The sequence below is a fragment of the Corynebacterium sp. HS2168-gen11 genome (genome assembly GCF_024834075.1).
Classification (GTDB): Bacteria; Actinomycetota; Actinomycetes; order Mycobacteriales; family Mycobacteriaceae; genus Corynebacterium.
This window is the reverse complement of the sequence record NZ_JANUXR010000005.1, coordinates 115,343-173,013: the sequence shown is the minus strand read 5'-3', so window position 1 is coordinate 173,013 and position 57,671 is coordinate 115,343. Positions and strand designations below refer to the sequence as shown.

Annotated in this window: 48 protein-coding genes, 4 tRNA genes and 1 pseudogene (1 of these 53 cut by a window edge); 40 read left to right on the top strand and 13 right to left on the bottom strand. The window is 52.1% G+C overall.

The genetic code is table 11. The features are described from left to right. Nucleotides 1–120, bottom strand: the 5' portion of a protein-coding gene (locus tag NXS99_RS05370) for a hypothetical protein (RefSeq protein ID WP_259287625.1). The gene continues 801 nt to the left of window position 1, outside the view; the window shows 120 of its 921 coding nt (coding positions 1–120); the start codon lies at nucleotides 118–120; its stop codon lies beyond the left edge, outside the window. A gap of 308 nt (nucleotides 121–428) precedes the next feature. Here NXS99_RS05370 and NXS99_RS05365 point away from each other — a divergent pair, with 308 nt between their 5' ends. The 4 genes from NXS99_RS05365 (at nucleotide 429) to NXS99_RS05350 (ending at nucleotide 2,989) form a co-directional block, all read left to right on the top strand. Continuing rightward, entirely contained in the window at nucleotides 429–1,205 is a 777-nt protein-coding gene (locus tag NXS99_RS05365) for a hypothetical protein (protein WP_259287624.1), read from the top strand. Between the two features lie 84 nt (nucleotides 1,206–1,289). Then, nucleotides 1,290–2,093 (top strand): pyrroline-5-carboxylate reductase, encoded by an 804-nt coding sequence (gene proC, locus NXS99_RS05360; protein ID WP_259287623.1) that lies wholly within the window; start codon nucleotides 1,290–1,292, stop codon nucleotides 2,091–2,093. A 263-nt stretch (nucleotides 2,094–2,356) separates the two neighbouring features. Then, on the top strand, nucleotides 2,357–2,548 hold the full coding sequence (locus NXS99_RS05355; protein WP_259287622.1) for a helix-turn-helix domain-containing protein: 192 nt from the start codon (nucleotides 2,357–2,359) through the stop codon (nucleotides 2,546–2,548). A 339-nt stretch (nucleotides 2,549–2,887) separates the two neighbouring features. Continuing rightward, nucleotides 2,888–2,989 (top strand): 30S ribosomal protein bS22, encoded by a 102-nt coding sequence (locus NXS99_RS05350; protein ID WP_003402602.1) that lies wholly within the window; start codon nucleotides 2,888–2,890, stop codon nucleotides 2,987–2,989. Between the two features lie 69 nt (nucleotides 2,990–3,058). Here the strand turns inward: NXS99_RS05350 and NXS99_RS05345 are convergent, their stop codons facing one another. Beyond that, nucleotides 3,059–4,090 carry an HAD family phosphatase gene (locus NXS99_RS05345; protein ID WP_259287639.1) on the bottom strand — a complete coding sequence of 344 codons (1,032 nt, stop codon included), beginning with the start codon at nucleotides 4,088–4,090 and terminating at the stop codon, nucleotides 3,059–3,061. A 120-nt stretch (nucleotides 4,091–4,210) separates the two neighbouring features. On the opposite strand from NXS99_RS05345, the gene NXS99_RS05340 reads away from it, so the two are divergent. The 7 genes from NXS99_RS05340 (at nucleotide 4,211) to NXS99_RS05310 (ending at nucleotide 11,806) form a co-directional block, all read left to right on the top strand. After that, nucleotides 4,211–4,447, top strand: a complete 237-nt coding sequence (locus NXS99_RS05340) for a glutaredoxin family protein (RefSeq protein WP_259287621.1) — start codon at nucleotides 4,211–4,213, stop codon at nucleotides 4,445–4,447. 126 nt (nucleotides 4,448–4,573) lie between these two features. Further along, nucleotides 4,574–5,887, top strand: a complete 1,314-nt coding sequence (locus NXS99_RS05335) for a glutamyl-tRNA reductase (RefSeq protein ID WP_259287638.1) — start codon at nucleotides 4,574–4,576, stop codon at nucleotides 5,885–5,887. Beyond that, entirely contained in the window at nucleotides 5,880–6,791 is a 912-nt protein-coding gene (gene hemC, locus NXS99_RS05330) for a hydroxymethylbilane synthase (protein ID WP_259287620.1), read from the top strand. The genes NXS99_RS05335 and hemC overlap by 8 nt, the downstream gene beginning before the upstream one ends. Before the next feature lie 116 nt (nucleotides 6,792–6,907). Then, nucleotides 6,908–7,636, top strand: coding sequence for a uroporphyrinogen-III synthase (locus NXS99_RS05325; RefSeq protein ID WP_259287619.1), 729 nt, complete (start codon nucleotides 6,908–6,910; stop codon nucleotides 7,634–7,636). After that, entirely contained in the window at nucleotides 7,633–8,616 is a 984-nt protein-coding gene (gene hemB / locus NXS99_RS05320; RefSeq protein ID WP_396124821.1) for a porphobilinogen synthase, read from the top strand. The genes NXS99_RS05325 and hemB overlap by 4 nt, the downstream gene beginning before the upstream one ends. Nucleotides 8,617–8,653: 37 nt before the next feature. Next, nucleotides 8,654–9,187 (top strand): hypothetical protein, encoded by a 534-nt coding sequence (locus NXS99_RS05315; RefSeq protein ID WP_259287618.1) that lies wholly within the window; start codon nucleotides 8,654–8,656, stop codon nucleotides 9,185–9,187. Between the two features lie 3 nt (nucleotides 9,188–9,190). After that, complete coding sequence (locus NXS99_RS05310) at nucleotides 9,191–11,806, top strand: cation-translocating P-type ATPase (RefSeq protein WP_259287617.1); 2,616 nt, start codon at nucleotides 9,191–9,193, stop codon at nucleotides 11,804–11,806. 65 nt (nucleotides 11,807–11,871) lie between these two features. Here the strand turns inward: NXS99_RS05310 and NXS99_RS05305 are convergent, their stop codons facing one another. Further along, the gene (locus tag NXS99_RS05305; protein ID WP_259287616.1) at nucleotides 11,872–13,020 is read right to left on the bottom strand and encodes an HNH endonuclease signature motif containing protein; all 1,149 of its coding nucleotides are present in this window, start codon (nucleotides 13,018–13,020) and stop codon (nucleotides 11,872–11,874) included. Between the two features lie 148 nt (nucleotides 13,021–13,168). Here NXS99_RS05305 and hemE point away from each other — a divergent pair, with 148 nt between their 5' ends. From hemE to ccsB, 8 genes are all read left to right on the top strand, one after another. After that, nucleotides 13,169–14,263, top strand: coding sequence for a uroporphyrinogen decarboxylase (gene hemE / locus NXS99_RS05300; protein WP_259287615.1), 1,095 nt, complete (start codon nucleotides 13,169–13,171; stop codon nucleotides 14,261–14,263). 4 nt (nucleotides 14,264–14,267) lie between these two features. Then, nucleotides 14,268–15,674, top strand: coding sequence for a protoporphyrinogen oxidase (locus tag NXS99_RS05295; protein ID WP_259287614.1), 1,407 nt, complete (start codon nucleotides 14,268–14,270; stop codon nucleotides 15,672–15,674). Beyond that, nucleotides 15,671–16,972 carry a glutamate-1-semialdehyde 2,1-aminomutase gene (gene hemL / locus NXS99_RS05290; RefSeq protein ID WP_259287613.1) on the top strand — a complete coding sequence of 434 codons (1,302 nt, stop codon included), beginning with the start codon at nucleotides 15,671–15,673 and terminating at the stop codon, nucleotides 16,970–16,972. The genes NXS99_RS05295 and hemL overlap by 4 nt, the downstream gene beginning before the upstream one ends. 219 nt (nucleotides 16,973–17,191) lie before the next feature. Beyond that, nucleotides 17,192–17,800: a histidine phosphatase family protein gene (locus NXS99_RS05285; protein ID WP_259287612.1), complete on the top strand. Its 609-nt coding sequence runs from the start codon at nucleotides 17,192–17,194 to the stop codon at nucleotides 17,798–17,800. Between the two features lie 12 nt (nucleotides 17,801–17,812). After that, entirely contained in the window at nucleotides 17,813–18,400 is a 588-nt protein-coding gene (locus tag NXS99_RS05280) for a TlpA disulfide reductase family protein (protein WP_259287611.1), read from the top strand. A 122-nt stretch (nucleotides 18,401–18,522) separates the two neighbouring features. Continuing rightward, nucleotides 18,523–19,326, top strand: coding sequence for a cytochrome c biogenesis CcdA family protein (locus tag NXS99_RS05275; RefSeq protein WP_259287636.1), 804 nt, complete (start codon nucleotides 18,523–18,525; stop codon nucleotides 19,324–19,326). 63 nt (nucleotides 19,327–19,389) lie between these two features. After that, nucleotides 19,390–20,940, top strand: coding sequence for a cytochrome c biogenesis protein ResB (locus NXS99_RS05270; RefSeq protein WP_259287610.1), 1,551 nt, complete (start codon nucleotides 19,390–19,392; stop codon nucleotides 20,938–20,940). A 164-nt stretch (nucleotides 20,941–21,104) separates the two neighbouring features. Continuing rightward, nucleotides 21,105–22,058, top strand: coding sequence for a c-type cytochrome biogenesis protein CcsB (gene ccsB / locus NXS99_RS05265; RefSeq protein ID WP_259287609.1), 954 nt, complete (start codon nucleotides 21,105–21,107; stop codon nucleotides 22,056–22,058). Nucleotides 22,059–22,129: 71 nt separating this feature from the next. On the opposite strand, the gene NXS99_RS05260 is transcribed toward ccsB, so the two are convergent. Both NXS99_RS05260 and NXS99_RS05255 read right to left on the bottom strand, forming a co-directional pair. Continuing rightward, nucleotides 22,130–22,480 carry a helix-turn-helix transcriptional regulator gene (locus tag NXS99_RS05260; RefSeq protein WP_259287608.1) on the bottom strand — a complete coding sequence of 117 codons (351 nt, stop codon included), beginning with the start codon at nucleotides 22,478–22,480 and terminating at the stop codon, nucleotides 22,130–22,132. Nucleotides 22,481–22,539: 59 nt separating this feature from the next. Next, nucleotides 22,540–22,830, bottom strand: coding sequence for a hypothetical protein (locus NXS99_RS05255; RefSeq protein WP_259287607.1), 291 nt, complete (start codon nucleotides 22,828–22,830; stop codon nucleotides 22,540–22,542). 152 nt (nucleotides 22,831–22,982) lie between these two features. Here NXS99_RS05255 and NXS99_RS05250 point away from each other — a divergent pair, with 152 nt between their 5' ends. Next, nucleotides 22,983–23,318, top strand: a complete 336-nt coding sequence (locus NXS99_RS05250) for a DUF4229 domain-containing protein (RefSeq protein ID WP_396124819.1) — start codon at nucleotides 22,983–22,985, stop codon at nucleotides 23,316–23,318. A gap of 4 nt (nucleotides 23,319–23,322) precedes the next feature. On the opposite strand, the gene NXS99_RS05245 is transcribed toward NXS99_RS05250, so the two are convergent. Both NXS99_RS05245 and menE read right to left on the bottom strand, forming a co-directional pair. Further along, nucleotides 23,323–24,195, bottom strand: coding sequence for a 1,4-dihydroxy-2-naphthoate polyprenyltransferase (locus NXS99_RS05245; RefSeq protein ID WP_396124823.1), 873 nt, complete (start codon nucleotides 24,193–24,195; stop codon nucleotides 23,323–23,325). Between the two features lie 66 nt (nucleotides 24,196–24,261). Continuing rightward, complete coding sequence (gene menE, locus NXS99_RS05240; RefSeq protein WP_259287604.1) at nucleotides 24,262–25,404, bottom strand: o-succinylbenzoate--CoA ligase; 1,143 nt, start codon at nucleotides 25,402–25,404, stop codon at nucleotides 24,262–24,264. 890 nt (nucleotides 25,405–26,294) lie between these two features. On the opposite strand from menE, the gene NXS99_RS05235 reads away from it, so the two are divergent. Then, nucleotides 26,295–28,139 carry an InlB B-repeat-containing protein gene (locus tag NXS99_RS05235; protein WP_259287603.1) on the top strand — a complete coding sequence of 615 codons (1,845 nt, stop codon included), beginning with the start codon at nucleotides 26,295–26,297 and terminating at the stop codon, nucleotides 28,137–28,139. A 110-nt stretch (nucleotides 28,140–28,249) separates the two neighbouring features. Here NXS99_RS05235 and NXS99_RS05230 read toward each other — a convergent pair whose 3' ends face one another. Beyond that, nucleotides 28,250–29,200, bottom strand: a complete 951-nt coding sequence (locus NXS99_RS05230) for a 1,4-dihydroxy-2-naphthoyl-CoA synthase (RefSeq protein WP_259287602.1) — start codon at nucleotides 29,198–29,200, stop codon at nucleotides 28,250–28,252. A 107-nt stretch (nucleotides 29,201–29,307) separates the two neighbouring features. Here NXS99_RS05230 and NXS99_RS05225 point away from each other — a divergent pair, with 107 nt between their 5' ends. The 5 genes and pseudogenes from NXS99_RS05225 to NXS99_RS05205 all read left to right on the top strand — a co-directional run bounded on the left by NXS99_RS05225 (nucleotide 29,308) and on the right by NXS99_RS05205 (nucleotide 35,035). Then, the gene (locus NXS99_RS05225; protein WP_259287601.1) at nucleotides 29,308–30,318 is read left to right on the top strand and encodes an o-succinylbenzoate synthase; all 1,011 of its coding nucleotides are present in this window, start codon (nucleotides 29,308–29,310) and stop codon (nucleotides 30,316–30,318) included. Between the two features lie 518 nt (nucleotides 30,319–30,836). Further along, nucleotides 30,837–32,456, top strand: coding sequence for a 2-succinyl-5-enolpyruvyl-6-hydroxy-3-cyclohexene-1-carboxylic-acid synthase (gene menD, locus NXS99_RS05220; RefSeq protein ID WP_259287600.1), 1,620 nt, complete (start codon nucleotides 30,837–30,839; stop codon nucleotides 32,454–32,456). A gap of 48 nt (nucleotides 32,457–32,504) precedes the next feature. Further along, nucleotides 32,505–32,873: pseudogene (locus NXS99_RS05215) on the top strand (DUF3592 domain-containing protein); the annotation flags it as partial. A 365-nt stretch (nucleotides 32,874–33,238) separates the two neighbouring features. After that, a complete protein-coding gene (locus tag NXS99_RS05210; RefSeq protein ID WP_259287599.1) occupies nucleotides 33,239–34,327 on the top strand; it encodes a glycosyltransferase family 1 protein in 1,089 nt (362 codons plus the stop codon). 9 nt (nucleotides 34,328–34,336) lie between these two features. Continuing rightward, nucleotides 34,337–35,035: a demethylmenaquinone methyltransferase gene (locus tag NXS99_RS05205; protein ID WP_259287598.1), complete on the top strand. Its 699-nt coding sequence runs from the start codon at nucleotides 34,337–34,339 to the stop codon at nucleotides 35,033–35,035. Here the strand turns inward: NXS99_RS05205 and NXS99_RS05200 are convergent. Further along, on the bottom strand, nucleotides 35,032–36,291 hold the full coding sequence (locus NXS99_RS05200; RefSeq protein ID WP_259287597.1) for a geranylgeranyl reductase family protein: 1,260 nt from the start codon (nucleotides 36,289–36,291) through the stop codon (nucleotides 35,032–35,034). The two genes, NXS99_RS05205 and NXS99_RS05200, sit on opposite strands and share 4 nt — an antisense overlap. A gap of 168 nt (nucleotides 36,292–36,459) precedes the next feature. Here NXS99_RS05200 and NXS99_RS05195 point away from each other — a divergent pair, with 168 nt between their 5' ends. The 9 genes from NXS99_RS05195 (at nucleotide 36,460) to rplA (ending at nucleotide 41,644) form a co-directional block, all read left to right on the top strand. Next, nucleotides 36,460–37,491 (top strand): polyprenyl synthetase family protein, encoded by a 1,032-nt coding sequence (locus NXS99_RS05195; protein ID WP_259287596.1) that lies wholly within the window; start codon nucleotides 36,460–36,462, stop codon nucleotides 37,489–37,491. A 133-nt stretch (nucleotides 37,492–37,624) separates the two neighbouring features. After that, nucleotides 37,625–37,706, top strand: a tRNA-Tyr gene (locus NXS99_RS05190). 484 nt (nucleotides 37,707–38,190) lie between these two features. Further along, a tRNA-Thr gene (locus tag NXS99_RS05185) sits at nucleotides 38,191–38,263 on the top strand. A gap of 39 nt (nucleotides 38,264–38,302) precedes the next feature. After that, nucleotides 38,303–38,374: transfer RNA gene (locus tag NXS99_RS05180), tRNA-Met, on the top strand. 76 nt (nucleotides 38,375–38,450) lie between these two features. Further along, nucleotides 38,451–38,523: transfer RNA gene (locus NXS99_RS05175), tRNA-Trp, on the top strand. A gap of 261 nt (nucleotides 38,524–38,784) precedes the next feature. Further along, nucleotides 38,785–39,111, top strand: a complete 327-nt coding sequence (secE, locus tag NXS99_RS05170) for a preprotein translocase subunit SecE (RefSeq protein ID WP_259287595.1) — start codon at nucleotides 38,785–38,787, stop codon at nucleotides 39,109–39,111. A gap of 185 nt (nucleotides 39,112–39,296) precedes the next feature. Beyond that, nucleotides 39,297–40,070 (top strand): transcription termination/antitermination protein NusG, encoded by a 774-nt coding sequence (gene nusG / locus NXS99_RS05165; RefSeq protein ID WP_259287594.1) that lies wholly within the window; start codon nucleotides 39,297–39,299, stop codon nucleotides 40,068–40,070. Nucleotides 40,071–40,425: 355 nt separating this feature from the next. After that, nucleotides 40,426–40,863, top strand: coding sequence for a 50S ribosomal protein L11 (gene rplK, locus NXS99_RS05160; RefSeq protein ID WP_259287593.1), 438 nt, complete (start codon nucleotides 40,426–40,428; stop codon nucleotides 40,861–40,863). Between the two features lie 73 nt (nucleotides 40,864–40,936). Continuing rightward, a complete protein-coding gene (rplA, locus tag NXS99_RS05155) occupies nucleotides 40,937–41,644 on the top strand; it encodes a 50S ribosomal protein L1 (RefSeq protein WP_259287592.1) in 708 nt (235 codons plus the stop codon). A gap of 1,017 nt (nucleotides 41,645–42,661) precedes the next feature. Here rplA and NXS99_RS05150 read toward each other — a convergent pair. Both NXS99_RS05150 and NXS99_RS05145 read right to left on the bottom strand, forming a co-directional pair. After that, a complete protein-coding gene (locus NXS99_RS05150) occupies nucleotides 42,662–43,108 on the bottom strand; it encodes a hypothetical protein (protein ID WP_259287591.1) in 447 nt (148 codons plus the stop codon). 482 nt (nucleotides 43,109–43,590) lie between these two features. Next, nucleotides 43,591–44,190: a hypothetical protein gene (locus tag NXS99_RS05145; protein ID WP_259287590.1), complete on the bottom strand. Its 600-nt coding sequence runs from the start codon at nucleotides 44,188–44,190 to the stop codon at nucleotides 43,591–43,593. Nucleotides 44,191–44,557: 367 nt separating this feature from the next. Between NXS99_RS05145 and rplJ the strand changes: the two genes are divergently transcribed. From rplJ to NXS99_RS05120, 5 genes are all read left to right on the top strand, one after another. Further along, nucleotides 44,558–45,073, top strand: coding sequence for a 50S ribosomal protein L10 (gene rplJ, locus NXS99_RS05140; protein ID WP_259287589.1), 516 nt, complete (start codon nucleotides 44,558–44,560; stop codon nucleotides 45,071–45,073). Between the two features lie 97 nt (nucleotides 45,074–45,170). Continuing rightward, on the top strand, nucleotides 45,171–45,551 hold the full coding sequence (rplL, locus tag NXS99_RS05135; protein WP_259287588.1) for a 50S ribosomal protein L7/L12: 381 nt from the start codon (nucleotides 45,171–45,173) through the stop codon (nucleotides 45,549–45,551). A gap of 271 nt (nucleotides 45,552–45,822) precedes the next feature. Then, nucleotides 45,823–46,752, top strand: coding sequence for a DUF3068 domain-containing protein (locus NXS99_RS05130; protein ID WP_259287587.1), 930 nt, complete (start codon nucleotides 45,823–45,825; stop codon nucleotides 46,750–46,752). 535 nt (nucleotides 46,753–47,287) lie between these two features. Further along, nucleotides 47,288–50,782 carry a DNA-directed RNA polymerase subunit beta gene (locus NXS99_RS05125; protein WP_259287586.1) on the top strand — a complete coding sequence of 1,165 codons (3,495 nt, stop codon included), beginning with the start codon at nucleotides 47,288–47,290 and terminating at the stop codon, nucleotides 50,780–50,782. 105 nt (nucleotides 50,783–50,887) lie between these two features. Beyond that, the gene (locus tag NXS99_RS05120) at nucleotides 50,888–54,895 is read left to right on the top strand and encodes a DNA-directed RNA polymerase subunit beta' (RefSeq protein WP_259287585.1); all 4,008 of its coding nucleotides are present in this window, start codon (nucleotides 50,888–50,890) and stop codon (nucleotides 54,893–54,895) included. 235 nt (nucleotides 54,896–55,130) lie between these two features. On the opposite strand, the gene NXS99_RS05115 is transcribed toward NXS99_RS05120, so the two are convergent. Further along, on the bottom strand, nucleotides 55,131–55,781 hold the full coding sequence (locus NXS99_RS05115) for an anaerobic ribonucleoside-triphosphate reductase activating protein (RefSeq protein WP_259287584.1): 651 nt from the start codon (nucleotides 55,779–55,781) through the stop codon (nucleotides 55,131–55,133). Continuing rightward, nucleotides 55,762–57,531, bottom strand: a complete 1,770-nt coding sequence (locus NXS99_RS05110) for a ribonucleoside triphosphate reductase (RefSeq protein WP_259287583.1) — start codon at nucleotides 57,529–57,531, stop codon at nucleotides 55,762–55,764. The genes NXS99_RS05115 and NXS99_RS05110 overlap by 20 nt, the downstream gene beginning before the upstream one ends. Nucleotides 57,532–57,671: the final 140 nt, after the last annotated feature.

Here is a 57,671-nt window from a genome sequence, read left to right as displayed (position 1 = left end):
TTCCGGGTTTAAGCATTCGAACCATTGGCGCGGGAAATCTGGTGCAAGTTCTGCCCCGGTACGAATCGACTTTGCTGCAGGTGAGCGTTTGGGGAATCCTAAGTGCACTGGTTGTGGCATACTGTATAACCCTAGACGGCTGGTGCGGCAAAGCAAAAAGTTTTTGCGCGGTGCTGGGCTGTGCCGACGTGCGGTGCCAGGTTGTGATGTCACGCAGTGCAGTGACAGAGCCAATGGCATAGCGCTATCATTAGTACAACGATAGGTCGGTATCGACGAAGATGACGATCTAGGGAATATTTTCCTCACAAAGTATGCTTGGTAAGGATAGTATTTACAGTAAGCCCCCATGAATGAAAGGGGGGTAATTTGAATACATGTGTGACAAGACTTGAGTATTCAGTGTTGTTCGTGGGTAAGGTAGAGACATGAGTGAAAAGCAGCTAACGGTCGCTGAGTTGCTGGCGAAGTCTGGCAAAGCAGGCAGTCGTCCTCCGCAACGGCGCCGCCGCCGCAGCATTGAAGAAGGTGGCGTTTCTGTTGCCGAATTAACAGGAACAATCCCAAAGGTTGATGCGAAGCCTGTTGAATCCAAACATTCAAGCGAACCATTGGATTCTCCTGCAGCACCTGTGGCAGCTCCACTTGTCGCTGATGCGCCCGATACTGATGCTGCATCGTCTGTGGAGACGCCAGGGGACGTCGTCAAGCGCCCTGCTGCCGCGGAGAAAACGCCAAGTACTGATGAAACTATCGTGTTGTCGGTCGTCAGCGAAAGCGATCCGATTCGTTTGACTACTGGTCCGATTACCGCTGAGCACGCAGTTGTGACGCCTGAGGCTTTGACGACGACGGCTGCGGTGCCATCGCATTTGGAGTCTGCACAGACTTCCACAGAGCTGGAATGGCCTGAAGATGACGATTTTGTGGAAACAGACGTCCAGCCTGAAGAAGAAAAGATGTCGATTTTGACCATCGCCGGCATGGTGTTCGTGGGCGTGATGATCGGCGTTGCAATTTTCAGCGGATTCCAAGTGCTGTGGGCCACCATGGATAAGCTACCGGTGTCTGCTTTTGCCGTGATCGTGACCCTTGGTGTGATCGTCGCCGTGAAATTAATGCGCACGTCGCGTGATGGTGTGTCAATGACTTTAGCTGGCTTAGTTGCCCTCGTGATGACATTCGGACCACTGCTGGTAGTCTAGCTTCACCTTTTCGGCCTTCCCGTGTGGAGGGCCGATTTTGTATGTCAAGGTGCAAATGAGCAAACTTTTTGGCAAGGTAATGGTATGACTTCAATAGCAGTAATTGGCGGCGGCAAAATCGGTGAAGCACTTATCGCAGGGCTTATCGACGGTGGCGTGGACCCCAAAGACATCCATGTGACCACTCGAACCGAGCAGCGTAGCGGCTATTTGCGCGATACCTACAGTGTGCTGCCATTTGCGGAAAACGCCTTGGCCGTTGATGGTGTAGATATTGTGTTCTTATGCGTGAAACCCTATGACATTCTCAAGGTAGTGGAAGAAATTTCTCGCGCAATTGACCATAACGACGCGACAACAGTTGTCTCGATGGCAGCAGGTATCACTACCAATGCTATTGAAGACGCACTTGCCGCTGGTGCGCCAGTGATTCGAGCCATGCCGAATACTCCTATGTTGGTAGGTAAAGGCATGATCGCATTAGCTCCTGGACGATTTGTCGATGCTGAGCAGCTCGAACGTGTGGTTACGCTGCTGCAAAATACTGGTGGCGTTCGAGTAGTTGCAGAAGCTGATATGAATGCTGTGACCGCACTGTCGGGTTCGTCACCGGCGTATTTCTTCCTTATGGTTGAAGCAATGATCGATGCCGGTATTAGCTTGGGATTAAACCGCGAGGCCGCCAAAGATCTGTGCGTGAATGCCATCTATGGTGCCGCTGCGATGCTGACCGAAACTGGTGAAGAACCAGCAGTGCTGCGGGCGAATATTACCTCTCCTGGCGGATCCACGATTGCAGCGATTCGAGAGTTTGAAGAATCCGGTTTGCGTGCAGCTGTCTACCGCGCAACTGAAGCCTGCACGAAGCGTGCTGAAGAACTCGGATAACTGTTGGGCCTGAAGTGTGCCGAACGAGGGCACCCGGCGCCTTTTGTCCCTTATTTCACATATACCCCTTTGAATCGCAAATAAAACGTAATTAACTGCAGTTTTGTTTCGTCTCAAGGGGTATTTTTTGTTTCTAAGGCATATTTTTTTCACTTTCGTTCGCATTTGTCACAGGTTTCACGCTAGGATAAGAACAGCACGTGCGTGTTTGACCTGCGGGAGGGGAAGCCTGCAGCGCGCTCGACGCTGAAGGGTGAATAACTATGGCCAACGAAGATAATGGCACGTTTTTAACAGTTGCCGAAGTTGCAGAAATCATGCGCGTTTCTAAGATGACGGTCTACCGTCTGGTACATTCTGGCGAGTTGCCAGCAGTACGCGTTGGTCGCAGCTTCCGTGTGCATGAAAAAGCAGTAAATGAATATCTTGATGCTTCATTCTATGAGGTCGGGTAGTAGCATTTAGTGCGGCATACGATTTTGAAAAACGAGCGGCCGTTTGCAGTATTTCCACTGCGAACGGCCGCTGTTTTTATGTCTCGATTTTTCCTATCTTCATTCACTCGGTATGATTAAAGCCATTCGTGTCAGCATCTGCCCAAACACGGGAATATTTGTTGTGTCACGAGTTCTTTTTATGAAAGGTCTCTCGTGGTTTCTTCTAGGTATTCACATGGCAGGGCGAAAGTGCACTTCGAGCTGCTGGAAGCACATCGGTGCTTTACAGTTCGTGCTATGGGCTTTTCGTTGACATCGGAAGTACGTACATCCAACTAGTAAGCGAGGGAAACCGTTATGGGTTCTGTCATCAAGAAGCGCCGCAAGCGCATGTCCAAGAAGAAGCACCGCAAGTTGCTGCGTCGTACCCGCGTTCAGCGTCGTAAGCTCGGCAAGTAAGCCTTATTCTGCAGCAATCCCCTTGAGTTCCTTTTGTCTTGTACACAGGAAGTCAAGGGGATTGTTGTGTTAGCGGTGAAACACCTTCCAGGAAAACGCTGCCGTCAGTAGTGCAGGTAGCCCGAAGGTGCGAACTGCTTTGCGTACACTGCGGTAATCATGGATTTGCCAACCGTATTGAGTGGCGAATTTGCGCAGTTTTCCATCGGGATTAATCGCAACTGGTTGGCCAACCATCGTAAGCATCGGCAGATCATTAATGGAATCGGAATAGGCGGTGCAGGTGGCCAGATCAAGGTGTTCTAAGGTGGCTAGGGCTGCAACGGCGTGTTGTTTACCAGGACCGTGCAAAATATCGCCTACGAGACGACCTGTGAATTTTCCGTCTTTGACTTCTGCAACAGTACCTAACGCGCCGGTGAATCCTAGTCGTTTTGCTAAGATTTGCCCCAACTGTACTGGAGTGGCTGAAACGAGCCATACTTGCTGGCCAGCGGCGATATGAGCTTCTGCGAGCTGTGTAGTGCCTGGCCAAAGTTTTTTGCTGATGTGAGAATCAACAATTTCTTCGCATAGCTCGACGATCTCTGCAACGTTGCGACCAGCGAAGAACTCCAATGCTCGTTGTCGTCCTTCAGCTACGTCCTTGGCATTTTCAGCGCCGCTGACGCGAAACTTGAGTTGTTTCCATGCTGCGAAGGCAATTTGGCGCGGGCGAATATAGCGTTTGCGAGCAAGGCCGATCATAAACACAATCAACGAGGACCCTTGGATGAGGGTGTTGTCGATGTCGAAAAATGCGGCGGCTCCTGTTTCTTGAGTGATTGCTGGGTCGGGGGCCGTTAATTGGGTGGTGCCTGCGGCTTCATAGGATCCAGAGACAGAGTCGAGTCCGGATGTGAAGTCTTTGAGTTCGAGGTTAAATAGCTCATTGACTGCCAGGGCTGCGGCCGCTTCACCAGCTTCTTTTTGTGTGGTGGCGTCGATAGGCGGGAGCGCGAGTTCTTCGACGAAGCGACGCATATTGCCTCGTGAAATACTCCAACTGGCAAGAAAATCCTTGGGGTTTTGATACCACTGAGGTTCGTGGCTGGTCACGATCTATGCGCACCCTTTCATGCGAGTAATAAGGTTATAAGTTAAATCATGCCATTAAATGCCGGCGTTAGCACCTTCTGTATTAAGCTCAGGAACAAACTTGAGGAACAGAAAGGATCGATAATGGCAACGACAGTTGAGCTGATGGTTCGAAAGACTTGTGGATCCTGTACGCGCGTGGCAGCACAGATTCGACCAGTGGTGGCGGCTGCTGGATTAGAGCTGGTCATTCGGGATGTTGATGAAGATGCAGAGCTGAAGACCGAGTACTCCGATCGTGTGCCAGTAGTGGTTATTGATGGGGAAGAATTCGCCTGTTGGGAGGTAGATAATGACGAGTTAGCCCACGCTTTGTTGTGAGCTGCGCTATAACTCGATAGTCTTTATTCAACTAAAGGTGTGGCGATTATCATTCTTTAGTTTGAAAATTGCGGTATGTTACAACAACGCAATGTTGCTATCGAGATAAAAGAGGAAATAAAATTCGTGAGTGTACTCGTCGTGGGAATGTCGCATCGCTCAGCTCCAGTAGCATTGCTGGAGCAACTCAGCATGAACGATACCGCCAGAGACCAAGCCGCACTCGACCTTCTCGATCGCGCCTCCGTGCGTGAAGCGATGATTATTTCCACCTGCAACCGCATCGAAGTTTATGTTGAAACCACAACATTTCACGGCGGAGTTGCCGATGTCGTCGATATTCTCCACGCCATTTCCGGTATTGATATGGAAACGCTGCGCAGTGCCCTCTACGTGCGCTACGCCGATGCCGCTGCCGAGCACATGATGGTAGTGGCCGCAGGCCTTGATTCTATGGTTATCGGCGAACAACAAATTATTGGACAAGTTCGCGCTGCCTACCAAGCAGCAATCGACGCCGGAACCATCGGGCCGGCACTGCACGCGCTTGTCCAAGCGGCCCTGCACACCGGCAAACGCGTGCATACCGAAACCAATATTGATGAAGCAGGTGCCTCGATGGTTTCGGTGGCCTTTGAAGAAGCTTTGAGCCACATGCAGTGCACCTCTCTTCAGAACCAAACCGCGCTGGTGCTCGGTGCTGGTGCGATGGCATCCCTGGCGGCCACGCATCTGGGCCGACTCGGTATTCAGAAAATCATTGTGGCTAATCGTACGCGCGAGCGAGCCGAGAACCTGGCCGCGCATGCACGCGTTGCCGGGGTGGATGCTGAAGTTGTGGATTTTGACCAGCGTCGACAAGCATTAGCGCAGGTAGACTTGGCGGTTTCGGCCACGGGGTCGCAAACTTACACCATTGTCGCAGCCGACCTGCCGAAGCAGTGCCAACTGATGCTCATCGATTTATCCATGCCGCGCGACATCGACGACGACGTGACCGCCCACGGCGCAAAACTTGTGAACATCGAACGCCTCCATCGCGTCCGTAGCGACAACGAGGCGCTGGTCAGCGACGTGCAGGCGCAAAAAATCGTGGCGGACGAACTGCAGGCATACAGCACCGCGCAGCGTATTAAGGACGTCGCCCCAGCCGTGACGGCCCTGCGCACCCACGCCTCTGAGCTTGTCGACGCGGAAATCAACCGCGTGGCCAAGCGCAACCCGAAACTGGAGGACGACGAACTTCACGAGATTCGGGCGAGCATGCAAAGGATCGTCGATAAGCTGCTGCATACACCAACAGTTAAGGCCAAGGCGCTGGCAGCCGAATCTGGGACAATCAGCTACCAGACGGCCTTGCAGGAATTTTTCGGGCTCGCGGGAGCCACCACTTCTGTCAAACTTGACTACAACGAACTTAGAGGACCCCAAGATGTTTAGAATCGGCACCCGAGGCAGCCTGCTCGCGACCACCCAAACCGGCCATGTGCGCGACGCGCTCGCCGCACACGGGTACGACAGTGAACTGCGCATTATCACCACCGTCGGGGATGTGAATATGGCTCCGGTCGAGCGCATTGGGGTTGGCGTGTTCACGCAAGCACTGCGTGACGCCCTGGCCAACGGCGAATGCGACATTGCGGTGCACTCCCTGAAAGACCTTCCGACCACCCCTGACGAGCGTTTTTATATGGTCATGCCAGAGCGTGTCGACGCCCGTGACTGCCTCATCGCGCGTGACGGACTCACCCTTGCGCAACTTCCACCACATGCCAAGGTTGGCACCGGTGCACCGCGACGCATTTCGCAAATTAAAAAACTGCGCCCGGATATTGAAACTGTGCCACTGCGCGGCAATATTGATACTCGCATGAAGAAAGTCAGTGCTGGTGAACTCGACGCCGTTATCTTGGCATACGCCGGGCTCTTAAGGGTTGAGAAGGCTGATTGTGCTACCGAGGTGCTTGAACCTGCACAAGTGCTGCCAGCTCCTGCGCAAGGAATTTTGGCGGTCGAATGTCGGGCTGACGACGAAGCTGCGAAACGCGCGATTATGAGCATCGCGGATGCGTGGAGCACGGCTTGTGCGATTGCTGAACGCGTGGTGTTGCGAACCCTTGAGGCGGGGTGCACTGCGCCGGTGGCGGCGTATGCGACTGTTGGTGCTGGTGCGGGTGTGGGTTCTGTTGGCGCAGCGGGCGCGCTGACCCTGGTCGGCAGCATCACAAGCTTAGACGGAACGCTGCAACTGACCGCTTCCGCAACCGGCGTCGATCCTGTTGCGGTTGGCGAAGAAGTCGCCGCCAAATTATTCGCCCAAGGCGCTGGCTTGATGCTGGACTAACGCACAACCTTGATGCAGCGCGTCAGCTCTGCCCAACGATGTGCAGGTACAGCCAGCTTTGGCGTGAAATTTTTAGCATGCGACGCATTGATTGGATAAGGAGTCAGAAGAAGAACATGTATCGCATAGCCATCACACGATCGCTGGCACAAGCATCGAGTATAAGCACGCTGATTCGCAAACACCATGCAGAGCCAGTGCTCATCCCGCTGATTCAAACCGCACCACCAAACGATCTGGACGCGTTTCAACTCGCGATCAAAGGTGAATACGACTGGGCGGTATACACCTCCGTAAACTCAGTCGATGCCGTAGCAACATATGCACAACAATTTCCAAGCTGCGCGAAGATTGCGGCAGTAGGCCCTAAAACTGCTCAGGCACTACACTCACACGGCCAACGTGTGGATCTGCTCGCCCCTGAACACGATTTCAGCGCGCGCGGACTCTTAGAAGTCATGCCGGCTGGTACAGAGCGTATTTTTTATCCTCATGCCGATATTGCCGCCCCAACACTTTCAGAAGGGCTACGGGTAAAAGGGTGGGATGTGGTGGAGGTGGTGGCGTACCGCACGGTGGCTTACCTCCCTTCAGAGAAAATTGTGACAGAAGTGCAGAAGGGGAAGCTCGATGCAGTGACGTTTACCTCTAGTTCGACTGTCACAAACTTTGTGAATACTTTTGGGATACCGCCAGTCAGCACACTGATTGCTTGCATTGGACCAGCAACGGCGCAGGCGGCGCTGAAGTTGGGGTTGCGGGTTGACGTCGTCGCGCATAAAGCAACTGTAGAAGCGTTGGTTGATGATGTGATTAAAGCATTAGAAGAAAGGAAAAGATTGTGAATATTGTGCGTCGTCCAAGGAGGCTGCGGGATAGCGTCGTCAAGCGGGCGCTGGTAGCGGAAACAACACTGAGCGCAAATGATTTGATTTATCCGCTCTTTGTTGCGGATGGGATTACGGAGCCGCGCGAGATTGGTTCGATGCCGGGGCAGTACCAGCACACCATGGATTCGTTGCGCGAAATTGTGGGGGAGGCGCTGGAGAAGGGGATTCGGTGTGTGGATCTTTTTGGAGTTCCTGTCCCTTCAGAGAAAGATGTGACAGGATCGCAGGCGTGTCAACCAGAGGGGATTTTGAATCGCGCAATTGCGATGCTGCGAGAAGAATACGGCAACGACATTTTGATTATGGCCGACACCTGCCTGGATGAATTTACAAGTCATGGGCATTGCGGCGTCATAACCTCTGAAGGGACAGTGGACAATGATGCGACGCTGCTGCACTACCAGAAGATGGCAGTGGCGCAAGCACGCGCCGGGGCGCATATTGTCAGTCCTTCCGGCATGATGGACGGGCAGGTGCTGGCGATTCGTGAAGCGCTCGACGCGCAAGGGTTTGAAGATGTGGCGATTATGGCGTATTCAGCGAAGTATGCTTCGGCGTTTTACGGTCCCTTCAGAGACGCGGTGGGATCGTCGTTGGTGGGGGATCGGAAAACGTATCAGCAAGATCCGGCGAATGTGCGCGAATCGCTTTTAGAAGTGGAGTTGGATATTGAGCAGGGCGCGGATTTTGTAATGGTGAAGCCTGCCATGCCGTATCTTGATGTGCTCAAAGAAGTTGCGCAGCGATCCTTGGTGCCAGTTGCGGCGTATCAAGTATCTGGAGAGTATGCGATGATGCATGCCGCGGCTCAGAAGGGATGGCTGGATTTGGATGCTGTGATGATGGAGTCATTAATCGCAATTAAGCGAGCCGGTGCGCAGCAAATCTTAACCTACTTCGCCTTGGATGCAGCGGAAAAACTAAAAACCCAATAGAATCAAGAAACAATTGATCAATGTTGGGAAGGAAGCAATGGTTGCAAAGGAGATACGACCAGAAACCATCACGTTAGCGACGCGCTTGTGGGTCGCAGCACTGATGTTTGAAGGGCTGCATCAAATCATTAATACCGTTCTTGCGATACATACTCGAGACCATACCGTCTATCTTCTTCAAGAGCGGTATCGCGAAAATGATAGCCAGCCGCTTCCGAGCAGCCAACTGGTGGAAGCCAGTGTGGTCGGTGCTTCAGTGATTACTGCGATTGTGGCGTTTGTGCTCATTGGAGTGATGGCAAAGTTTATCAACAAACTATATTCGCAATCGCAAAACAGTTCATTCGCGCATAGGGCGTTGATTTATTTTGGGATCTACCTTGGCATACGCATGTTGATGGTGTTCGCGGCGGAACCGGGGGCGATGGTGCCGATTGGGGTGTACGCTTTCGACGGCTCTCTTCAGATACTTGTGGGAATATTGGCGGCTCTTGCGACGTATTTTGCAACAAGGCCCGATGCTTGTAAGTGGACTGGTACACAGCTTCTTCCGAAACAAACGAAAAAATAAGACATGGAATCTAAACAACACTCCGTCTCTGAGCGCACTGTTCAAGATGCGATTGCGATCGCGAAAAAGGCGGCGAAAAAAGCTGGTATTAATGCTCTCGCCCCTTCAGAGATTCGTGATCCTGAATTGGCTGAAGCAGAAGCGGTGCACATCGGCCGCACATCCTTTGCCTTTGAGCTCAAAGGTCTGAAGAACGCTGCAGCGGTGGGAGAGCTGGAGCAAGCGCTCACGAAAATTCCAGGTGTGAGTGTGCGGATCATCTACACCTCATCGATGGCATGGATTACTGCAGAACGAACCATTGACATCGCGGTAATCGAGAAGGTCTTTGAAGAGCAAGGTATCACGGCGGAACTGACGGACTCTTCACTGCGGCGTCGATTAGCATGGTCGGACGTCGAAGAAGGGCGTTATAACCGCTCTCATCAGCGCGAGCGACGACGCCGGCGGCGGCTCAACACCATGCCGCTGGCGCTGCGACGCCTTGCTTTAGAAGAGGACAAGGCGCTAGAAGTAGCTCGGAAAGAAGGCTTTCTCGACGACCAGCCGACCAGGATCGAGCACGACGATCCAACCGATGTGCTGTTTACCGCGCGGAACTTGATTACGATTTCGCGGTTGCTGGTCACCATTCTTCTGACAATCCCTCTTCTGATGATTAGCTATGTGCAGGAGTTGCAATTCCAGCATTGGCAGTGGGTCGTTGCGGGGCTGGGACTGCCAGTGATTACATATGGCGCGTATCCTTTCCACCGCGCGACGGTCGGTGGTTTCCGTAGGAAAATGGCTGCACTCGACGCGCCAAGCTCGATTGCTATTTTGCTGTCGTACTTCTACTCGGTGATTATTGTTGCGATTTCAGGCGATCGCGCCGGGGAAAATTCTTCTATTGCAACGCTGGGACAAGCCGCGTTTGATACGAATGTATTGTATTTTGACGTGGCCTGTGTCATGACGGCCTTTCTTCTGGGAGGCCGACTGATTTCGCGCAAAACCCGCAAGCATTTGGTCGACGAACTTGATGAATATCGTCCGCAGCCGCACCAGACCACCACTCAATCGCTGAAGTCACGCAAAACTGGCGAGATCATCGAAAAAACAGTGCCGATCCAACATCTCAATGTTGGTGAAGATATTCTCGTGCCGCCGCATACGGTTATTCCCGTCGACGGTGTCATTATCGGTGGTGCTTCTGAGATCGATGGCACCACACTGGGTATTCAACGACGCAGTGCCAAAGTTAATCAGAAGGTATATGCGGGCACGATTAACGGTGCGAAGCAACTGAAAATCCGTGTTAGCGCCACTGGACACCGCACATGGCTGGCCGGAATTACCCGCTGGGTGGCGCGATCTGCGATGAATCAAAATCATTCAGATGCGTTGGCGACGAAAACAGCTTCAGTACTTGTCCCAATCTCTCTTCTGATAACGTTGCTGGACTTTACCCTGTGGGCGTTGATTACGAATAACATTAACTGGGCATTTTCTACAGCTTTGGCAGTGCTTGGTTGCGTTGCACCAGTGGCGCTGGCAGTGTCGGCGTCGGTAGCAATGCGCCAGGGTATTGAAAAAGCTGCTCGTGGCGGCGTGCTGATTCGCGACGCGGAAACGCTGCGTACGCTCGATCATATTGACACAATTATCTTCAACCGGGTGGGCGCGCTGTCTGAAGGGGAGATGACAGTTGAAGCGGTAACCGCCGATCGCGGAGAGAATGCTGATCTGGTGCTGCGCGTTGCCGGTGCTTTGACACTTGAGAGTGATCATCCAGTTTCGCAGGCGCTGGTGAAAGCTGCTCGTGAATCGCGTGATGCTTCAATCGACGAGACTATCCCTGGCTGGATTGAAGTGAGCCATGTTGCCATCGACGAGCTGGGTAGTTTTACTGGTTTGGTTGAAATCCCTTGTATGAATTCAGAAGGGAAGGCGGAATTACGGCCAGTTGAAGCAAAATTGTGGCGTCCACGGAACCTTTCTGATCTTCAAGGGCGCCTGGCTGCTGCTGCAGTGTCTGGTGGCACGCCACTGGTGGTGCGCTGGAAAGGCAAAGATCGCGGCGTGATTACGCTTCACGACGAAGCAAAAAGCGATGCTTTTGACACTGTCGCTGATCTTGAAGAACTTGGCATTGAGACGATGATGCTCAGCCGCGATACGTATCCTGTTGCGCGTCGATACGGCGATACGGTGGGAATCTCACACGTGCTAGCTGGTGTGCAGCCGGGGCATAAAGCTCAAACTGTCAGAAGTGTGCATCATCATGGGTCGATTGTGGCGATGGTTGGCGACGCTTCGGTTTCAGAATGCTTCAAGGTTGCTGACGTTGGCGTGCTCGTTGGCGCGATGGTGAATCTTCCGAAGGCTTCTGCGCTGGAAAGCACTCCTGCAGAAGTTGTTCTTCTGGGAGATGAAACCACGTCAATCCCATGGCTGTTCAGAGGCGCCAGAAGAATGAATCGGCTTGTGACCACAAACTTCTACTTCGCCTGGGCCTACAACGGCATTGCGATTGTGGCGGCCTGCGCAGGCATTTTGCCGCCGATGGTGGCGACGGTTGCGATGTTGGCCTCGTCGCTGATTATTGAAGCACGTTCGACGCTGTCACGGACTTTCTAAAGCAGCACTTATAGCCGCTTCTCTTCAAAGATTTTTCAGAAGAGAAGCGGCTGTTGCGTATGCGCCTATGGATGCGTCCGGTAGTACTGATGAGCCCAGAATTGCCCACCTTTTTCAATCAGCGGGTGCTGGTTGTAGGTGAACGGCGACTGCGGAGTGGCTCGATGCCCGATTCTGCCGGTGATTGGGTCATAGTCGACACGGCCGTGACGCGGCGGGGCGTTCGGGTTGTCGTCGTTGTAGGCGTTGTGTGGGCCGCATAGTGGAACGCAATTGTCTTGCGTGGTGGGTCCGCCTTGCGACCAGGCGCGCAGGTGGTGCGAGTCGCAGCCTATGGCCTTGTGGGTGCAGTTAGGATGCTGGCAGACGAGGTATTCTGCGGCGCTGAGAAATTTTTGCCATGGGCTGAAGAGACGTTTGGTACGAGATAGCTTCGCTGAAGTGGCGATTTTGGGCTGGCCGTCGTCGTCAAGCTCGTACACGATGGCGTAGCCGAAGTCGGCCAGTTCGGCGTCGAGAAGCGAGGCGAGGGGGCGGGTCGTGCCGTCGATGGTGGCAACGGTGCCGTCGTTGAAGTAGTGCTCGCCGGGGCGCAGTGGGAACAGGAAACATGGGCTAAGCTGCTTGTCGACGACGGGCTGGGCGTGCAGGATGCGGCGCTCGAATGCGAGGGCCACGGCGGCGGCATAGCTGAGATTTTCGTTGGAAGCGCGCAGCGAGAGGGCATCTTTGTGCAAAACATTATTGACCGCTTGATGACGCTCAAACGGCAGCATGAAATGGCAATGGCCCAGGCCAGCGCGGTCAGGGCGCATCGACGCGGCGCCACGAGGCGAGGCTGGGCGCGGGAGGCGTTGGTTGAGGGTGGTGACTTTTTGTGCTAATTCTCTCTTCAGATCGTCAATGGGCGTAGCTGCACAAATGTTGAAAAATTCAAGGCGCGTCTTGTCGATGTCGGCCTGCAGGGGATTGACCTGGTTGAGGATACTTGTGGTGATGTCTAGCTGCTCGAGTGAAAGCTGAAGCTTGGCGGCGACGCGCAAAGCCGAAAGCGGAATATGGCGAGCGATCCACCGGTAGCGATTCGCGACCTTGCGGGAAATACGAAGGTCGCGAGAGATTTCGTCCGACGTGAGATTGTGCTTACGGATATGGATCAGCAACTCGCCGCTGCGTGCGGCAGCGGTGCTGAAAAGTTCGTAAGCGTTTTGCATAGATACAACTTAACGAGGTTCGCACTACTTGTCTTCTGAAAAGAAACAGAAGTGAACTTGTGAGAAAAAAATTTATTAAGCAATCACTTGAGTCTCTGAAGGGGGCACTTACTTTTCTAAAGATGTATCTTCTGTCATACTTTCGTATATGACTTCCTCTTACCGCCGCTTGTTGCCCAACGCCCCTCTTCTAAACGCTGCGCGCGGAGAACAGCCATCGCGCCGACCAGTATGGTTTATGCGTCAGGCGGGGCGCTCATTACCGGAATATCGTAAAGCGCGTGAAGGCGTTGGAATGTTGGATTCGTGTTTCATGCCGGAGCTGTTGGCGGAAATCACGTTGCAGCCTGTGCGTCGTCATGATGTCGATGCGGCTATTTTATTCTCTGACATTGTGGTGCCTTTAAAGGCTGCAGGTGTGGACGTTGAGATCGTGCCAGGGCGTGGGCCTGTGGTGGCGCATCCGATTCGGTCGATGGCAGACGTGCAAGCCTTGCCCCTTCTGACAACTTCTGTCTCAGAAGTCTCTGAAGGGATAGGAATCATCCTAGACGAACTCACCCCAACCCAAGCCCTCATCGGTTTCGCTGGCGCCCCATTCACCCTGGCAAGCTATCTTGTCGAAGGCGGCCCGTCGAAGAACCACGAACGCACCAAAACCCTCATGCATGGTGAGCCTGAAGTGTGGCACGCCTTGATGAATCGTTTAGTACCAACGATTAGCGCCTTTTTGCGCACGCAGATTGAAGCGGGTGTCGATGCCATTCAGCTGTTTGATTCTTGGGCGGGCTTCTTGACCGAGCGGGATTATCGAGAGTTTGTCTTACCATACTCTTCTGAGATTTTGGCGGAGGTTGCGCGAGCTTCCGCCGCCACCGCGCCCGAAACCCCAACCTCCATCCCACGCATCCATTTCGGCGTCGGCACATCCGAACTGCTCGGCGCGATGAGCGAGGCCGGCAGTGAAGTGGTCGGCGTCGATTGGCGAGTGCCATTGGACCAGGCTGCGCGCCGGATGGCCACTCCGAAGGTGTTGCAGGGTAACTTGGATCCGGCGCTGTTATTTGCTGGTGAGCGAGCGTTGCGCGCGGAGATTGAGCTGATTTGCGCGCAGGCCGATGCGGCGATTGCTGCGGGCGACGCGGTTGGCCATATTTTCAATTTGGGCCATGGCGTGTTGCCGTCGACGGATCCAGATATGATTACGCGCGCTGTCGAAATTATTCATGAGCAAAGGAATTAACACAATGCGTATTGCGATCATCGGTGCTGGCTTGGCCGGCTTGACCACTGCTTGGGAACTGCACCGCTCCCGCCCGGAGCTCGAACTTGAGGTCTTCGAGGCGACCGAGCGCATTGGCGGCAAGCTGCTGACCGTTCCTTTCGCCTCGGGCCCAACCGATATGGGCGCGGAAGCCTACCTGGCATTTCGCCACGACGCCACCGAATTCTTCACCGAGCTTGGCCTCGCAGACGCTTTACGACGCCCCTCCGGCCTCCCGTCCGCCTTCTACGCCCAAGGCGGCCTACACGCAATGCCTGCCAACACGGTGATGGGCATCCCGGCTTCTTCTGCCGGCTGCACCGAGCTTTTCGACGCCGCCACCTGCCACCGCATCGACACTGAGCAAGAATTGCCAGGGATTGCGTGGTCACCAGATGGCCCAGATGTCTCGTTGGGAGCCTTAATCCGCGAGCGCTATGGCGATCAGGTGGTGGATCGGGTGGTCTCGGCTTTGCAGGGAGGTGTGTACTCTTCGCTGTCGGATGATCTGGGAGTGCGGGCCACTGTGCCGGAATTGGCCAGGGCTTTTGATGAAATGTCTCTGAAGGGACAGAAGGTCACCCTTTCTGGGGCGATTGCAGACATTCTGCAGCGTCGAAAAGCTCGCAATGCCGAGTTGAGCTATACCCCTGATGTTTTCGCCAGCTTCGAGGGCGGTTATGCGCAGGTGTACGAAGCCCTCGCGGAACAGTCCCAAGCGAAGATCTACCTTGAGGCATTTGTCACCGGCATCGAGCGCGACGACACCGGATTTGTGCTCAAAGGTGCAGGTGAAGGCCATTATGATGCGGTGATCGTGACCACCCCAGCGCCAACGGCTGCCTTATTATTGCGCACCTTGGTGCCAGCGGCAACGCCATTACTGCGCAGCATTCAGTTGGCCTCGAGCGTGGTGGTTGGCATGAAATTCGCCACGGACCAGGGACTTCCTGAGCATTCTGGCATCCTGGTGGCCGCCGATGAGCCGGATGTGCGCGCGAAGGCCTTTACGTTCTCTTCACGCAAGTGGCCGCATTTGGGTGCCCGTGGGGGAGCGTTGGTGCGTGCTTCCTTTGGTCGCTTTGGCGATGACGCACTGACTCGCGCCGATGAAGACGCCCTGGTGGATCTGGCACTCGACGATCTGCACACCATTACAGGTTTTGATGGCAGGCAGGCTGGGCTCGACGAGATTTATGTGCAGCGCTGGTTTGGCGGACTCCCGGTCTATGGTCCGCAACATTTGGCTACAGTTTCGGCAGTGCAAGAGGAACTGGCGAATGTCAGCGGGGTCTATGCCACTGGCGCTTGGGATGCAGGCGTTGGTGTGCCAGCGGTCATTGCAGCAGCGCGTCGTCAAGCTCAGGTAGTTTTGGAGGAACTTTCATGAACACCACACGCTCACAAGCGCTCATGCAGCAAGCCCGCGGGCTGATTCCAGGCGGGGTAAATTCGCCGGTGCGAGCGTTTGGGTCAGTTGGCGGGCATGCGCGATTTATTGCTCGCGCGAGCGGCTCGCAGCTTACCGACGTTGACGGGAACAGCTACGTCGATTTGGTGAACTCTTGGGGTCCAATGCTGCTCGGGCATGCGCATCCGGAAATTCTGGCTGCCGTACAAGACGCGATGCAACATGGCCTTTCGTTCGGCGCGCCAACGGCCGCTGAAATTGAACTGGCCGAAATGATTATCAAACGCACCTCAGTTGAAGAAGTGCGCATGGTCAACTCTGGCACGGAAGCAACTATGTCGGCGGTGCGTCTGGCGCGAGGCTATACGGGCCGGCCGAAGATCATTAAATTCGATGGTTGCTACCATGGCCACGTCGATGCGCTGCTGGCAAGTGCCGGTTCCGGTGTGGCAACATTCGGTTTGCCGGATTCGCCAGGAGTAACCGGTGCGGCCGCGCACGATACCATCGTGGTGCCATATAACGACATCGCTGCAGTTCAGCAGGCCTTCGCAGATCACCCAGGAGAAATTGCCTGCGTGATTACAGAAGCTGCAGCCGGCAATATGGGCACAGTGGCACCTGTCAATAATTTCAACGCGCAGCTGAAACAAACCTGTCACGCCAATGGTGCCTTACTGATTCTCGACGAAGTCATGACCGGATTCCGCACCTCCTACCAAGGCTGGTACGGGATCGACGAGGTGGCAGGCGATCTCACCACCTTCGGCAAAGTCATCTCAGGCGGCCTGCCAGCAGCAGCGTTTGGTGGACGCGCGGAAATCATGAACTATCTGGCACCAATCGGGCCGGTCTACCAAGCCGGCACGCTGTCTGGAAACCCAATCGCTATGGCGGCGGGCAAAAAATCACTCGAACTTGCCACACCAGAGGTTTATGACACGCTTCGTGCCAACGCCGATACGCTCGAGACGCTTCTGCACACCGCATTGGAGGCCGAAGGCGTTGCTCACCACATTCAGCGCGCCGGGACCATGCTATCGGTGAAATTCTCTGAAGGGACAGGGCATAACTTTGCGCAGATGAAAGCCGCCGACACCTTCCGCTTCGCACCGTTTTTCCACGAGCTGCTCAACAACGGGGTCTACGCGCCGCCGAGTGTGTTTGAAACCTGGTTCGTTTCCACAGCCTTGACTGATGACGATTTTGCTGTGATTGAACAGGCGTTGCGGCCTGCGGCGAAGGCAGCGGCAGCTGCTGTCCCTTCAGAGACTTAAGGGACAATTGAGGCGCATGAAAACATCTGTGACGCAACGTCACTTTCGCACCTCAAAACCTTCATTCACGGATGCTTTACGACGCCTCGCGCCCTGCAAGCTTTGCCTGATTGGCACGGCTTGCAGGGTGTGCGTTTGTTTCTACAGCCATAGCCGCAAAATCTGGCAAGTAAGGTAAATTAGGGAGCACAATATTTTTGAAGGGAAGCAATTGACATTATGAGCCAAACCATTGTGCATCTGGTGCGTCACGGGGAAGTTTTCAATCCGGAAAAGATCCTCTACGGGCGCATTCCGGATTATCATCTTTCTGCTCGCGGTGAATCAATGGCAGCAGCAACCGCTACAATGTTTCGCGATCGTGACGTTGTGCTGTTACAAAGCTCTCCTTTAGAACGCGCGCAAGAAACCGCTGCGCCAATTTCTAGAATCACTGGGTTAGAGATCGAAATTGAGCAACGCTTGTTAGAAGCAGGCAATCAATTTGAAGGCTTGCGTGTTAAACGTTTGCGCTCTGATTTGTTGCACCCGAAATACTGGTCGAAAATGAAAAATCCACTCCAACCAAGTTGGGGTGAACCATACACTGAAATCTTGGAACGCATGCAAGCTGCAATTTTAGCAGCAGTCGAGCGAGCTCGTGGACACGAAGCAGTGCTTGTGAGTCACCAATTGCCAATTGTATGTGTGCAGCGGTGGGCGCAAGAAAAACCCTTGTGGCATAATCCAGCGTTACGCAAGTGCAACTTGGCGTCGGTAAGCTCGCTGGTGTTTGAAGGTGACACGCTTGTCAAGTACAGCTACGCCGAGCCAGCGCAGCATATTTAAGGGGCTTTTGAGATGAATACGCGTATGTTTCTTGCCGCAATGACGCTGGTTGCAGCCACTGGGATCAGCGCATGTAGCGCGGACGACACCGCCGGGACAAATGCGGTGGCTATTGGTGGTACGTTCCAGTTTCATTCGCCTGGTGGCGAGAAGGTTATTCACTACGCGGAAGACGAGCGTGCGCCGATTGCCAATATCACTGGTGAAGCAGTGGTAGGCCAGCCGATTTCTTTAGATGATTACGCAGGTCATGTGGTGGTCTTGAATGCCTGGGGGCAATGGTGCGGGCCGTGTCGGACGGAAGTTGATGATCTGGAAACTGTCCATGAAGCACTCAGCGCCACTGGCGGGGCTGTGATTGGCATTAATGTTCGGGATACCAAGTCCTTGGCTGCCGATTTCATGGTGGATAATGGCTTGACGTATCCATCTTTATTCGACCCGCCATTCAAAACCGCAGCTCTTTTAGGCGGTTTGCCGGCATCGGTCGTGCCGACCACAATTGTGTTGGATAAGCAGCATCGTCCAGCAGTGGTGTTTTTGCGCGCCATTACTGATACTGAATTGCTGCCGATCGTGCAGGAACTTGAAGCGCAGTGAGTGCCAGCATAACCGCCGTCGCTGAGGCTGCTCACGTCGCCACGCTTGCCGACGCTGCGACCGCCGCCGGCGCCGACGTTGCAACCCTTGCAGTCGCCACCGAAGTAGCCGCAACGACCACCATCACCGCCGCCAGCACGCTTGGCGATTCCTTTGCAACCGCCGTAGCAAGCGGACCATTATTCCTTGGCCTAGCCGCCGCCGCTCTTGCTGGACTCGTCTCCTTTGCCAGTCCTTGCGTGATCCCGCTGGTACCTGGCTATTTGAGTTATTTGGCCAGCGTTGTTGGCGGGGAAGTAGAACTTGATCAGGTGCATGGCAGCCGCGTGCGTCGCAGCGACCGTTGGAAAGTCGCTGGTGCCGCTTTATTATTTATTGCCGGTTTTACCACTGTCTTTTTACTTGCCACCGTTTCTGTTTTAGGCGCAATTCAAGCACTTGCCTTGAATAACGAGGTGCTCATGCGCATCGGCGGCGTGGTCACAATTATTATGGGCGTTATTTTTAGCGGCTGGATTCCTGCCTTGCAGCAAGAACATCGCCTCAGCCCGAAAAAACTTACCAGTTGGATTGGCGCACCACTGCTCGGCGGAGTCTTTGCACTCGGTTGGACACCATGTTTGGGTCCAACCTTAGCCGCAATCATCTCTGTTGCCGCAGGCACTGAAGGCATTACTGCAGCACGTGGGGTGGCCTTAATGATCGCCTACTGCTTTGGCCTGGGCGTGCCATTCGTGTTGGTAGCCTTTGGATCGGCGCGTGCATTACACGGTGTTGGCTTTTTGCGTCGCCATACGCACCACATTCAAATTCTTGGTGGCATCGCGCTGATTCTTGTAGGATTAGCGCTGGTCACCGGCCTGTGGGGCGATTTCATTAACTGGTTGCGTGTCTTAACCGTCGAATTCGGTACGACCTTACTGTAAAAGAGGATAGTTGTGAACATTCTTGCTGCACTGCCCAAAAAAGCGTGGCATTGGCTCACCAGTATGCGTACTGCGCTCGTGCTGTTATTCCTTCTCTCCCTCGGTGCAATTCCAGGCGCACTGCTCCCGCAACGATCGTTGAACCGAGACAATGTCACCGACTATATTGCCTCGCACGGCAAAGTTGCCGAATTCTACGACCAGCTGCAGCTTTTCGACGTTTTCAGCTCCACCTGGTTCAATTCCATCGCAGTCTTGCTGGTAGGTTCCTTAATAGGATGTATCATTCCGCGTTCCTGGGATCACTACCAGTCCATGCACACCCCACCTGTGCGCGCCCCAAAGAACCTCACGCGTTTAGCACTGCATGCCGAAGGTAGCGTGGATCAACCAATTTCGGTGGTGGAAGATGATATTCGCCAAGCTCTGCGCGGCTGGAATGTCGCAGAATATTCCGCTGCGCAAGATCGTGCTGGTGTGCAGTCGTTTGCTGCCGAAAAAGGCTACTTGCGCGAGTTCTTCAATTTGCTATTCCACTTAAGCCTGGTGGGCATGCTCGTGGCAATGGCAATTGGTCGCTTGGTGTATTACGAAGGCCAAATCATTGTGATTGGTTCGGATAAAGCATCCATTAACAATCAATTCTGTAATACCGCCACCGCCAATTTCGATTCTTTCCGTGCCGGTCTACTCTTTGATGGCACTGGCTTGAACAACTACTGCGTCGAATTACACAAGTTCAGCGCAGATTATTTGCCAAATGGCCAAGCAGAGCAGTTCCGTGGCGATATTTCCTATGCCACTGGCGAGCAGATTTACACTGATTCGAGCACCTGGCCACGCACCGAGGTACGCGTGAATAATCCGTTGCGCATCGCAGGCGACCGCGTGTACCTCCAAGGCCATGGCTTTGCCCCGACCATGACGGTTACCTGGCCAAATGGCGAAACCCGCACTCAAACCGTGCAATTCCGCCCTGATGACCTGGTATTCTTCCTTTCCTCTGGTGTGATGCGTTTTGATCCGCCGGCAGGCATGTACCCGGATTTGTTCGAGCGTCGCCAGCATCAGCTCAGCATCCAAGGGTTATTCGCGCCGACTGCTGCCTGGAGTGGCGATAATAATGAGCTGCTGACCTCGCAATACCCAGCGATGCGCGATCCAGCAGTGGCAATTGATATCTATCGTGGTGATCACGGCTTGGATGCAGGCGCCTCGCAAAATATTTTTTCCCTCGACCCAGGCCTGATCCATGCCGGCCAGCTGCAAAAAATTGAACGCGTGAATCTCACCCAAGGCGAGTCCGTTGTGCTTGACGACGGTACCAAGGTCACCTTCGATGGCGCAGAAGAATTTGCGAATCTGCAAATTTCCTACGACCCAACCCAAATTTGGGTCTTGCTCTTTACCGTGGTTGGTTTGGCATCATTGGTGGGCTCATTGGTGATTAAGCGGCGTCGTATTTGGGTACGTGTACGCAAAGTTACCGATGGGGTGACCTATGTGGAAACGGCAGGCTTAGCGCGTACTGATCGTGCTGGCTGGGGTGAGGAATATCAACGTATTCATCGTCAGATCTTGCGCTTGCCGGATCCTGATGATGAAGATGAGTAATGCTACTTTGGTTCCAGTGATTGTGCCGAGTATCGTGTGGAAGTGAGAAATACCACTTTTTACAGTGCTCACAGCTGTACCATTGGTCTCTGAAGAGGCCTGAATTATGATTGCCGTGTGGCAGCCCTGATTATTAATTAAGAATGTGAAAGTTTGGACTTGCTATGAATGTTGACCACACGTTGGCGCAGTTTTCCGATTCGGCATTTTTTACTGCGTTTATGATCTACTTCTTTGCACTGGCATTATCCATCGTGTTCTACATGAAACGCCAGGGCATGACTGATCTTGAGCGTGAACAAAGCGCCAGTGAAACTTTCTCAGAAGAGCAAGCTGCTGCATTGACACGCATGGAAACTGCCGCAAATAAGTTTGCGGGCATGACGCACATGATGGTCTGGCTGGGCATTATTATTCATATTGTCTCATTAGTCTTACGAGGTGTGGCAGCGCAGCGATTCCCATTTGGCAATCTGTATGAATATATTTCGACGATTACCATGTCCACCATGATCGCGGCAGCGTTGTATTTCCAGAAAAAAGAACTGCGCGTTATGTGGCCATGGTTGCTGGTGCCAGTGCTGTCATTATTGTTTTTTGGTGGTACGAAACTGTATGCGGCAACCGCGCCAGTGGTACCTGCATTGCAATCCTATTGGCTGAAAGTACACGTTTCGATTGTCGCAGGTGGTGCCTCAATCGGTATGATTTCCGGCATCGTGTCAATTGTGTATTTGCTGCGCGTGTGGCAGCCAGTCGGAGGTGAGCACGGTTTCTTTGCACCACTGCTCAAGCCACTGCCTTCTGCAAAGTTCCTTGATACGGTGGCGTATCGTACCGCGATTATTACGGTTCCGGTGTTTGGTTTAGGCATTGTGCTGGGCGCAATCTGGGCTGAGCAAACCTGGGGACGCTTCTGGGGTTGGGATCCGAAAGAAACCTTCGCCTTGATCACTTGGATGTTATATGCCGCCTATTTGCACGCGCGTGCAACCGCAGGATGGCGTGATTCGAAGGCAGCGTGGATTAATATCTTGGCGCTCGGAACCATGATCTTTAATTTGTTCTTCATTAACTTGGTAGTTTCTGGTCTGCATTCCTACGCCGGCCTGAACTAATTGGCACTGTAACAAAACACTGAAAAAGGACCGTATGCACAAGCTGGCATGCGGTCCTTTTTCAGTGTTGTTTAGAAAGATGTTTCTGACGCTGCAAGTAAATGCTCAATGCGTTGGAACTCTGGGGTATGAATCTCGTAATAGGCCCATTTCCCCATCTTGGTGCGGCTCACCAGGTGTGCGTCGGTAAGCTTTTTCATATGATGAGTAACCGTGGGCGGGGAGACTCGGAGCATCTCAGAAAGCGCAATTGAACAAATCGGGCGATCACGGTTTGCGGCCAAGATGAACAAAATATGCAAACGAGTAGGATCGCCTAATACTTTAAACAATTGTGCAGCCTGACTCGCCTGTTCAAATGGAGGAATAGCCACGCTATCATCACTCCGACTTGGCTGGGCAAGAACTGTGGAATATCTCATACTTACAACTATAGAGGCTAGCCTATGCTAAGTAAACTAAAGTTGTAGTTATTGAGTACTTAGGGTTGAGACGGTGGCTCTGGTTGATCTTCGTCTTGTGCCTTGCGCTGCCGCAATTCTCGCGCATTACGAGCTTCCTCAGCACGACGACGCGCTTCCTCAGCTGCTCGCTTTTCTTTAAATGCGCGTTTTTCTAATTCCCACAAAAATGATTCGTCATCATCTGGTCCCTTAATAATAGGTTTGGCTGGTTGTTGCGGGGAAATTCGCTGCCAGGTTTGTGGTCCAAATGCGCGCCAGAGCAGGTAGATGATGCCGAGCAGGATGAATACTACAAGGATACGACCCATAAATGTTTGCCAACCTTTCTCGATGTATGTTCATAGGCATTGTGCCGAACATATGTATGAATAGTCTAGAAGATCGCCTGAAACCCCGCCACTGAATCAGATGTCCAGCACGTGCGATTGCCAGCCGCCTGTGTCTGGAAATGAAACCGTGTATGGTACTTGATGTGAATGAGAATAAAGAGACCACCATTCCACCGGTGCGCGATCCGCAAGTGCGTCGACAAGCGCGAAAAGCGGTCATGTTGTATGGACTTGCTCGTCTAGGACTTTTCGTGGCCTTAACTGCCGCGATTCAAATTACTGCCGCTGTGATTGGCGCGTTCGTGCCAATTTTCATTTCAGCCATGCTCGCCCTGCTTGTGGCGATGCCGTTGTCAATGTTGGTGTTCCAAAATCTACGCAAGCAGGCAGTCACCGCTGTGGCGCTGTGGGATGCGCAGCGCAAAGCATATAAGCAATGGGTGGCAACGGAACTCGCAAACCGCTAAGTGGTTAAGAAATACCAAAGCTTAGGGCAGTGAGCACACTCCAGATCAGCATAGCTTGGCCGGTGGTGCTGAGCACGGGGATCAGCTCTGCGCCAACCGCATGACGCCGTACCGGCTTTGCCGCCACCCACATAAACGGCGCGGCGAACAGTCCCAGCGGATAGATGCCGCTTAATGCCAAGCTTAGCGACGCCGCCAGCGCAACCCCGAGCAATACGAAATATAAAATGCGGCTGGAGTGATCCCCCAATAACACCGCCAGCGTAATCTTTCCGGCGGCAGTGTCGGTTGGAATATCACGTAGATTGTTGATCAAATTCACACTTGCCGACATCGCGCCAACCGCAACCGCGCAGATGATTCCGCCATACGTAATAAAGCCAAGTTGGGTAAATTGGGTGCCGAGAACGGCGACAAGTCCAAAGAAAATAAACACCGCGGCTTCGCCAAATCCACGATACCCATAGGGACGCTTGCCGCCGGTATAAAACCATGCGGCCAAAATACAGATTACGCCGACTCCGACGAGCCACCATGATGTGGCAAGGGCTAAGCTAAATCCGGCAATTCCTGCCACTCCGAAGGCGAAAAATGCCGCATTTTTGACTTGCTGTGGACGTGCAAGACCGCTACCTACCAGGCGCAATGGGCCGGTACGATCATCGTCAGTGCCACGAATGCCGTCGGAATAGTCGTTGGCGTAATTCACCCCAATAATGAGCGCTAGACTCACGATTGCCGCGATTACGGCTTTGCCCAGATGAGCATTGCCGCCGCCATAGGCAACACCAGTACCGACGATCACAGGCGCAAAAGCATTCGCCCACGTACGTGGACGGGCTCCGAGCAGCCATTGGTTGAATGTGGGGCTTTTGATCCTGCGATGATTCGACATGGACATTAATGTTAAAGTCAATCCGCCAAAAAAGAAACTACGCCGCCTTTAGGATATTTCCTCAAACAGTGCAGCGGCCTTCGCTCGATCAATTTTGCCCAATGCAGTTTTCGGCAGTGCCGCAACTTTTTTCACCATTTTCGGCAGTTGCCAACGCGGCAGCTCATCGAGTGCCTCAATAATATCCGCTGGCGTGGCGGTGCCGGTATAGGCTGCCACGATCGCATGTCCCAGGCGCGGATCAGGCTTGCCGACGACGACAACTTCCACAACACCCGGAGTCGTTTCAATAACTCGTTCTAAAACTTCAGGGTGCAGTTTCAAGCCACCTGAATCAATAATGGTATCGAGCCTGCCGGTGAGCGTGAGTCTACCTTGGTGTAAAACTCCCGTATCAGAGGTGCGATACACCCCAGGTTCAGCGAAGGCTTCATGATTAGGCAGATTGCGATAGCCATGCGCAATCGTTGGGCCACCGAGAATGATCTGCTCGTTTTCAATCCGAATAGTGGTCCCTGGGAGGGGTTTGCCATCGTAGACGCAGCCGCCAGCAGTTTCAGAAGAACCGTACGTGGTAACGACCGAGATATTCAGGGCCTGTGCAGCGCGTTGATCTTCAGCGCGTAGTGGTCCGCCCCCAACCAAAATGGCGTCGAAACATTGCAGCGCCTCAATACCTTGCAAAGTGTCCATCGCTTTGAGTAACTGCATTGGAGTTAAGGCGGTATAACACCGTGAACTTTCGTCGCGTAATTGCTGTGCGGCTGGTGCGAATTTAGCAATATCAAAACCTTGCGAAACGTCAATCCATAATGGTTCATAACCTGCGACGAGGCTGCGAGTGAGCACTTGTAAGCCTGCGATATGGTGTGCAGGTAGTGCTAGCAACCAATTACCTACCCCGCCGAGTGCTTGGTGTGTGGCATCGGCAGATGCGACCAGATTTACCGCTGTGAGCTGGGCGCCTTTTGGTGTGCCGGTGGAACCAGAAGTTGCCATCACCACTGCAATATCGGCATCGATTTCATTACCGGCTCGCATGGTGTGTGCAAGAGCTCTGGCACGCGCTAAATCATGTAATGGTACGGGCAATAAACTGCGCTGACCGCTCATAGCTTCTTCTAGAGCATCGAGCAGGTGCAAAGGCGAATGAGCAGCAACTGGGAATGCTTCAAGAACGTTGCGCGACATGCCCCATATTCTAAAACAGAACTTATGTATGAAAGCCCAACGACAATCACAGTTTGCGGTAAATGATTATCTCTCGTGTGTTGTGTTGAGTTAGGGGAACTGTGGTTGATGGCTGTGAATAGTCAAGGGCGTGTGTGCTGGTCGTGCTGGCTGGTGTGAAGTGTGCAACGTGTTTGGCAGTTTTATGTAAAAAAATAAAAAGTAAAGCAAGAAAGAGTGCGATGGTTACGCGTGTGAAATTCACGATTGGAAGAATGTCGTGCTTGCTGTGGATTGTTTAGTATTCGAAGAAAAAGTGTGTATGGAGGACGAGAAAATGAGGGTGGGAAATTAGCAAAGCTTGATTTGAGTAATGCTTCAAAACGATTGCTATTTTTAGCGTCAAAATTGAATGTTGAAACGTTGAGGATGCCCGCATGGCTTTTGGGTTGATGGTGATGAGGTTTGAGGTATGTGCTGTAAGAGTAGCTGAATCGCGGTGCATGTTTGACTATGCGTGAACCTATGGCGGTGTGGAGTGTTGGTAAGAGAGGTGCGTGATTGTTTTCGTGAGGATTGACAGGTATCTTGCAAGGTCACGGGCCACCAATGGCGCGAGGAAGCGCTAACAGCACTAGTTGGATGAGTTGCTTGGAGCGATGTTGTATACGTGCAGTGGTTGTACGCGTAAAAGTGCTTGTGAGTGAATTTGGGTATGGCGCGTATGGGCGACAATGTTATTGGGAAATGGTGAGGGCGAATATGGAGGTATTACCAATGTTGATAAATGGGGTTGAATCTTGGATTTAATAGTTTCGTAAGTAGCTGATGGGGTATAGTTTTAAAGGTTAGATTATGAATCTAGGACATGTACCGTCTTGCGGCGGTTATATAAAAGGAGAATAGATATAATGCAACAGCGATTGAAACTGGCAGTTGCTACATTGATGGCAACTTCTTTATGTATTGGCAGTGTTGTGCCGGTACAGGCGCAGTCCAATACAAATAGCGTCGAAGTTGCAGTTGCCTTTGGTAATGGATCGTATGATGTGAATACTATTAACTCTCATGTAGGGGTTCGTGATCCTGACCAGCCAGTAGAAGATCTTCGAGTGGATTTACCATTTTCTTGTTCTGGAAAATTAACGCCAAAACAAGTACCAGATTTTAACCTTACTTTGATAGGCGAAGATGGTGTTGAACGCAATTCAGTCAATGTAAAAGATCTCGATATTTCTAACTGTAGAACTATCGTAAAGTTTAAGGATCTGCCAGATGGGAAATATTCCTTAAAGGCACAGTATGACAACATGGAATACGCCCTATTTTTTGGTCGTGAAAAGCTGGAAGGTCAAACAGAACAGATCCTGACGGACTTTGAGACGTGGGAGAATGGCCAGTTTGTCAAGAATCCGATTGAAGTCCACGGTGGTCAAAGATTGTCATCCAGTGCGCTTGCGTTGCTGCTTACGCACCGTCCGTTGGCGTTGAGATATAAGACTGAAATTGGCAGCTTCCAGCATAATGGTGCAGCTGTTCAAGATGTAGTAATTTATCCACGTCGTGATGGTGAAGCTGCGAAGTGGTTCGAGCATAGTTACTGGGATGAAACTACGACTCGTGCCGAAACCTTTATTGGTATTGGCGTTCCATACGCTGGTGTACCAGCGAAACCTCTATCACGCTTTGCTAAGTTTCCTGTTATCAGTAAATACAACATAGGTAAGTTTCCAGGCTCGCCAGAGCTGAATGCAGCTGAGAAAGAAAAGTATGTAGGCTATAAATGGTTAGGCTGGGCTGCTTACCCGTGGGATGCAACTGAGTTCACCGAGGCAACACAATTACGTGACGCTAATGGCGAAAAAATTATTTATGATGATATCGTAACTGGCGGTGACTTTGGCGCATATGAGGATATTCTCTTCGTGGCGAAGTGGGACATACCAACGCGTACGATCTCTTTTAAAACTGCTGCGGATGAAGGCACGATTAATGGTGGAACCACTGTTGAGTACACCATTGAAGGCAATGACAGTCTGAAGGATTTGAACAAGGAAGTGCCAAAGGCAGTTGCGCTTCCTGGATATGAGTTCGTGGGTTGGTTTACGGACTTGTCTGGCAATACGATTGCGGAAAAAGACATTTTCGAGAAACGGAACACCGGCGATAAGCAGTATTATGCGAAATATCGTCAGGTGCAGACCCCACCAACTGTGAATCACTACACCTTTGCGTTTGATCCAGGTGCAGGCAAGATTGTCAAAGGTGAGCAGAGCTATCAGGTTCAAGAAAATTCGCGTGTTGATGACGTTCCGCAGGTTGAAGCTCCTAAGGGACAGGAATTTGTGGGTTGGAAACGTGTAAGTGATGACACTTTATATACCAATATTGCCGAGTTGGTTTGGCGAAATAAGGCAACCAGCGATCATTCATTCGTAGCCGTGTACAAAGCAACCGAATTGCCACCAAAGGAGTGCAAGCCTGCGAAGTCTCCGCAGCACTCTTGGCTCATTGCACTGCTGCCGATCATCGGTGGTGTAATTGCGACTGTGGTTCCGGTGGTCAATAAGTTCCTTGCCGGTATTGTCAATAATATTAAGCCACAAGCCTTGAAAGATTTTGAAGCATGGATGGCGCAGCATACCGGTAGTAGCGTAAGCGAAGAAGCTCAAGCTGCGGGAACTGTGATTACTGCGAGCACGGTGCTAGGTGTACTGTCTTGGTGGTTGTTCTCGAAGCAAGAGGATAAGTGCTAGTACTTTACAGCTGATCGAGAGCTAGTAGCGTTACGCCGCTTGTGTACTGATAGAGACAGACACAAGCGGCGTTTTGCTGTTTATATAACCTGCAGGAAACAAAAATTTCCTTAATAGTAGTACGGGAATGGAGACCAATCCGGAGCGCGTTTTTCTAAGAAGGAGTTCTTACCTTCAACCGCTTCATCGGTCATATATGCCAGACGAGTTGCTTCACCTGCAAAGACCTGTTGCCCCATAAGTCCATCGTCGGTGAGATTAAAGGCGAACTTCAACATGCGCTGCGCTGTTGGTGATTTCATATTGATCTCACGTCCCAGCTGAATAGCTTCATCTTCGAGCACGGCGTGATCGGCAACGATATTGACTGCTCCCATGCGCTGCATGGTTTCGGCGTCATAGGTGCGCCCAAGGAAAAAGATTTCGCGGGCGAATTTTTGTCCGACCATCTTCGCCAAATACGCGGAACCGTAGCCTGCATCGAATGATCCAACATCGGCATCGGTTTGCTTGAACCGAGCTTCTTGTTTGGATGCAATTGTCAGGTCGCAGACCACATGCAACGAATGTCCACCACCTGCAGCCCAGCCGTTGACTACGGCAATGACCACTTTCGGCATGGTGCGAATCAGACGTTGTACCTCGAGGATATGCAACCGCCCACCTTCAACTTTGGTGCGAGCTTCATCAACGGTATCTTCCGTTTCGCCACTGGCATAGCGATACCCAGAACGGCCACGAATGCGCTGGTCACCACCAGAACAAAACGCCCAACCGCCATCTTTGGTAGAAGGCCCATTGCCGGTGAGCAACACGGTACCAACATCAGGATTTCGTCGCGCGTGATCGAGTGCTTGATACAACTCATCTACTGTGTGCGGACGAAACGCATTGCGCACTTCCGGGCGGTTAAACGCAATGCGAACAATGCCAAATTCGCGCCCTTCGCCGCGATGACGATGGTAGGTAATATCAGTGAACGTTTCAAAACCTGGCACAATTTCCCAAAGAGCTGGATTAAATGGGTTGTCCACGCTGTATTTCGATGCAGAATCAGTCATAATGCTTTCAGTCTAGCCGAGCATCTGAACGTGAAACAGCACAAACGACAACCTTCTATGATGATGATCGTCTTTGATGGAAACAGGCTGCACTATAGTAAGAAGGTATGGAAACTCCAAGGCTAGAAGATGTACTCGAACGCGCACATGTGGTGAGTTTGCCAATGAGAGTGCAATTTCGAGGCATTCAGCGTCGAGAAGCAGTCGTATTTGAAGGGCCCGCCGGCTGGGGTGAGTTTTCGCCGTTTTTAGAATACGGTCCGCAGGAATCAGCGGCGTGGCTGCAGTGCGGTTTAGAGATGGCCTATGCGGGTCCACCAGCGCTATTGCGCGACAAAATCGCAGTAAATGCGACTGTACCGGCAGTCCGACCAGAGCAAGTACCAGATGTGCTTGCCCGTTTCCCGGGATGTCGAACAATTAAGGTTAAAGTGGCTGAGCAGGGCCAAACCTTAGCCGATGATTGTGCGCGCGTTGCGGCTGTGCGTGAGTATGCGCCTGAAGCGAAGATTCGGGTTGACGCCAATCGGGGGTGGACTGTGCAAGAAGCGCTCGCTGCAGCGCATGCCCTAGGCCCGTTGGAATATATGGAACAGCCTTGCACAACTGTTGATGAACTTGCAGAATTGCGTATGCAGCTGATTCGCCAGGGGTTGTTTGTACGTGTTGCCGCGGATGAATCGATTCGACGCGCCAGTGATCCGTATGCCGTCGCACGCAGCCAGGGTGCGGACGTGGCAGTGGTCAAAGCAGCACCGTTGGGCGGGCCTCGGCATGTGCTTGAAATTGCCAAGTTTTATCGTGCACGCGGCCTTGATATTACTGTAGCCAGCGCGTTAGATACTGGCGTGGGCATGAATGCCGGCATTGCAGCGGTGGCTGGTTTGCCGTTGCACACTGATGATGACGATCTTGACGTCGAACCAGCTGCGGCAGGTCTTGCCACGCAGCGCTTATTCGTGGCGGATATTACCAAGCAACGCACGCTTATCGACGGCTATCTGCCGGTGGAAATGCTTGCTCCAGAACGGGATCGGTTAGAAGAATTTGCCGCTACCGGTGATCGAGTGGACCACTGGTTCGCCCGAATCCGTGAATGTTGGGAGTTCTTGGCGTAAATCGGCAGGAATATTGGCAGCGCTTTGAAAAGGATCATTTACGCTTGTGACGTGCAAGCGTGAATGATTGCGTACAATCCAAATCGGAATGCTAATATGTGCTACAAGATCGCAGGTAGGAATCCTTGAGCTTCGCAGTTCAGATTGCTTGACGTTAGTTTGTGTGTAATGGATATTGGCGTACTTATGGGCAAGGGAGATTGCGCGCATGCGGTATGGTGAAAGCTTATACATTGCAAACTTGCCACCTTTATCCATGTGTCATTTTCGGCAGTTTTGAATAAATTGAGCGCAATATAAACGGCCTCGCGCTCGCATACATGCATACAAATCACGATATGCCCAACGAACCGTTGGCGGATACTTTTCTACGGCCTAACGCTACAGTCCACCGACACATTACATCACACTGTGATCAATGAACACCACTCATTAGCAGTGCTGGTAACCGACACTTTACAACCACCGTCACCACCTTGTTCTTAAGTTCCATGCCATGGTGTTTTAGAATGGAAACCATGACTCATGCGGATACTCAAAGCCCAAAACTTGCAGCAGCACTAGCACGAGAACTTGCTCGGCATCTTACTGATATCGTGATCTGCCCAGGCTCTCGCAATTCAGCCTTATCATTGGCGCTGCTGGCGCGCAGCGATATTCGTATCCATTCCCGCATCGATGAACGATCAGCTGCCTTTTTGGCCCTTGGCATTGCACGCGTCACAGGTCGCCACGTTGGTGTGCTCACCACCTCTGGTACGGCAGTGGCCAATTGCCTCCCATCCTGCCTCGAAGCGCAGCATTCGCACACTCCGCTTGCAATTATTTCCGCTGATCGTCCGGCCGAACTCGTTGGAACCGGCGCAAATCAGACCATTGAGCAGCGCGGTTTATTGAGGTTGGACACGGTTGAAATTACGACCGAAGCCTGCGTCGATAAGCTTGTCGACGCTTTCACGCAGCCTGTCGTTCATATTAACGCCCGCTTTGCCGAACCACTGGTGGCAGGCATGCCGCAATGGGAAGCATCCGTTCCAAAGGTGCGTGTCCCAAAGTTTGCAATCGATCATGGCAGTGTGGTTGTGGATCTGACAAAGCACACGTTGGTAATTGCAGGCGATGAAGCATGGCGTGTGGATGGTTTGGAAGATGTGCCAACGATTGCCGAGCCAACTGCGCCGGCGCCATATCATCCGGTGCATCCATTAGCTGCTGGTATCTTCTTGCGTGAAGAAATTGCGCGCGGCGAGTTTGTGGTGCATACCAAGCCCGAGCAAATCATTGTGGTGGGGCATCCGACCTTGCACCGTGATGTTCAGGCATTGATTGCAGATCCGGCGATTGATGTGATTGTACTGAGCCGTACTGAAACTATTTACAATCCAGCACATCGCGAAATTACTGTCGCAACACGAGTGACGGTGCAAGGTGTAGTGAGTAAACAATGGCTGAAAATTACCGATTCTGCATCTCAGCTGGCGGCTGCAGCGGTTCGCGAGATTTTAGAAGATTCCAGCTACGGATTCACTGGACTCCATGTCGCTGCGGCGATTGCCGACACCATTGAAATCGGTGAGGCTTTCTTTGTAGGTGCATCGAATCCGGTTCGTGACGCAAGTTTTGTGGGATTCCCAATCGACGCGGTAGAAACCTTCTCGCCGCGCGGCACTGCCGGCATTGATGGCAATATTTCCCAAGCAACCGGTGTTGCACTCGCCGTCCAAGCTCGCGAACCTGACTTATTGCGCGCACCGCGTACCATTGCATTGCTAGGTGACGTGACGTTTTTGCATGAAGTCGGTGGTTTGCTCGCGCCTGAAGTAACCGTGCGTCCGGAGAACATGACCCTTGTGGTGGCAAATGACCACGGTGGTGGGATTTTTGAAACCTTGGAAGTTGGGGATAAGGAATATCGCAAAGGTTTTGAACAAGCCTTCGGCACCGCGCATACCGTTGATCTTGCGGCAATTTGCCAAGCCTATGGACACACGTACCATCGGGTGGAGAGCTTAACAGAGTTGTTGGAAGTGCTCTTGGAAACGAATACTGGTGAAGGTGTACACATTATTGAAGCTGTGACCACCAGGGAAACACGTCGCGAAATGCATGCGGATCTACGAGCAAAACTGGCGTTATAAACCATGACCCCAAGTATCCATCGTCAGCCAGTCTATAATGCCAAACGTTTGAAACGTCACGGCATACAATTGCTGTTGTTTCTCTACGCGGCAGCGACCGTGGGATGCTTGGCACTGGTGATCGGGCCTGCGTATAACGATTACATCATTGATGCTGATCCAGGCCGTGCGCTTGCGCGCGTGACTGCGGTGACGAACACGAAAACAGTGGTGGAATATCAAGATGAAACGGGTCTGTATCATTCGCCGAAACATGGCTTGCTCTATCCCAGTGGTTTAGGGCCTGGCCAGCGAGTCTGGATTACCTATGCCAAAACGGATCCAGAACTAGCGAAAGTTGAAGGACGTCGTTGGACGTTGGCAATTATCCCAGCGTTCTCGGTATGGGTTGGATTGCAAGTGCTAGCAGCAAGTATTGCGATTCTCTTGCGGTTGGGTAGTTTGTATCGTCCACGTGAACAACGCATCGTGCGGCTGAGTTTTCCTGTATCGAATGACGCTGGCGAAAGTTGTGCGCAATCGAACAATGAACTATCTGTTGCTGATGTCGAAAGTGGTATGCAGCCAGGAGATTCTGCGGAAAATTGCGCGCAATTGAATAATGATTCATCTGCTGACACCACGTCCGTTGCTGATGTCTCCAGCACTGCACCCGCCGCCGATGTCACCTCCGCGACCAGCACCACCTCGACCAATACCGCCGCCGCCGAACCTGACAACGATCGTCCATCACTATGAAAGTCGCCATCTGCGCTGAATCTTTTCTGCCCACCGTCAATGGCGTGAGCAATTCCGTTGCCCAGCTTGCACACTATCTCGCAGCACACGGGCACGATTGCCTCATTCTTGCTCCACGTGCTGGTGTTACTCAACAAAACGAAACATATTGCGGATTCCGGGTCGTCCGGGTTCCTGAAGTACGTGTTCCGCTGATTAATTCTTTCCGTGTTGGCGTGCCAACTTACCGGGCCTATCAAGAATTACAAAAGTTTCAGCCCGATATTGTGCACGCCGCAAGCCCGTATGTTTTAGCCGGAGCAGGCATTTTAGCTGCGAAACAGTTACAGATTCCAACAATTGCCGTGTTTCAAACCGATATTCCCAGCTTTGCGTTGCGCTATCATCTCACATTGCTGTACCAACCCGCATGGGGGTGGACTCGGATTCTTCATAATCGCGCGCAGCGCACACTTGCCCCTTCTTCGGTGGCGCAGAACAGTTTGGAAACCCACGGCATTTCCAACGTGCAGCGATGGGGTAGAGGCGTTGATACCACCCAATTTCATCCCGATCGCCGCAGTCAAACATTGCGCACAACTTGGGGAGCCCCTCAGCGAATCATCGTAGGATACGTTGGCCGGCTCGCCGCCGAAAAAGGGGTCCACCGCCTGCAGCATCTTGATGCTGATCCCGTGATTCAGCTCGTCATCGTCGGTGATGGTCCACTCATGCCCGCTTTACGACGCCAACTGCCCAACGCCATATTCACCGGACAACTTCGTGGAGAAGCATTAGCCAGAGCCTATGCCAGTTTCGATATTTTTGTGCATCCTGGCGAATTTGAAACCTTTTGCCAAACCATCCAAGAAGCGCATGCCAGTGGGATTCCCGTGATTGCGGCACGAGCTGGCGGTCCGATTGATTTGGTGCAAGATGGTGAAAACGGCCAACTGATTGACGTCGCAAAGCTTGCAGCACACCTGCCAACAGCTGTTCGCGAGATCGTGCTGAGTCCTGACTATGCTGCGATGTGTCAGCAGGCGCGAGCTGGCGTGCAGCAGAACACTTGGCCGGCGTTATGCGATGCGTTGATGGGGCATTATCGGGAGGTTGTTGCCTCTTACTCCCAGAATCATGGTGGAAGTTGTTAGACTCTAGGAGTGGCTAAAGCATCCTTAGAGAAAAAACCGTTCGACGTTGCCCGCATGTTTGATGCAGTTGGCAAGCGGTATGACATCACCAACACTGTTTTGAGTATGGGGCAAGACGCCCATTGGCGCAAGCGCACCCGGGAGCGGTTGAATCTGAAACCTGGCGAAAAAGTTTTAGATCTCGCCGCAGGTACGGCTGTCTCGACGGTTGAACTCGCCAAATCCGGTGCCTGGTGCGTGGCCTGCGACTTTTCTCAAGGAATGCTCGCCGCCGGCAAAGACCGCGACGTACCAAAAGTTTGCGGAGACGGCATGCAGCTGCCATTTCCTGATAACACCTTTGATGCCGTGACCATCTCCTATGGATTACGCAATATCTACGATTTCGAAGCTGGCCTGCGTGAACTTGCGCGTGTGACCAAGCCCGGCGGTCGGCTCGCCGTTGCCGAGTTTTCGACCCCAGTGCAGCCAGTATTACGCGTGATCTATATGAAATATCTCATGCGCCTGTTGCCGGCGATCGCAAAAGTGGTGTCCTCAAACCCAGAAAGCTACGTGTACCTGGCCGAAACCATCCGCGCCTGGCCAGATCAGGAAACCCTAGCCCGCGCAATTCGTCGAAATGGTTGGCAAGAGTGCGGCTGGCAAAACCTCACCTTTGGCATCGTGGCCTTGCATTCAGCGGTGAAACCCGCAGCGACTGATTAATCAGTGCTCCACAGCGGAGCTTCACGACGCATGAACCTGGTGAACTTCCCAGCAGTCCACCACGCTTTGGCCACCAGATCTTGATCTTCTGGTGAAACCAGATTGCCCATCAACCGAGCCGCCGCTGGCATAAGTATCTGGCCAAACGGTTTGCCGAGTGCCAGTGGGCCAAGTTTTTGCAGCAGGTCGGGATATGTCAGCAGGCGTGCTGCGGTGCGGGCAAGGGCAAATGCTTGGCCGTAGTGCTGGCGTAAAGTATCCGGCCATAGCAGTGTGAAATCTTTGCCTTCATCCAGCAGTGAAACTGCGAGTTGTGCGGTTTCCATGCCGTAATCAATGCCTTCGCCATTCAAGGGGTTCACACATGCGGCAGCATCGCCAATCATCATCCAGTTCGCACCCGCAACGTTGCTCACGGCACCGCCCATTGGTAGCAGGGCGGAGGCGACATGTGTTGGTGCGCCAAAATTCCATTCGGATTGGCATTGAGCAATATAGTGCTGCAACACCTTTTTGGTATTAAGTTTGGCAGGTCGGGTATCTGTGGAAAGTGCACCACAACCGACATTGGCGCTACCATTTCCAAGCGGGAAAATCCAGCCATAACCAGGTTGAGTTTGGCCAGCTTCATCGCGTAATTCCAGGTGTGAGTGAATCCAAGGTTCGTCGGAACGCTCGGTTGTGCAATACGAGCGAGCCGCAATGCCATACACTTCACCTTTGTGCCAGGTTCGGCCTAGTAGCTTGCCAAAAGTCGAGCGAACGCCATCGGCAACAATTACAAATTTCGGATGAATAGTTGTGCCATTCGTCAAGCTAATGGCAGAAATTTTAGAACCCGTAAATTCCACATCGCAGGCAGCATGACCCGTCAGTGCTGTGACGGCATCTTCTTGCACCGCATGTTGGAATAACAATTGATCAAATTCTGTACGCGGCATTGCCGAACCTTGCATGCCAAACGGTGACTGTGGCCAAGGAGCAGTCACGGAACCGCCGAAGCCATGCAATTTGAGACCTTGGGAGCAATAGCGCTGCGTGATAGTTTCTGCCAGACCCAGCTGTGCCAGTTGCGTAATCGCGCGCGGGGTTAAACCATCACCACAGGTTTTATCCCGCGGAAAGTCGTGGGCATCCACTAGTACCACGCTCAAACCCTTTCGTGCGGCATAGAAGGCAGCGGTTGCACCGGCAGGACCCCCGCCGATAATTGCAAGGTCGGTAGGGTACGAGTTGGAATCGCGAAGTTTAGTCACATCCTCTATTGTTGCAACAAACTACTCAAGCGTGCCAGCCGTAGAGGTTTGCAAGGCATGCTAGGGACTATTGTAAAGTGAACAAGAGCGAGAAACCCTAACTCTCGTGTCGAAGAGTATTCACGCTTTCGACGCGGGTGCAGCCATTAACAGAAACGGTAGAATAGCATGAGCAACGGTGCCGAATATCGCCAGCATACTGGTGATGCAACTGTCGGTACACGCGTCGACTTTGGTGATGAAGCATTAAACCAAGCGATGGTCGAAGGCATGATTCGTGTGGAGCGAAAACTGCGCGAAGAACTCGATAAAAGTGAAGACTTTTTGCACGAGCAAATCACCCATCTGACCAAAGCAGGTGGCAAACGTTTCCGTCCAATGTTTGCGCTGTTGGCATCGAATTATGGCCCACATGCCATGAGCGACGATGTTGTGAAAGCTGCCATCATTGTTGAAATGACGCACTTAGCGACGCTCTATCACGATGATGTGATGGATGAAGCAACGCAACGACGCGGCGCACCGTCGGCAAATGCTCGATGGAGCAATTCGGTGGCAATTCTCGCTGGCGATATTTTACTTGCACACACCTCGCGATTAATGAGCGAACTTGGTGTGGCAACCGTGGCACACTTTGCAAGTACCTTTGAAGCCCTGGTGACAGGGCAGATGCGTGAAACCGTTGGCGCTGGCGCAGGAGATCCGATCGAGCACTACATGAAAGTGATCGAGGAAAAAACCGGTGTGCTGATTGCTGCCGCTGGATACCTTGGTGCGTTGCATTCGGGTGCCGATGAAGACACCATTGAGGCGTTGCGAGCCACAGGTGCCGCAATTGGAATGGTCTTCCAAATTGTGGATGACATCATTGATATTTTCTCTGATTCGGATCAATCTGGGAAAACACCTGGCACGGATTTGCGTGAAGGCGTGTTTACCTTGCCAGTGCTTTATGCCTTGGCAGAAGACGGCCCGATTGGCGACGAACTGCGCGGATTGCTCACTGGGCCACTGCGGAGTGATGCTGATGTGGAACGCGCGTTGAACCTGCTGACGCAATCGACTGGACGCCAACGAGCCCTCGAGCAGGTGCATCGCTACTTGGCTGTCGCGGAAGAAAACCTGGCGAAACTACCGGAAAATGCCACCACCCAAGCGCTGCGGACCTTGGCGAATTACACTGTTGCGCGTGTGGGCTAAAGCCTTTGCCGGTGCATGCAATGCTGAATGCTTGACGACGATACTGCGTGCAATCTTATCGGTTATGACCTTGCGATTTGCCAAAGTCTAGGGGATTTATAGTATAGTTCTTAACGCACACGAAAGTGTTGCTGCCAGGTTGCCCGAGCGGCCAAAGGGAGCGGACTGTAAATCCGTCGGCGTAGCCTACAGAAGTTCGAATCTTCTACCTGGCACAATTGAAGCCCCATTGCGAAAGCAGTGGGGCTTTTTGCGGTTTGCCTGGCATGGGGCGGTTTCAAGGGATCGTGGAAACACAGCTGTGAGCTGAGCTGTGATGAGTGAGAATTGTTCGCTGCAGGGAATCTTGCGGGCGACGGTGCGGTGGTGGCGGCGATGGTGGTGCGGTGGCAGTGGCGCGCGTCGGTGTAGTGTGTGGAACTGAGTTCCTCTTGTATAGGGAACATGAAGGCTGTCGTGATGAGTGAAGTACGTACCGATGCGATGCGGGTTTTGGGCGTTGGCATATGCAAGCCGTGTTCCCAGAGTTGAGTGATGCTCTTGAAAAGCATCAACGTTAGGTGTGTATATATGCACTATCTTGCTTTTGAAAATGCGGCTTTGAACTGGCGATTTGTGTTTTTATAGGTGGGCGGGTTATTGTATTTTCAGTCGCAACACAGCGAAGACAAGAGAAATCAACTCTCGCTTGTTCGATGTGCCCCCTTAGCTCAGTCGGCAGAGCGTTTCCATGGTAAGGAAAAGGTCGACAGTTCGATTCTGTCAGGGGGCTCTGTTTCTTTTAACCGCTTAGTTTTAAGAATACAGGTATGGCGGTGTAGCTCAGTGGTAGAGCAAACGACTCATAATCGTTGTGTCGCGAGTTCAATTCTCGCCATCGCTACGGAAGCCTGATAAATACATAGGGTACCAAGTTGAACTTGGTACCTACTGGTGTATCAGGTGCCAGATAAAAAAATAGGGGCGTAGTTCAATTGGTAGAGCAACAGTCTCCAAAACTGTAAGTTGCAGGTTCGAGTCCTGTCGCCCCTGCAGAATACGAAAAGCGTCGGCCAGCATCGTTGGTCGGCGCTTTTTGTTATCACTTCATTTGAGCTGGTTCATCTCAGCGAGGATGAGGGTGAGTAGCATGTATGCATCCTCGTGGTGATCCTGCGAGTGCATCATGATGGTGTGAAACTATACCCACATGTGAAGTTCTTGGTATAGTGGAACATCTGTGAGGTCCAAGTTTATGCTTGGCACCATGTAGTACCAAGATTATTCATATTTTGAAACCAAGAGGAGACTCGCGTGAGCGAAGAACAGCCAACACAGGGCGGTGTCGCACGTCCGACAGGTAAGCGACAGCTTACGGGTGTTAGCACCACCTCGACTGCGTCTTATGAGGCAAAGCAGGCTGTTCCAGCCGGTGAGCCGGAAGAGTCCAAGGCGAATAAAGTTGCAGCCTTTATCCCTGAAGTAGGCGTCGAGCTGAAGAAAGTTATTTGGCCAACGGCAAGCCAAATGCTGAACTACACCTTGATTGTCTTTGCCTTTTTGATCCTCTTGACGGGATTGGTGGCAGGAGTTGACTTCCTCGCCGGTCTTGGAGTTGAGAAGGTTCTTGGCTCCCGCTAGTATGAATAAAAGATAGCGAAAGCATCCCGCCGAAATCCACGAGGAACGGCGGGATAAATTTTTCTCTACCGAGAAAACCGAACGTCGTAAAGCGTCGCCAATCAATCCCCGATAATTTTCCGTTAGCATGGGAAATATAATCGTTGCAAATATATTTTAGCCGTGAAGAAAGCGAGTAAGACACAATGAGCGATGAGACTCAGAACTCCTTGGCAGCTGCTTTTGACGAAGCAATCGTTGAAAGCGTCGAAGAGGACACCGTAGCTGGTGAACCAGATACTGCAAGCGTTCCTGTGGTTGCAGAGCCTGCTGATGATGAGTACAAGACTCGCCTGCGTGCATACGTTCGTGAACTGAAGAAGCTGCCAGGTAAGTGGTACATCATTCAGTGCTATTCCGGCTATGAAAACAAGGTTAAGACCAACCTTGACATGCGTGCGCAGACACTGGAAGTAGAAGACTCCATTTATGAAGTCGTTGTGCCAGTTGAACAAGCAACCGAGATTAAAGACGGCAAGCGTAAGCTGGTTAAGCGCAAGCTTCTGCCAGGTTATGTGCTCGTGCGTATGGACATCAACGACCGTGCATGGTCTGTTGTGCGCGACACCCCAGGTGTGACTTCCTTCGTGGGTAACGAGGGCAATGCAACCCCTGTGAAGCACCGCGACGTTGCGAAGTTCCTGATGCCGCAGCAAAACGCAGCTGCAAGCGATGAGTCTTCGATTAACGCTGAAGGCGAAAAAGTTGTGGCAATGCCAACTGATGTGCAAAAGCCACGGGTTGCGGTTGATTTTGAAGAAGGCGAAGCAGTTACCATTCTCTCCGGTGCGCTTGCTGGCGTTTCTGCCACTATTTCTGCAATCGATGCTGAAAACGGCAAGCTGCAGGTCTTGGTTTCTATCTTCGGTCGTGAAACCCCTGTGGATGTGACCTTGGATCAGGTAGAAAAGATTAACTAAGCATTCGTAGTACTGGTTGAAAGTACAGTTGCCCTCGTCGTATGGCGAGGGCTTTTGCTATTAAGGAACTAGCTAGGGTTGCTTCGCTGAGTACATGCTGGTGCCGTGCCAGTACCAAACGTTCAGGTTGAAGCAACAATAAGCGAATGAATACGGTTGTGAACTGCATGGCTATTCATGTAAGATGGACGATTGCGCGTGTGAAGCGCGCATTTCATATACGTAAACCGGTGGCTTAAGTATCGCTTATTATTGAAAAAATAGGCGATGAACTGGGCATCCGGACGAGCCGCAGCTTGTTTCGGCATTGTTGCAAGACTGCATATGGCTTGTTATCAGGAAGTAGGTATCAACAATGGCTCCAAAGAAAAAGAAGAAGGTCACTGGCCTCATCAAGCTGCAGATCCAGGCAGGCGCTGCTAACCCAGCTCCTCCAGTAGGTCCAGCACTTGGTGCACACGGTGTGAACATCATGGAATTCTGTAAGGCATATAATGCTGCAACCGAATCCCAGCGTGGCAACGTGATCCCAGTTGAAATTACTGTCTACGAAGACCGTTCCTTCGACTTCAAGCTCAAGACCCCACCAGCAGCAAAGTTGCTGCTGAAGGCTGCTGGCTTGCAAAAGGGCTCTGGCGTACCTCATACCCAGAAGGTCGGCAAGGTTACCATGGCTCAGGTCAAGGAAATTGCACAGACCAAGATGGAAGACCTCAACGCTAACGATATCGATGCAGCTGCAAAGATTATCGCTGGTACCGCTCGTTCCATGGGCATTGAAGTTGAAGGTTAATCCTTCATAATATTTTCGTGGCAGGGCTCGCTTCAGCCCACTTTAACCACAACAACCTCAAAAGGATTGAATAATGAGCAAAAACTCTAAAGCTTATAAAGCAGTTGCAGAGCTGATCGACAAGGGTCGTCTCTACACCCCACTCAAGGCTGCTGAACTTGCAAAGGCAACCTCCTCCAAGAACTACGATGCAACCATCGAAGTTGCTGTACGTTTGGGTGTTGACCCACGTAAGGCAGATCAGCTGGTTCGTGGCACCGTTTCATTGCCACACGGCACCGGTAAGACCGTTCGCGTTGCAGTTTTCGCTGCTGGCGAGAAGGCTACCGAAGCTGAAGCTGCTGGTGCAGATGTTGTCGGTTCCGATGACTTGATCCAGAAGATCACCGAAGGCTGGACTGATTTTGACGTAGCAATTGCTACCCCAGATCAGATGGCTAAGGTTGGCCGCGTTGCTCGTGTGCTCGGCCCACGTGGTTTGATGCCAAACCCTAAGACCGGTACCGTAACCACCGATGTTGCAAAGGCAATCTCTGAGGTTAAGGGCGGCAAGATCTCATTCCGCGTTGATAAGGCTGCTAACCTTCACGCAATCATTGGTAAGGCATCCTTCGAGGCTGAGAAGTTGGCTGAGAACTACGGTGCACTTATCGACGAGATCCTGCGTCTGAAGCCATCTTCTTCCAAGGGTATCTACCTGAAGAAGTCCACGATTGCTTCCACCACCGGTCCTGGTGTTCCAGTGGATCCAACCATTCAGAAGAATTACGCTGCTGAGTAATTTGCTTCACGAGATCTTGATTTGAAGATCTTTTACGTGAAAAGGCGCAAGTATGACTACGGTCATAGTTGCGCCTTTTGCTTGCGTGTCGGCTCTTGGACGTTATCTGCTGTGTTGTTATAGCAAGAGTGCAATGTTATTGAATGAGTACGACAGCGTTGTCGCCACCGACACATCTCACATGCGCATGCGACAGCTTGCAGTCCATGTCATACACCTGTTCAGTGACTGGTGAATAAACGGGCAGTACCGCATCGACTATGCCAGTTTGTCGGTAATGCTCTATATAAGTATTGGCAACATTATCGGCAAACTCTTTACTGGTCTGGGGACTATTGGCCTTCCATCGAGTAAATCTTGTCGTTCTATCGGCATAGGCATTGGATCTGATTGAGTTGTTTGCCGAAGATCCTTCACGGTTCGCAGGTTCAGCTATCGTTTCATGTCGAGTAGCTGGTGTGCTCGGTTCCGGTGTCGTTATCGTTTCATGTGTTGTAGCAGGCGCGTGAGCTCTAGCTTCAGCTGTCGCCTTATGCGTTGTGGTAGGTGCACTAGTTATGGCTTTTGACGAAACCGAATCTGGTCGAGCGATAAACAAAGCAACCACTACGGCACCCAGAAACACCAACGAAATGATTAGGCTGCTAAGAAAGATGATGATAGTCCTTGATCGTGAAGAATGCGTCATCATGAATCCTTTCTTGGATATTAAGTTGTGGGCTACTGACCACCAGTTGCATTAAATATTACGCCTTTGTGCTGGTTTTCTGATATGTGTATGCATTGTTTTGAGAAAACTGTTGTTCTCAGGGAGTGCCTTCAAAAGACGTGTATTTCCCCAAGCTGATCGATCCTTAGTCGTCGATAAGCTCGGAGAAATGCATGTTGAAAGGCTGCTAATGTGTTGGAAAGCCATGCTCGCGCTTGTCTGCTGTTTGGGGCACATACAAAGGTGTTGGAATAATTTTGGGCTGCGCCTGGCATTACTCGCCGGACGCAGCCCAAACTCTTGCAGTATTAATTCATGTAGACCAATTTGGAGTCGCCGTAGCATTCTACATATGTTTCAAAGTGCTTGCAGTCCATGTCATATACCTGATCGTCCTCTGGTGAATAGACTGGCAGTACGACATCGCGGATGCCAGTTTGTTTATAGTGCTCCACATAAGCCTTGCCAACTATTTGAGCAAACTCCTTACTGGTGTCCGTGAGGCCAGGTTTAAAATTGGAATATTCCGATGTATCGCGATATGCAGTGGATCCATTGGCGCTATTTTTTGACGTTTCTTTACTGGTTTCAGATGCAGTTTTCGTCTTATCTTTGGTGGTAGAGAAGTTGATTGAGAGGAAATCTGGTCGTGACGCTGCCAAATAAAACACTGCAGCACCCATGATTATCAAAGCGACGAGTACTCCGCTGAGAATGATAAGGAAATTCGAGGATTTTGAAGAATTTGTCATCATGAAACCTTTCTAGAGTATTGAGTTGCGCGCTATTAAGAACTATGTTGTATCGCATATTATGCCGTCAAGCCTGTGCCTCAATACGGGGTGATGTGCTGCTTGTGAAGAAAATCGTTGCGTACATGGGGAGCGTTTACAAGATTTTGTGGAAGACGGCTAAAGACGATTACAGTTGCATGTGTAGTTGTTTCTTGCATGCAGCAAAAAGAAGCTCTTGAAAGAGTATTTGGGCTGTGTCTGGCATAACTCGCCGGACACAGCCCAATGTTGTATGTGGTGTATTAAATTTGCGTTTCCGATACGTTCATCAAACAACGTGCAGATAGTGGCAGGCGTGGTGAGATGCGAAATTGCTGTGAACAACTGGTAAGAAGTCGTGGTGTATCGGAAACGTGAATTGACTCGCGCGTAGGGACATGAGATTCGCGCGCTTGTTCTCTAATGGATCTCAGAGTTTTTATAGGGTGGTATCGCCAAAGGTATTAATAAACGTATACCACTGCGTCTCGACCGCCCGTACAGGTAGCAAAGTTACCATTGCTATCGCAATGCATGTCATATACTTGGTTGGTAACTGGTGAATAGACTCGCAGCACTCCCGTAAGTTTCCCAGTTTGGGAATAGTAGTTGTGATAAGCGTTACCAACATTTTTCGCAAACGCAGAGCTGGTGTGGTTATTACCAGCACTATAGCGGGTATATCGCTTTGAGTTGTGGCCGTCCGTGAGTTGTGGTTGAGGAGCAGGATTCGGCGTCGCAAACTCAGTAACCGTCACAACAGCGGCCTCACTTTGAGCCGGTGCTTCCCTGCGAGCTTCAGGTGTAGCAGGGCGAGCTGCGGTAGGGCGAGTTGAAGCCGACTGAGGCGCATGAGCGCGAGGTGCACTCAGTCCAGGTGCTGCCTGCGGCTGCGGGGCCTTTGCCACACTGGATGCCGCAGAAGTGGAATGAGTCGAATTAAACGAGAATAAATCTGGTTGAGATACCAGCAGGAAAACTAGTGCACCACCCATTAATAGAAGGGCAAAAAGTAGGCTGCTAAGAAAGATGATGATATTCGTAGATTTCGAAGAATTTGCCATCGTAAAACCTTTCTAGAGTATTTAGTTGCAAGCTACTAAGAACTATGTGGTATCAGATATTACATCGTCAAGCCTACGCCTCAATAAGGGGTGATTTGCATCCTTGTGAGAAAACCGTATAATACCTAGGGAACTTTAAAAAGATTATGTATCTTCATATAAGTTTCACCAAAGACCGTCGGTCAGCCTGAGGAAACGAAGGCTCGAAGGTTTCCAACTTGTTGGAACGGCCCACGCAGGAGTGACTTGGAACCAATTCCTTTCTAATGAAGAAAGAGTGTTGTGCCCTGTGCTCTTGCACGGGGCTTTTGTTATGAGAGCCTCGGCGGATAAACCTTAAATCATCTATGAGGAAGGAGGCGAAGTAATGGCAAATCTCAAGAACGTTGCATCTCTGGAAGATCTCAAGAAGCGCTTTGCAGAGCATGACGCATTCGTCTTGACCGAGTACCGCGGCTTGACCGTGGCTCAGACAACCGCACTGCGTGTGTCCCTCGGTGCTGATGTCCAGTACTCCGTCGCCAAGAACACCCTTTTGAAGCTGGCTGCACAAGACGCTGGCGTCGAAGGCCTCGATGACTTGTTCACCGGCCCAACCGCTGTTGCTTTTATTAAGGGCGAAGCTGTTGACGCTGCTAAGGCACTGAAGAAATTCTCTGCTGAAAACAAGGCATTCGTTGTTAAGGGTGGCTACATGGACGGCAAGGCTCTGAGCGCTGCTCAGGTCGACGCTATCGCTGAGCTTGACAACCGCGAGACCACTCTCGCAAAGCTTGCTGGCGCCATGAAGGGCAACTTGGCAAAGGCCGCTGGCCTGTTCAACGCTCCTGCTTCTCAGGTCGCACGCCTCGCAGCTGCGCTCCAGGAGAAGAAAGAAGCGTAAAGTTTAGCCACGTGGCTGACTTTAAAAATTCATACCCAACACTTTTGAGAAGTTCGTAGAAACAAACTTCTTATTGTAAACCGAAAGGAATACCACCATGGCTAAGCTCACCAAGGACGAGCTCATCGAGGCTTTCAAAGAGATGACCCTCATCGAGCTTTCTGAGTTCGTGAAAGAATTCGAAGAGGTCTTCGAAGTAACCGCTGCTGCTCCAGTTGCTGTTGCTGCTGCTCCAGGCGCTGCTGCTCCAGTTGAGGAAGAGAAGGACGAGTTCGACGTCGTTATCGAGGACGCTGGCGCAAAGAAGATCGGCGTTATTAAGGTCGTTCGTGAGATCGTTTCCGGTCTCGGCTTGAAGGAAGCTAAGGAGCTCGTTGAGTCCGCTCCTAAGGCTCTTCTCGAGGGCGTTTCCAAGGACGACGCTGAGGCTGCTAAGGCTAAGCTCGAAGAGGCTGGCGCAAAGGTTACCCTCAAGTAATTTTGCTTACTGCTTAAGAGTAAAACCCCAGATGGTGCTCCATGTACTATCTGGGGTTTTCCCATGCCGTCGAATCAAGGGCGGTTTCAAGTGGTTGTAAACGACTTTCAGGCAGCTTTGTAACCAAGAAATACCAATACACCATAGAGTTACGATCGTACGCGTTATGATGCTGCTGGTTGTCGGCTCACGTTACCAACACGCTGTATGTTGCACACGTGTTTGAGCCCATATTCAAGACTTCTCCACAATCTAGGTACAATGGGACACTATGCTACCTACTTCACGAATCGTTGCTGCCATGATGATTGGCATCGGTTGTATGCTCGCGGTTGTGGGCATTGTGCTGCCGCAAGCGGTTGCGTTTGATGCTCGTGTACCGCTTGAACTTTCACACCGTGAAGTGTCCCTGCGTGATCCCGCAGCGACGATGCGCGTAGTTGGTGACGGTTCGACCTATGACGGTCCTGCGGAAAAGCGTATCCATGTCAGCTTCTTGCCGCCTTTTGATGCCCAAGAAGTTACCGCCCAAGTGGGCGTGACGCTGGTACGCGGCGAAGCTGATCGAGCGCATGTTGCAGATATTTATACTGCCGAAACGTTGAATTATTCGTTTGATCGAGTCACCGGTGCGAATTTGAGTCCGGTGAAGATTATCTCAGAGTTGGCAAGTCCTGCTCGAACGGTGGAGTTTGCCGGATTGTGGCTGAAGTTTCCGGCGCCAGTGGCGCAAACCGCCTATGAATTCTTTGATCTTGGACTCGAAGCTACGGCACCTATGGTATTTGAGCGTTCCAGTATGCGCGAAGGCCGTGAGCTCTATCATTTCGTGCAAGAAATTGCGCCGACCGAACTTGCTGGCCGGTATCCTTCGGTGCTGCATGAAACTGTGATTGATGATAGCGTCGCCAAGCTTATGCATGCGGTGAAACGAGAAATCACTGTAGATACCATCAGCGGTCTGATCGTAGATATATCCGAGCAGGTTGATGATGTGTATGTTAATGAGGAAGGTCAGCCAGTAGGGGTTGCGCTGAAGTTTCATGGCATGCTTGATGAGTCTGATAAGCAAGCACTGTTTGCCCAAGCTGCACGCATTTCCGATCAGCATTGGATTCTGTGGGTGCTATGGGCATTGACCGGCGTGGGCGTGTTGCTGATTCTTGGTGGGCTCGCTGGAGCGTTTCTGCGGCGTCAGTAGCCGGCAATTGGCGGTGTGGTGGACGCAACAACGGTCAAGAGTCTGCTAGATTATTGACTGCCTTCGCCAGCGCAGTGGCCTAGTGTGGAGGGCAAGTACCTGGAAATGAGAGATTCCAGTGCATGCTTGACGACGTTTGTGCAGTGGTGTGTGAGCTCGATCAAAAGCACAGCATATGGCTGTACCGCGTGGAATGAATTACATCGTTGTAAGCTCTACACTGTAGTTTTTGAGAAAAAGTTGCATGAAGGGGACCAATTGTCCTAAGGTGAGTGCGAGTTCTTTGCGTGGGCGGCTGACGCCGATGAATAATTTCCGCTATAGCTCTTTACTTTTGAGCAATTTTACAGTAAAGTTAATCGTTGCTCTGGAATCTCTCGACCCTGTAGTATGTTCGACCTTGATCAGTTAGGCAAAAAGCCAATTTGACAAGGTCATTCAGTGCTATATGGGTACAGGTTTCCTCTGCAGACCGAAATTGCTCATATACCAGCGGTTTTGATGGCCAATATTGCGGGGCCGTCATCCGCGTGAGGTGCTGGAAGGACCCATCTTGGCAGTCTCCCGCCAGACCAAGGCCACTATCCCTGGGGCTCCCGAACGTAAATCGTTCGCGAAAATTAATGAACCCATCGAGGTCCCAGGTCTTCTCGATATTCAGCTGGAATCTTTTGCTTGGCTGATTGGTTCGCCAGATTGGCGTGCCCGTCGTCAGGAGGAATTAGGAGAGGGCGTACGCGTTACCTCCGGACTTGAGGATATTCTCGAGGAACTTTCTCCAATTCAAGATTATTCCGGCAATATGTCCCTTTCTTTGTCTGATCCTCGCTTCGAGGATATTAAAAACACTATTGATGAGTGTAAAGACAAGGATATTAACTACTCTGCGCCACTGTACGTGACTGCAGAATTCGTCAATAACGACACCGGCGAAATTAAGTCCCAGACGGTGTTCATCGGTGACTTCCCGATGATGACCGACAAGGGTACCTTCATTGTGAACGGCACCGAGCGTGTCGTTGTTTCACAGCTGGTGCGTTCTCCTGGTGTGTATTTCGACCAGACGATCGATAAGTCGACCGAGCGTCCACTGCATGCGGTGAAGGTGATTCCTTCTCGTGGTGCATGGTTGGAGTTCGACGTCGATAAGCGCGACACCGTTGGTGTGCGTATTGACCGTAAGCGTCGTCAGCCAGTGACCGTGCTGTTAAAGGCATTGGGCTGGACCACCGAACAGATCCAAGAGCGCTTCGGCTTCTCTGAGATCATGATGTCTACCCTCGAAGCCGATGGTGTTGCGAACACCGATGAGGCTTTGTTGGAGATCTACCGCAAGCAGCGTCCAGGCGAGCAGCCAACGCGTGACCTTGCACAATCCTTGCTGGATAACTCCTTCTTCCGTGCGAAGCGCTATGACTTGGCAAAGGTGGGTCGTTACAAGGTAAACCGCAAGCTCGGTTTAGGTGGCGACAATGATGGTCTGATGACCCTCACCGAGGAAGATATTGCAACCGCAATCGAATACCTCGTGCGTCTGCACGTAGGTGAAACCACGATGACCTCGCCAACTGGCGAAGTTATTCCAGTGGAAACCGACGATATTGACCACTTTGGTAATCGTCGTCTGCGCACTGTTGGTGAATTGATTCAAAATCAGGTTCGTGTGGGTCTGTCCCGCATGGAGCGTGTGGTTCGTGAGCGCATGACCACCCAAGATGCTGAGTCGATCACCCCAACCTCGTTGATTAACGTGCGTCCAGTTTCGGCTGCTATTCGCGAGTTCTTCGGAACCTCGCAGTTGTCTCAGTTCATGGACTTGAACAACTCTTTGTCGGGTCTGACCCACAAGCGTCGTTTGTCCGCATTGGGCCCAGGTGGTCTGTCACGTGAGCGTGCCGGCATTGAAGTCCGTGACGTTCACGCTTCCCACTATGGTCGTATGTGTCCAATTGAGACTCCCGAAGGTCCAAACATTGGTCTGATCGGTTCCTTGGCTTCGTACGCGCGTGTGAATGCTTTCGGTTTCATCGAAACGCCATACCGCAAGGTTGTCAACGGTGTTGTGACCGACCAGGTTGATTACCTCACTGCTGATGAGGAAGACCGCTACGTGGTTGCTCAGGCAAACACGGAATTCGACGCCAACGGTGTGATCACTGAAGATCGTGTGACCGTGCGTTTGAAGAACGGTGATATTCAGGTTGTTTCTGGTCAAGAAATTGACTACATGGACGTTTCTCCACGTCAGATGGTTTCTGTTGCAACCGCAATGATTCCATTCTTGGAGCACGACGACGCTAACCGTGCCCTGATGGGTGCGAACATGCAGCGTCAGGCTGTGCCACTGGTGCGTTCTGAAGCGCCACTGGTTGGTACCGGTATGGAGTTGCGTGCTGCATATGACTCTGGTGACTTGATCATCAACAAGCATGCTGGTGTAGTTGAGAACCTTTCCGCTGATTTCATCACCGTGATGGCTGATGACGGCAAGCGTGAAACCTACCTGCTGCGCAAGTTCGAGCGTACCAACCAAGGTACCTCCTATAACCAGAAGCCACTGGTCAGCATCGGCGATCGCGTCGAAGAAGGCCAAGTGCTTGCAGATGGTCCAGGTACCCATAATGGTGAAATGGCCTTGGGTCGTAACCTGCTCGTGGCATTCATGCCATGGGAAGGTCACAACTACGAGGACGCTATCATTTTGAACCAGCGTTTGGTTGAAGAAGATACGCTGACCTCCATTCACATCGAAGAGCACGAAATTGATGCCCGCGACACCAAGCTTGGTGCCGAGGAAATTACCCGTGAAATTCCAAATGTTTCCGAAGACGTGCTGAAAGACCTCGATGAGCGCGGTATCGTGCGTATCGGTGCTGACGTACGTGACGGCGACATCTTGGTTGGTAAGGTCACGCCAAAGGGCGAGACTGAGCTGACCCCAGAAGAGCGCTTGCTGCGCGCTATCTTCGGTGAAAAGGCTCGCGAAGTTCGCGATACCTCGATGAAGGTGCCACACGGTGAAACCGGTAAGGTCATTGGCGTTCGTCGCTTCTCGCGCGAAGACGATGATGATCTCAACCCTGGCGTGAATGAAATGATTCGCGTCTATGTTGCGCAAAAGCGCAAGATCCAGGACGGCGACAAGCTTGCTGGTCGTCACGGTAACAAGGGTGTTGTTGGCAAGATTCTGCCACAAGAAGATATGCCATTCTTACCAGACGGTACTCCAGTGGATATCATCTTGAACACCCACGGTGTGCCACGTCGTATGAACATCGGCCAGGTGCTCGAAGTGCACTTGGGTTGGTTGGCAGCTGCTGGTTGGAAGATCGATACCGAAGATCCTGCCAACGCACAACTGCTGCAAACCCTGCCAGAGGAACTCTACGATGTTGCTCCAGGTTCGTTGACGGCAACGCCGGTATTCGACGGTGCTTCCAACGAAGAACTTGCAGGCCTGCTGCGTAACTCCCGTCCAAACCGTGATGGCGAGGTTATGGTCAACGAAGAAGGTAAGGCGATGCTGTTCGACGGTCGTTCCGGCGAACCATTCCCATACCCAGTTTCCGTTGGTTACATGTACATCCTGAAGCTGCACCACCTGGTTGACGAGAAGATTCACGCTCGTTCAACCGGTCCATACTCCATGATTACCCAGCAGCCACTTGGTGGTAAGGCCCAGTTCGGTGGCCAGCGCTTCGGTGAGATGGAAGTGTGGGCAATGCAAGCTTACGGTGCTGCATATACCCTCCAAGAGCTTTTGACCATCAAGTCTGACGACGTTGTTGGTCGTGTGAAGGTGTACGAGGCAATTGTCAAGGGCGAGAACATTCCAGACCCAGGTATTCCTGAGTCCTTCAAGGTCTTGCTCAAGGAGCTGCAGTCGCTGTGCCTGAACGTGGAAGTCCTTTCCGCCGACGGTACGCCGATGGAGCTTTCTGGCTCAGACGATGACGAGTTCGACCAGGCTGGTGCCTCCATGGGCATTAACTTAAGCCGCGACGAACGCTCAGACGCTGATATTGCCTAATCTGCCAGGTCTGCTTTTCGACGCTCGGAGGAACCCCTCCAGGTGGGCGTCGCAAAGCAGGCGGAATGTAACTAGTAACAACAACTTCTACGGAAAGGGAGTTACGTGCTCGACGTAAACTTCTTCGAAGAGCTCCGCATTGGCCTGGCCACTGCCGACGACATTCGTCGTTGGTCAAAAGGTGAGGTTAAAAAGCCGGAGACAATTAACTACCGTACCTTAAAGCCTGAGAAGGACGGTCTATTCTGTGAGCGTATTTTCGGTCCAACGCGTGACTGGGAATGTGCTTGTGGTAAGTACAAGCGCGTGCGCTATAAGGGCATTATCTGTGAACGATGTGGCGTTGAAGTCACAAAGTCGAAGGTACGCCGCGAGCGCATGGGCCATATTGAGCTTGCCGCTCCAGTGACCCACATTTGGTACTTCAAGGGTGTTCCATCTCGTTTGGGCTACCTGCTTGATCTTGCGCCAAAAGATCTTGAGCGCATTATTTACTTTGCTGCCAATATCATCACCAGCGTTGATGAAGAAGCACGCCATAACGATCTGACCACTTTGGAAGCAGAAATGCTTTTGGAGAAGAAAGACGTTGAGGCTGATGCCGATTCAGAGATCGCAGAGCGTGCACAAAAGCTGGAAGAGGACTTAGCAGAACTCGAAGCTGCTGGTGCGAAAGCTGATGCTCGCCGCAAGGTGCAAAACGCAGCTGATAAAGAAATGCAGCACATTCGTGAGCGTTCTGAGCGAGAAATCGCACGCCTGGACGAAGTGTGGCAAACCTTTATCAAGCTTGCTCCAAAGCAGATGATTATCGACGATAACATCTACGAAGAGCTGGTTGACCGCTACGAAGATTACTTCACCGGTGGTATGGGTGCAGAAGCTATCCAAACCTTGATCCGCAACTTTGATTTGGATGCTGAAGCTGAAGAGCTGCGCACCATCATCAATGAAGGCAAGGGTCAAAAGAAGATGCGTGCCTTGAAGCGCCTGAAGGTTGTTGCAGCCTTCCAGCGTTCTGGCAACGATCCAGCTGGTATGGTGCTCGACTGCATTCCAGTGATTCCACCAGAGTTGCGCCCAATGGTGCAGCTCGACGGTGGTCGCTTCGCAACCTCTGACCTCAACGACCTCTATCGTCGTGTGATTAACCGCAACAACCGCCTCAAGCGCATGATTGATCTGGGTGCACCAGAAATTATCGTGAACAACGAGAAGCGCATGTTGCAGGAATCCGTTGACGCACTGTTTGATAATGGTCGTCGCGGTCGTCCAGTTACCGGTCCTGGTAACCGCCCACTGAAGTCCCTGAGCGATCTGCTCAAGGGTAAGCAGGGTCGTTTCCGCCAGAACCTGCTGGGTAAGCGTGTTGACTACTCGGGCCGTTCGGTTATTATCGTTGGTCCACAGTTGAAGCTGCACGAGTGCGGTTTGCCAAAACTGATGGCACTGGAATTGTTCAAGCCATTCGTGATGAAGCGTCTGGTCGAAAACGATTATGCCCAGAACATTAAATCGGCAAAGCGCATGGTTGAGCGTCAGCGCCCAGAGGTTTGGGACGTGCTGGAAGAAGCCATTGCACAGCACCCAGTGATGCTCAACCGTGCACCAACCCTGCACCGCTTGGGTATCCAGGCCTTTGAGCCAAAGCTCATCGAAGGTAAAGCAATTCAGCTGCACCCACTTGCCTGCGAAGCTTTCAACGCTGACTTCGACGGTGACCAGATGGCTGTGCACCTGCCACTGTCTGCTGAAGCACAAGCAGAAGCACGCATCTTGATGCTGGCATCGAATAACATTCTTTCGCCTGCATCGGGTAAGCCATTGGCAATGCCTCGTCTGGACATGGTGACCGGTCTTTACTACCTGACCATGGACAAGGCAGAGCATGAATTCGGTGGCAAGGGCGCATACAAGCCTGCAACTTCCGAAGGCCCTGCAACTGGCGTGTACTCCTCAGTAGCAGAAGCAATTATGGCCTATGACCGTCATGAGCTTGGTCTGCAAGCAAAGATTAAGGTACGTATTTCGCACCTGCGTCCACCTGCAGATATTGAAGCTGAGCAGTTCCCAGAAGGTTGGGAAAAGGGTCAAACCTGGTTGGCAGATACCACCTTGGGTCGTATCTACTTCAACGAGTTGTTGCCTTGGAACTATCCATACCTTGAAGGTGTGATGGTTCGTAAGGGCGGCGGCAGCGACAAGATCATGCTCGGCGACGTCATTAATGACCTTGCTGCTAAGTACCCAATGATCACCGTTGCACAGACCATGGACAAGATGAAAGACGCAGGTTTCTACTGGGCAACTCGTTCTGGTGTGACCATTGCAATGTCTGACGTTTTGGTTTTGGACGACAAAGACGAGCGTCTGGAAAAGTACGAGCTCGAAGCCCGCAAGGTGGAGCGCAAGTACTGGGAGCAGGGTGCTCTCACCGAGCGCGAGCGCTACGATCGCCTCGTGGAATTGTGGAAGAATGCCACCGATGAAATCGGTAAGGCAGTCGAGGATCTGTATCCAGACGACAACCCAATTCCAATGATCGTGAAGTCTGGTGCTGCTGGTAACATGCGTCAGATCTGGACCTTGGCCGGCATGAAGGGCATGGTTGTGAACTCACGTGGTGAGTACATTACCCGCCCAATTAAGACCTCCTTCCGTGAAGGTCTGTCGGTGTTGGAGTACTTCAACAACTCCCACGGTTCCCGTAAGGGTCTGGCCGATACCGCACTGCGTACCGCTGACTCGGGTTACCTCACCCGTCGTCTGGTGGACGTGGCCCAGGACGTTATCGTGCGTGAAGAAGACTGTGAAACCCGTCTTGGCATTAAGGTGCCAGTGGCAGTTCCTGTCAAGGACGCCGACGGCAATGTCACCGGCTTTAGCGCTCACAGCCTGATCGAAACCTCAGTTCATGGCCGTGCACTCAGCATCGATGTGAAGCAAGGTGAGGAAGTACTGGCTGAAGCTGGCGCGTATCTCTCTGATGCCCTCGTCGCAAAGCTGGTTGAAGCTGGCGTGACCGAAGTCAAGGTTCGCTCTGTTTTGACCTGTCAGACCGCAACCGGTGTGTGCGCGAAGTGCTACGGCATTTCCATGGCATCCGGTAAGCAAGTTGATATTGGCGAAGCTGTTGGTATTGTGGCTGCACAGTCCATTGGTGAGCCTGGTACCCAGCTGACCATGCGTACCTTCCACCAGGGTGGTGTCGGTGGCGACATTACCGGTGGTCTGCCTCGTGTGCAGGAGCTTTTCGAGGCACGTGTTCCAAAGAACCGTGCACCAATTGCCTCTGTTGCAGGTACGGTCCACCTCGAAGACGAAGGCAACTTCTACACGCTGACCATTACGCCAGATGATGGCTCTGATGATGTCATCTACGAGAAGCTGTCGAAGCGTCAAGGTTTGGCAAATGTCAAGGTACCAATGAGCTCGACTCCTGGTGCATACATTGAGCGCACCATTCAGGAAGGCGATCACCTCGAAGTTGGCGATCGTTTGCTGCGTGGTCCTGCTGATCCGCATGACGTTCTGGAAATTCTGGGTCGTCGTGGTGTCGAACAGCACCTCGTTGATGAAGTGCAAGCGGTTTACCGCGCACAGGGTGTGGCTATCCACGATAAACACATCGAAATCATCATCCGCCAGATGCTGCGTCGCGGTACCGTGATTGAATCTGGTACCACCGAGTTCCTCCCAGGTACCTTGGTGGATCTGGCAGAAGCAAAGGCAGCCAACGCAGAAGCTTTGGCTTCCGGCGGTCAGCCAGCCGAACTGCGCAGTGAGATCATGGGTATTACCAAGGCTTCCTTGGCTACCGAATCATGGTTGTCCGCTGCATCCTTCCAGGAGACCACTCGTGTGCTTACCGACGCTGCCATCAACAAGCGTTCCGATAAGCTCATCGGTCTGAAGGAAAACGTGATCATCGGTAAGCTGATCCCAGCTGGTACCGGTATTGCGCGTTACCGCAACATCGCAGTGAAGCCAACCGAGGCTGCTCGCAATGCTGCATACTCCATCCCAACCTATGGTGATTCCATCTATGGTGACGATGGATTCGGAGACTTCACCGGCGCATCTGTGCCATTGGATGAGGCCTTCGAACTCTAAGCAACGTATGAGTAGAACCCGCAATTTCTTCTAATACGGTCTGCAGTAGATAACAAAAGCCGCCAGCTCCTGAAACAAGGAGGTGGCGGCTTTTGGTTTGAAAACGGATTGCGGTGAGTGTGGGGTGGGAGCGAGGTGTGGGCGTGCTGCCCGGGTGCACCGCAGCTCAGCGTGGAGTGCAGCGCCGGCTGACACCCCAGCCTCGCAGCAAACACTGACGCAGGTGCCCCTTGTCCTACGCAGATGCCATAGATTCCGGATGCCACGGATTTCCGTTCGCATCCCGTGCTTGCTGTACCACGAGCTGCAAACCATATCCTTTGACCTTCTCTATCAGCTGGTCAAGATGACGTTGCACCGGACTTGGCGACCACACAGTTGTGCGCACTTGTAAATCCACCTCGGCTGCTTGCAGAATCGCCAAGGATTCCCACACCCGATTGCCGATATGGCCCGGACGCTGAATCACAAGTTCCATATCTTGCGGCATTGCCTTAATATCCAAGCCGATCCAATCAGGCGTGGTCGCAGGGCTTGCCACAAGCGTACGAATCTTGGCTGGCGAAAATCCCGAAGTGTGCAGCCCAACGGCAAAACCAGCAGCATGAAGCTTGGCAATTGCCGCAGGTAATCCCGCGTGCATCAGAGGTTCACCCCCTGATATGACCACCCCATCAATGAGTGTCCGCCGAGATTGTGCCACCAGCAAAGCGTCGTCAAGCGTCAGCGTGGTTGGACGCATTGGCTGCAAAGTCGGATTGTGGCAATACCCGCAGCGCAGTGGGCATCCTTGGGTAAAGATGCTCACTGTGATATTGCCTGGCCAGTCGGTTGCGGAAAATGGGATAATGCCAGCGATTGGCAGGCTAGGAGATGAGGGCTTCATCGAAGTAGGTGCGCTCGGCAAACTCGCCCTTTTTGCCCACGTTGAAGCTATGAACCGGACGGAAATATCCCATCACCCGAGTCCAAACCTCGGTCGTCGACCCGCACTGCGGACAGCTATGATGCTCGCCGCTGATATAGCCGTGTTCAGGGCAAATCGAATACGTTGGCGTGATCGTAATATATGGCAGTCGGTAATTCTCCAACGCGCGGCGCACCAATTTTGCACAAGCCTTGCCGTCGCTCATCGCCGCACCCATGTACAGATGCAGCACTGTGCCACCGGTGTATTGCTGCTGCAATTGCTCCTGATGCTCTAAGGCCGCAAACGGATCAGGGGTATAAGATACCGGCAGCTGGGAAGAATTGGTGTAGTACGGATGCTCCGGGACGCCCGCTTGAAGAATATCTGGATACCGCGCCGCGTCCTCCTTGGCAAACCGGTAAGTAGTGCCCTCAGCCGGGGTGGCCTCGAGGTTATACAGGTGGCCGGTGTCCTCCTGAGCTTGCATTAAGCGAGCATTGATGTGTTCGAGCAGGTCAACTACAAATTGCTTGCCCTCTGCGGTGGTGATGTCTTTGGTGTCGCCAAAGAAATTGCGCACCATTTCATTACAACCATTGACGCCGATCGTCGAGAAATGGTTATCCAGGCTCGGCAACCAGCGCTTGGTGTACGGATATAAGCCGGCATCGATTTGCTTTGCGACGAAGACCCGGCGGCGTTCGAGGGTATCAATGGCAATATCTATTAAGGAATCTACCGCGCTGATCAGGGCTTGTGGATCACCGGCGTGGAGGTATCCTAGGCGGGCGCAGTTTAATGTGACTACACCGATCGAGCCGGTTAGTTCTGCCGAGCCAAACAAACCATTTCCGCGTTTGAGCAGTTCGCGCAGATCCAACTGCAACCGGCAGCACATCGAGCGGATCATGCCAGGGTCAAGATCAGAATTGATGAAGTTTTGGAAATATGCCAGGCCGTATTTGGCGGACATTTCAAAGATTGCCTCGGTAATTGGGCTATCCCAATCGAAATCTTTTGTGATGTTATAGGTTGGGATTGGGAAGGTAAAAGGTCGCCCAAGCGCATCGCCTTCTGTGAGCACTGCCGTAAAAGCCTTGTTGATCATGTCCATCTCGGCTTGGAGTTCGCCGTAGGTGAAATCGACCATCTCGCCGCCGATGAATGGATAATGATCGCGCAGATCATCTGGGCAGTGCAGATCAAAGGTGAGATTGGTAAATGGCGTTTGGCTGCCCCAACGAGAAGGCACGTTGAGATTGAAGACCATTTCCTGCAGGTTTTGGTAGACCTGTTCGTAGGTGAGATTGTCCAGACGGACAAACGGCGCCATGTAGGTATCGAAGGAACTGAAAGCTTGAGCGCCAGCCCATTCATTTTGTAAGGTGCCAAGGAAATTGACCACTTGGCCGCAAGCAGAGCTGAAATGCTTTGGCGGAGCAGAAGAAATCGCACCGCGAATGCCACCGAAGCCTTCTTCTAGCAACGAGCGGAGCGACCAGCCGGCGCAATAGCCCGAAAGCATATCGAGGTCGTGAATGTGGAGAGCGCCATCACGGTGGGCGAGACCTGCTTCAGGGGAAAAGACCTCATCAAGCCAATAGTTTGCGATTTCGCGGCCAGCTGTATTTAGAATCATGCCGCCTAAGGAATAATCCTGGTTTGCATTCGCATTCACTCGCCAGTCGGCGCGAGTGAGATAGGAATCGATATTCATGTTGCTCATGAGCAAAAGATTAGACCTCGGACAGATGGTAAATCTACTAGATATGTAGATTTAGACGATTGTCTTTTCTATATATTGTGGTTGTCTGATGTCATTGTGTGAGTATGAGGGGCTATATGTAGAAAACGTGGGATTACTTA

What these genes read in the sequence shown, in the direction of transcription:
- NXS99_RS05365 (WP_259287624.1), top strand. Translation starts at nt 429, where the DNA reads ATGAGTGAAAAGCAGCTAACGGTCGCTGAGTTGCTGGCGAAGTCTGGC.
- proC (WP_259287623.1), top strand. Translation starts at nt 1,290, where the DNA reads ATGACTTCAATAGCAGTAATTGGCGGCGGCAAAATCGGTGAAGCACTT.
- NXS99_RS05355 (WP_259287622.1), top strand. Translation starts at nt 2,357, where the DNA reads ATGGCCAACGAAGATAATGGCACGTTTTTAACAGTTGCCGAAGTTGCA.
- NXS99_RS05350 (WP_003402602.1), top strand. Translation starts at nt 2,888, where the DNA reads ATGGGTTCTGTCATCAAGAAGCGCCGCAAGCGCATGTCCAAGAAGAAG.
- NXS99_RS05340 (WP_259287621.1), top strand. Translation starts at nt 4,211, where the DNA reads ATGGCAACGACAGTTGAGCTGATGGTTCGAAAGACTTGTGGATCCTGT.
- hemC (WP_259287620.1), top strand. Translation starts at nt 5,880, where the DNA reads ATGTTTAGAATCGGCACCCGAGGCAGCCTGCTCGCGACCACCCAAACC.
- NXS99_RS05325 (WP_259287619.1), top strand. Translation starts at nt 6,908, where the DNA reads ATGTATCGCATAGCCATCACACGATCGCTGGCACAAGCATCGAGTATA.
- NXS99_RS05315 (WP_259287618.1), top strand. Translation starts at nt 8,654, where the DNA reads ATGGTTGCAAAGGAGATACGACCAGAAACCATCACGTTAGCGACGCGC.
- NXS99_RS05310 (WP_259287617.1), top strand. Translation starts at nt 9,191, where the DNA reads ATGGAATCTAAACAACACTCCGTCTCTGAGCGCACTGTTCAAGATGCG.
- NXS99_RS05305 (WP_259287616.1), bottom strand. Translation starts at nt 13,020, where the DNA reads ATGCAAAACGCTTACGAACTTTTCAGCACCGCTGCCGCACGCAGCGGC.
- hemE (WP_259287615.1), top strand. Translation starts at nt 13,169, where the DNA reads ATGACTTCCTCTTACCGCCGCTTGTTGCCCAACGCCCCTCTTCTAAAC.
- NXS99_RS05295 (WP_259287614.1), top strand. Translation starts at nt 14,268, where the DNA reads ATGCGTATTGCGATCATCGGTGCTGGCTTGGCCGGCTTGACCACTGCT.
- hemL (WP_259287613.1), top strand. Translation starts at nt 15,671, where the DNA reads ATGAACACCACACGCTCACAAGCGCTCATGCAGCAAGCCCGCGGGCTG.
- NXS99_RS05285 (WP_259287612.1), top strand. Translation starts at nt 17,192, where the DNA reads ATGAGCCAAACCATTGTGCATCTGGTGCGTCACGGGGAAGTTTTCAAT.
- NXS99_RS05280 (WP_259287611.1), top strand. Translation starts at nt 17,813, where the DNA reads ATGAATACGCGTATGTTTCTTGCCGCAATGACGCTGGTTGCAGCCACT.
- NXS99_RS05270 (WP_259287610.1), top strand. Translation starts at nt 19,390, where the DNA reads ATGCGTACTGCGCTCGTGCTGTTATTCCTTCTCTCCCTCGGTGCAATT.
- ccsB (WP_259287609.1), top strand. Translation starts at nt 21,105, where the DNA reads ATGAATGTTGACCACACGTTGGCGCAGTTTTCCGATTCGGCATTTTTT.
- NXS99_RS05260 (WP_259287608.1), bottom strand. Translation starts at nt 22,480, where the DNA reads ATGAGATATTCCACAGTTCTTGCCCAGCCAAGTCGGAGTGATGATAGC.
- NXS99_RS05255 (WP_259287607.1), bottom strand. Translation starts at nt 22,830, where the DNA reads ATGGGTCGTATCCTTGTAGTATTCATCCTGCTCGGCATCATCTACCTG.
- NXS99_RS05250 (WP_396124819.1), top strand. Translation starts at nt 22,983, where the DNA reads ATGGTACTTGATGTGAATGAGAATAAAGAGACCACCATTCCACCGGTG.
- menE (WP_259287604.1), bottom strand. Translation starts at nt 25,404, where the DNA reads ATGTCGCGCAACGTTCTTGAAGCATTCCCAGTTGCTGCTCATTCGCCT.
- NXS99_RS05235 (WP_259287603.1), top strand. Translation starts at nt 26,295, where the DNA reads ATGCAACAGCGATTGAAACTGGCAGTTGCTACATTGATGGCAACTTCT.
- NXS99_RS05230 (WP_259287602.1), bottom strand. Translation starts at nt 29,200, where the DNA reads ATGACTGATTCTGCATCGAAATACAGCGTGGACAACCCATTTAATCCA.
- NXS99_RS05225 (WP_259287601.1), top strand. Translation starts at nt 29,308, where the DNA reads ATGGAAACTCCAAGGCTAGAAGATGTACTCGAACGCGCACATGTGGTG.
- menD (WP_259287600.1), top strand. Translation starts at nt 30,837, where the DNA reads ATGACTCATGCGGATACTCAAAGCCCAAAACTTGCAGCAGCACTAGCA.
- NXS99_RS05195 (WP_259287596.1), top strand. Translation starts at nt 36,460, where the DNA reads ATGAGCAACGGTGCCGAATATCGCCAGCATACTGGTGATGCAACTGTC.
- nusG (WP_259287594.1), top strand. Translation starts at nt 39,297, where the DNA reads ATGAGCGATGAGACTCAGAACTCCTTGGCAGCTGCTTTTGACGAAGCA.
- rplK (WP_259287593.1), top strand. Translation starts at nt 40,426, where the DNA reads ATGGCTCCAAAGAAAAAGAAGAAGGTCACTGGCCTCATCAAGCTGCAG.
- rplA (WP_259287592.1), top strand. Translation starts at nt 40,937, where the DNA reads ATGAGCAAAAACTCTAAAGCTTATAAAGCAGTTGCAGAGCTGATCGAC.
- NXS99_RS05150 (WP_259287591.1), bottom strand. Translation starts at nt 43,108, where the DNA reads ATGATGACAAATTCTTCAAAATCCTCGAATTTCCTTATCATTCTCAGC.
- NXS99_RS05145 (WP_259287590.1), bottom strand. Translation starts at nt 44,190, where the DNA reads ATGGCAAATTCTTCGAAATCTACGAATATCATCATCTTTCTTAGCAGC.
- rplJ (WP_259287589.1), top strand. Translation starts at nt 44,558, where the DNA reads ATGGCAAATCTCAAGAACGTTGCATCTCTGGAAGATCTCAAGAAGCGC.
- rplL (WP_259287588.1), top strand. Translation starts at nt 45,171, where the DNA reads ATGGCTAAGCTCACCAAGGACGAGCTCATCGAGGCTTTCAAAGAGATG.
- NXS99_RS05130 (WP_259287587.1), top strand. Translation starts at nt 45,823, where the DNA reads ATGCTACCTACTTCACGAATCGTTGCTGCCATGATGATTGGCATCGGT.
- NXS99_RS05115 (WP_259287584.1), bottom strand. Translation starts at nt 55,781, where the DNA reads ATGAAGCCCTCATCTCCTAGCCTGCCAATCGCTGGCATTATCCCATTT.
- NXS99_RS05110 (WP_259287583.1), bottom strand. Translation starts at nt 57,531, where the DNA reads ATGAGCAACATGAATATCGATTCCTATCTCACTCGCGCCGACTGGCGA.